Raw genomic sequence first — 57,671 nt, 5'->3', positions numbered from 1 at the left:
CTACTCCCCTTAAGCTAGGTCTTAAGAAGTATTAGACAGAAAAAAGACGCTTTAACATTATCGTTAAAGCGTCTTTCGTTTTGACTTTATCTATAACTTAGCTATCAGCCTAAGCAACTCGTTAGCAAATCACGTTCATGAGTGACTAACGATGAGTCCAATCACTATGCATCAATAAACGCGTTTAGCGTTGAGCTTGGGCGCATTAGTGTTGAAACCAATACATCGTCAAGTAGGTAGTAACCACCTAAGTCGCCAGCCACACCTTGAGCGTTGTTCAGCTCTGCAACGATCGCTTCTTCACTTTCAGCCAGTTGACTTGCCACACCTGCAAACTCAGCAGCAAGATCAGCGTCAGCCGTTTGCTCAGCAAGCGCCTTAGCCCAGTATGCCGCTAGATAGTAGTGGCTACCACGGTTATCAAGCTCACCTACTCGACGTGAAGGAGACTTGTTGTTATCAAGGAACTCACCCGTCGCTTTATCAAGCGCATCAGCTAGAACTTGTGCTTTAGCGTTACCTGTTACTACGCTCAGGTGCTCTAGAGATGCCGCTAGTGCCAAGAATTCACCTAGAGAATCCCAACGCAGGTGGTTTTCTTTCTCTACTTGTTGAACATGTTTAGGAGCAGAGCCGCCAGCACCTGTTTCAAACAGACCACCACCGTTCATTAGTGGAACAATCGATAGCATTTTAGCTGATGTACCAAGCTCTAAAATCGGGAACAAGTCAGTTAGGTAATCACGTAATACGTTACCAGTAACCGAAATAGTATCTAGGCCTTCTTTGATACGAACCAGTGAGTATTGAGTCGCTTCAAGTGGAGCAAGGATCTTAATTTCAAGACCATCGGTATCGTATTCAGGAAGGTATGCTTCAACTTTCTTGATAAGCTGAGCATCATGTGCGCGTGACGCATCTAGCCAAAATACCGCTGGAACACCCGATGCACGAGCACGCGTTACCGCAAGCTTAACCCAGTCTTGGATTGGTGCATCTTTAACCTGACACATACGGAAGATATCGCCTTCCTCTACGTCTTGCTCAAGAAGCACAGCGCCTGAAGCGTCAACAACTTGAACCTGACCAGCAGCTTCAAGGATGAAAGTCTTATCATGAGAACCGTACTCTTCCGCTTTTTGAGCCATCAAACCAACGTTTGGTACGCTACCCATCGTTGTTGGATCGAACGCGCCGTTCTCTTTACAGAAATCAATAACCGCTTGGTAAATGCTCGCGTAGCTACGATCTGGGATCATTGCTTTGGTATCTTTTTGCTTACCTTCTGGATCCCACATTTGACCAGAAGAACGCAGCATTGCAGGCATAGATGCATCCACAATGATATCGCTTGGTACGTGTAGGTTAGTAATGCCACGGTCCGAATCAACCATCGCTAGTGGTGGCTGAGTCTCGTATACCGCTTGCAGGTCAGCTTCGATTGCTTCTTTCTGCTCTTGAGGAAGCGCATCAATCTTCGCGTAGACATCACCGATGCCGTTATTTACATCAACGCCTAGCTCTTCAAACAGCTGACCGTGCTTAGCAAATACGTCTTTGTAGTAAACCTTAACCGCGTGACCAAAGATCACTGGGTCAGATACTTTCATCATCGTCGCTTTCAAGTGAAGAGAAAGCAGTACACATTGCTCTTTAGCCGATGCGATTTCTTTTTCGAAGAATGCAACCAAAGCGGCCTTATTCATCACTGACGCATCAATGATCTCTTTATCTTGCAGTGCAAAAGCTGGCTTCAATGTTTTCTTCGCACCATCTTTGCCAACGAATTCAATGCTAACTTCTGTAGCACCTTCAATGGTTACTGACTTTTCGCTACCGAAGAAGTCTTTGTCGTCCATACTTGAAACGTGCGACTTAGAATCTGCAGACCAAGCACCCATTGAGTGTGGGTTCTTCTTCGCGTAGTTTTTAACAGAAAGTGGAGCGCGGCGATCCGAGTTACCTTCACGCAATACTGGATTTACTGCACTGCCTTTGATTTTGTCGTAAGTCGCTTTTACTGCTTTCTCTTCGTCAGTGTTTGCTTCTTCTGGGTAATTAGGAAGTGCGTAACCTTTTGACTGTAGCTCTTTGATTGTTGCTTGAAGCTGAGGTACAGATGCAGAGATGTTTGGAAGCTTGATAATGTTTGCTTCTGGTGTCTTAGCCAATTCACCTAGTTCTGCTAATGCATCACCAATACGTTGCTCTTCGTTCAAATAGTCAGGGAAGTTGGCAATAATACGCCCTGCAAGTGAAATGTCGCGAGTATCAACGTTAATACCAGAAGAAGCTGTAAAAGATTGAATGATAGGCAGCAGAGAGTATGTTGCTAGCGCCGGAGCTTCGTCTGTAATGGTATAGATGATCGTTGGTTTTTCAGTAGGCATGAAATTTCCCTATAGTTCTTACAAGCTCATTTAAAGTAGTGAGCGTGTTATAAATTGACCAGTAAGCCACTCTAAGAGTGAAAACTGCTTACTCGATAGTCGTACTCTATCTTATTTTTCATACAATCTTGATGACAGCATGAACCAAATCCGTGAGTGCGTTGTTATAATAAAACACGAAGGTATAATTAAACAAATCAGGCTTAAGAGTCCATCAACTTGTTCTATTTTGTGTCTTTTAGGCGCGCAAATGATAGCTCAATTCCGTTTCAGTGAAAACTTTTCAGCACACTTCGTTTACATTTTTGCAAGGTAGTTAACATGTCTACTCGCTCACGCAGCGCATCTCGTTCAGACAAACCGGCTCGTTCTGGTGCAACATTAAAACAAAGCGGTAATAGACAAAGCCGAAACAGTGATAAGAATAACACTGGCAATTCGCACAACAAATCTCACTCAAGCAAGCACCGATATAAAGGCAAGCCTACCAATGCAAAACCTAAGGTTGCGCTCGAAGATCGCAAAGTAATTCTGTTCAACAAGCCTTTCGATACTCTAAGCCAATTTACAGATGGCGAAGGGAGAAAAACGCTAGCGGACTTTATTCCAGTGAAAGACGTTTATGCTGCAGGTCGCCTTGACCGCGACAGCGAAGGGTTAATGGTCTTGACCAACGATGGTATTTTTCAAGCTAAGCTAACTCAACCAAACTCAAAATCCCCAAAGACTTACTGGGTACAGGTTGAAGGCGCACCTTCTGAGGAAGATTTAGATAAATTGAGAAAAGGTGTCGAACTAAAAGACGGCATGACACTGCCCGCTCAGGTTGAGGTGATGTCTGAACCTGTTGTGTGGGATAGAACCCCTCCAGTACGCTTCAGAGCCGCGATACCGACAACATGGTTGGCTATTACAATCATTGAAGGACGTAACCGCCAAGTAAGACGCATGACAGCCAATATCGGCTTCCCTACCCTACGTCTTATCCGCTATTCAATGGGCAACATGAATGTGGGGCAGCTACAGCCTGGTGAGTGGAAAGAGATTTAACTCATAGCAATATAAAAAAGCAAGATATTTATTATATCTCGCTTTTTTACACATAAAAATTGATTACTCTTGGTCAATCATCCACTTACGGAATACTTTACGGTCTTCTTTTGAAGTGCTCAGATACAAAGCTTTAAGTTGTTTCAAAGACTCCGATTTATCTACAACCTGAGCTGATGTGTTAGCCGTTAAACCTTCAGCGTTTACTAGCGTGTTTTCTTCTAAACTTGTAGCATTAACCTTAACTGCAGGACGAACTTGGTTTTCTACAACTAAATAACTCATGGTTACAGCAGCAGCACCACCAACTTTATTATATTCTGTAGCTTCTTCAGAATAACTTCTATTTAGTTGAACTCCGTCACTAGCTAAAATGTCTTCATTTTTGATTAAGGCTTGTCCTTGCTTGTTTTTAATTTCCCAATTCAAGTTTCCAATGTTTTCTTGAGCAGAACGCAAGTTTTTAAACTCAGGCATAGATAAGGTAAGTTCTTCGTTTTTTGCCTCAAATTTAGCGATAATAACAGAACTGTAGACTTTCCTTTGATTATCTCTTTCATCAAATACTGGTTCATATTGAAAAACGATTTGGTTTTCACCGTCAGGTAAAAGCACTGTCTTATCTGCAGAAAACAACCCTTGTTCAAAGTCAGGAACACTCATGTTTACTGAAAGTAAATTTACATTTTCAGGGACATCCAATATTACTTCGGCATCAACTACTGTAGAAGCAACTAACAGCCCCAAAAAAGAATATTTGAAACTTTGCATTATTGTATCCATCCTTATAAAAAATAGGCAAAAAAAAGCCCAACTCTATGTTGGGCTTTTTCTAACAATATATCAAATTACCAGTAAACACGAGCACCGATACCGAAATTGTTTTCGCCCTCAACAGTCTGAGGCGCTACAACCATATCACTACCTTGAGCGTTGAAACCTAGAGTACTACCGTCTGCATAACCATACTCAGCATAGACACGTGCCCAGCTAGCGTACTTGTATTCAGCACCAACGTAAACAACGTTGCTATCTTCTAATAAATCGTGATCTTGAGACACGAACTCATAACCACCATATACTGTTGTTTTATCAGCAACGCCATACGTAGCAGCTACTGAGAAACCTGTTTGGTCTGCTTTATCAATAGCAGATTCAACAGAAGATGCCGCAACAGTTGCACCAACTGTTAGAACATCTTTAGAGTACTCAACAGTACCTTCGTAGTATGTGTTCTCAAGGCCTGTAAAACCAGAACCAGCTACATCATCAGTTGTTTGACCACCACCAACGTGGATATTTACGTCACCAACAGAAAAACCAACGTAAAGTTCAGCTAGCTCTTGATTAGAATCATCTTCTGCTAATCCGTATCCTGCTTTTACCCAGAAGTTGTCAGAATCGTAAGAGTACTTTACTTGTGAGTCATGAAGAGCACCGTTCAAAGTAGAGTAAAGCAGTGCAGAACCACCAAAGAAGTATGAGTAATCAGCGCCGTATACATCATCTGATGTAGTCCATTGCTTACCAAATTTGATTGTTCCCGCTTGATCGCTGCTAAAGCCAAAAATGTGGTTACGTACATACATGTCGCCACTGTCTTTCAATGCAAATTCTACTTTACCAAGAACTTTAAGATCATCAGATACATTATATTGAGCGTCAACACCAGCACGCGAAGAACCTGAACCTAATTTGGCATCTTGCCCGTCTAGGAACTTAAGCTCTGTACGTAGTTGACCGTAAAAGTCTACTGCGCCGTCTTCTGATTTATAAATTTCCGCTGCGTTTACTGAGCCTGCTGCTGCAACAACTGCAAGTGCTAATAGAGTCTTTTTCATAATAAATCCACTGCCTTTTCTAAGAATGGGAGATCCTTGCCCGGTTCCCTTTTATTTTTATGACTGGTCATTACCACTCTTTGTTGGTTAATCACCGTCACTAAATTTCGAGGTCTAGATTGCAAAAGATTATCCTGCGTGTCAAATAAACTAAAAACAAACCTAAAAAAAACACAAAGCAATCAAAATCAACCACTTACATTTTTTTTCATAGTTTTACGAGCAGCTTATCCTTAGTTTTATCAGGAAATATAATAATCCAAAAAAAGAACAAAACAGCATTTAACACCACAAACAACTTGTAAAAACGCCACATCTCAGGATTTAACACCTACAAGCAAGTCTTTTTTAATATTTATATTTCGCAACATAAATAAAATAGTTAAGTTCCTGATGGTTCAGTTTTTTTTTGTGAACAAGATCTACCTTTGATTCAAAAGCAAGCTATTTCACCGTAAATGTACCGACTAGTGATATGTGCTACTATCCTCGCTCCGTTACGTAGGTCACAGTATGCTAACTACTAAAATTCAAAAATCTATTCGCACCAGTTATCAAAACCTCCAAGATCAGTTGGACAACTTTGTACCTCGACGTGCTCAAAATTACCTTGTTGCAGAAATAGCGAAGACACTTTGTGGTCAATACCACAAAAGTAATCGCATGATTGTTGCAGAAGCGGGAACCGGGATCGGGAAATCACTGGCTTATTTAATGGCAACTATTCCTGTCGCTGTGCTCAATAACCGAAAAATAGTCATATCAACGGCGACGGTTGCGCTACAAGAACAGCTCGTCAATAAAGATCTCCCTCTATATAGAAGACTGACTGATCGAGAGTTTTCTTTCATATTAGCGAAGGGCAGACAGCGTTATTGTTGTTCCGAAAAGCTAGCCGCTGCCTGCGGGGTTGATGGCGGACAAATGGCCATGTTCGAATCTAAGCCAAAGAAGAAGGATATCGACCAACTTCAAACCATGTATCGTAGCCTAACCCAAGGTAAATGGGATGGTGACCGTGATTCGTGGCCAAAACCCATCGACAACATGATTTGGCAGATGATTGTCAGCGATAAGCACAGCTGTAACAACAGTATGCCTACGCATAGAGACTGCCCTTTCCAGAAAGCTCGCTCAGAGCTAGATAAAGCAGACGTGATTATCGCCAATCACAGTTTAGTGATGGCTGATGCAGACTTAGGCGGCGGCGTGATACTGCCTGAACCAGAAAATAGCATCTATATATTCGATGAAGCTCACCATTTACCGCATGTAGCCAGAGATCACTCTTCTGCGGCTGCGAGCTTAAAAGGCGCAGCATCGTGGTTGGAGCGTTTGAATCAATCAATCACTAAGCTTTCAGGCCTCGCTGACGAGAAACGTGTCCATCGATTTCGAAATGAGCTGCAAGACTCAGTGCAACAGCTGATCCCTACCCTGACTCAAATGAGTAAACAGTTTGACGCTAACCACTTTGAAGACGGCTTGTATCGCTTCGAACATGGCGACTTACCTGAGTGGCTTGAGAATGAATCAAAAGACCTCAAGCAACTCACACAAAAGGCGAGCCAAGCAGTTGCGAAGATTGCAGACCTGATTGCGGAACGAGTTAAAGACGGCGAGCTTTCAGCAAAGCTTGCAGAGCCGGCACTGGCAGAAATTGGCTTCTATATACAAAGAACAGAGAACCTTGCTCAAGTTTGGCGCTTAATGGCTGAACCGAAGAGAGAAAAAGGTGCTCCTTTGGCTCGTTGGCTCGAACTTAACAAAGAAAGCGAAGGCGATTTCGTTGTGAATGTTTCGCCACTAGAGGTAGGTTGGCAACTGGATCAACAAATCTGGAGCCGCTGTGTGGGTGCCGTATTAGTATCTGCGACCATGAGGGCGCTCAACTCTTTCAGCTTTTTCTGTCATCAAGCAGGTATCAGCCAAAAAGCAGAAGATGGCGTACAATTTTTGGCTTTGGCATCACCGTTTGATTACCAGAATCAAGCTGAGTTGATCGTTCCGGCAATGAAGTACGAACCACAAGCACCTCAGTTTACCGAATATCTTATTGAAATTTTGCCTAAGGTAATAGAAGACAAAAAAGCCAATCTCGTTCTATTCTCTTCTTACTGGCAAATGAACAAAGTTGCAGAGGCTTTAACAACAGATTTCGTTAAAAAGTCGTGGGCATTGCAGGTTCAAGGCGATACTTCACGAACTGAAATTCTAAAAAAACATAAAAAGCTAATAGACCAAGGTAAAACCAGCGTTCTTTTTGGAACTGGCAGCTTTTCTGAAGGTCTTGATCTACCGGGTGAGCTTCTTGAAAACCTCGTTATTACCAAGATTCCTTTTGGTGTTCCTACCTCTCCCGTAGAGCAAGCACATTCAGAATATATTGAATCACGCGGTGGTAACCCTTTTATGCAGATTACTGTTCCAGATGCGAGTAAAAAGCTTATTCAATCTGTGGGTAGACTACTGCGTAAGGAAAGAGATTCTGGTAAAGTCACGATCCTTGATAGACGCATAGTAACGAAGCGATACGGAAAGTCCCTACTCGATTCACTACCGCCTTTTAAAAGAACAATAAAATACTAATATCCCCTGCCCTTGAGGTAGTTATGGGCCTTCATCGCTAGGCCCTTGCATTCACAACCCAACATGACTAATCCATAGATTTTTCATGTGGCTGCCCTATCAGCCGATAACGAGAACACTAGCTATTTATGGAAATGATTGAGCCAACCATGTTGGTCATACTTGCTCTGGTTGCATTTGCAGCAGGCTTTATTGATGCTGTCGCAGGTGGCGGAGGGATGTTAACCGTTCCAGCTTTACTGTCACTTGGTTTACCGCCACACATCGCATTGGGTACTAACAAGCTTGCAGCGACTTTCGCTTCATCTACAGCTGCATTCACTTACTACCGTAAAAAGCTGTTCAAGCCTGAGTGTTGGGTCAATGCATTCATATCTACTTTAATAGGTGCGACCATCGGCACACTCACTGTTGATGCCATTAGCACCGAGTGGTTAGAGAAGGTATTGCCGTTAGTCATTCTTGCCGCAGCGGTCTATACCATTTTTCATAAGACTCCAGATGTGAGCCATAATGTGTCTCCTAAGCCATGTCCTGTGCTTAAGAGAAAACAAAAGTACCAAGGATTCATTCTTGGCTTTTATGATGGGGTTGCTGGCCCAGGAACTGGCGCGTTTTGGACGGTAAGCTCTATGGCGCTTTATCGCTTAAACATCTTACTTGCCTCTGGTCTATCCAAAGCCATGAACTTTACCAGTAACTTTACCTCTTTGGTGACCTTCGCGATTCTTGGTCATATTGATTGGGTTCTAGGTTTAACCATGGGCCTTTGTTTGATGGCCGGTGCATTTGTTGGCGCTCACTCTGCTATTCGGTTCGGTGCTACATTTATAAGACCTGTGTTTGTTACAGTTGTAAGCGTACTTGCAATTAAACTGGCATACGAAGCTTGGTTTGTGAACTTATAGGCAGTAGCCAACGGGAAGTGAAATGAATCAATTTTCAAAGCTAAAAAGTGTTATTGATACCTTGATTGGCCATTGCTCGCAGGTTGACAAATCTCGAGGGGCTTATCATCAAGCCTTGTTTGACCGAGCCTTATTTAAATGCGGCGCCTCTGTTTTGCTTCCCTATGCACTTGAAACTCAGGCAACGTACCGCACCATTGTACGTGAACAAACCTCAAATCAACTGACCGCGTCCAGAGCCAACTACCTGACAGAAAAGCTGACCAATCAGATTGCAGCAATCCAAAGAGAGTTAGCCAACCACGATTTACGCTTGGACCGAAAAAGCAAGTCAGGGAAAACCCTGAACGACCTATACAACGAACTCGCCCAGCACCAAGACTGGCAAAAGCGATTGGTCGATTTAGTACGAGTACGAAAGTTAACGTTTGATTCTGCGCCTCGCCACAGTAAGAAAAAAGCGGAAGAGGCTTGGCAGTTAGCAAAAGAGCGATTAGAACGCTGTGAAGACTCAATGAAAAATATTGAGAGACTGATTAACTTAGAGAACCCTAAGCGAAATGAACACTGATAACACACCATCACCACTGGATAACGCACCAGAAGAAGTTAAGTTAGCTGTCGACCTGATCTATCTGCTCGAAAGCAACGAAATCGATCCAAAAGTCGCGTTAGAAGCAATCAAAATTGTCCAGCAAGATTTACAAGCCAAACTAGCATCTAGCATCTAGCATCTAGCATCTAGCATCTAGCATAAAAATATACAGGATTCACATGCACCAACTCAGCTTTTCTATGCCCGAGTTTCTTGAAAACTACTGGCATAAAAAACCAACCATCTTAAAGGGTGGCTTCCAAAACTTCGTCGACCCAATTTCGCCGGAAGAACTTGCTGGTTTATCGATGGAAGAAGAAGTGGATTCTCGCTTTGTCTCTAACCTCGACAATCAGTGGACTGCAGAACACGGCCCATTCTCTGAAGAAAAGTTTGGCGAATTAACCGAAACTCATTGGCAACTGATCGTTCAAGCAGCGAACCACTGGCACCAAGGCGCAAATCAGCTGACTGAGGCGTTCCAAGCGTTACCAAACTGGTTATTCGACGATCTCATGATCTGCTACTCAGCACCTGAAGGCGGCGTAGGCCCACATATTGATCAATACGATGTCTTCATCATTCAAGGTCAAGGCAAACGTCAATGGAAGGTTGGCGCTAAAGATGTTGGCCAATACAAAGAGACTGTTCAAGCGTCTGCACTTCGTCAAATTGAAGGTTTTGACCCAATCATTGATGAAACTTTAGAGCCGGGCGATATCCTTTATATCCCACCAGGTTTCCCACATGAAGGGAGCACGTTAGAGCCGTCAATGAGCTACTCTATTGGCTACCGCTCGCCTAAAGAACAAGAACTGATCAGCAACTTTGCCGATTTTGTGCTTGCTCATGATATGGGTGACGTACACCTGCACGATCCAGAATTCAAAATGCAAGAAGGCTACGGAAAAATTCGTTCATCGGATTTAAGCAATCTCACAGACATGTTGAAATCTGCACTAGAGCAACCTGAAACCATCAGTGAATTCATGGGTTGTCTGCTAAGCCAATCACGCCACCAGCTTGATATCGTTGCTCCAGAGCCACTATGGACTCAAGAAGAGATCGCTCAACACTTAGAGTCTGAAGGTGAGATTCACCGAGTATCAGGCTTAAAGGCGCTCTACCACGAAAATGAAAGCAACACTGCTTACATCAATGGCGAAGTGGTTAAGGTTGATGAAGCGGATTCTTCGTTACTCAACATACTTTGCGATGAGACCATGATTACCTCGGCTACTGCCCTATCTCCTTCGGGTATAACTGTCGTGACTGAATTGGTCAACAAAGGCTACTGGTTTATCGAAGAGTAAGCAGCGTCAACCGCTGGTTATTGCATAGCCTCTAAATAAACAATTAAAAAAGGGACAAATGAAATCTTCATTTGTCCCTTTTTCTATTCAAGAACTGGTTAAGGCTTAATGCTTATACCTTGAACTGATTGACCAACTTCTGTTGTTGTTGAGACAGTTGGTCAATTTCATTGCCGACTTGCTCAGAAGCCGCGGCTTGCTCCAAGATCTTCGCACTCAAATCGCGAATATTAACCACGCTTTGATTTACTTCACCGGAAACCGATTGTTGCTCTTCGGCTGCTCGAACGATCTGACTGTTCATATCACTGATCGCCTCAATAGAAGTAAAGATCGACCCCAGATCTTCAACTGCTTTCTGAACGTGTAGTGCTGTATCGTTAGCTAGGATATTGCCTTCTTGTATTGCTTCAACGACATCTTGAGTTCCAGCATGAACCTTGTCGATCACCGCTCTGATCTCACCAACCGATGACTGGGTGCGACTTGCGAGGTTTCTTACCTCATCCGCAACAACAGCAAAACCTCGACCTTGTTCGCCAGCACGAGCCGCTTCAATCGCCGCGTTCAATGCCAGTAAGTTAGTTTGCTCAGAGATCCCTTCAATCACACTTAAGATCTCGGTGATGTTTCCGTTATTTTTTGCCAATTCTTCAACAATAGGAACAGCACTCGACATACGCTCCACCAGCTTTCTCATTTCACCTGCTGAAAGTTCGATGACTTGTTGCCCTTGTTGAGCAGAACGATTCGCTTCGCACGCTGCATCAACGGCCACTTCTGCATTTTGTACCACTAAGCCCGCAGTTTGAGTCATCTCTTCGGCCGCTGTCGCGACTAGATCCACTTCTTTAAATTGAGACTCGCTGCTTTCACGAGTACTTGATGCTGATGCTTTCGCTTGGCTGGTAGTATTTGCCACTTGTTCTGTGGTGTGAATGACTTCTTTGATTGTGTGTTGCAGCTTATCTAGGAACAGGTTAAATCCTTTTGACAACTGACCGATTTCATCTTGAGACTTCACTTCCAAGCGCTGCGTCAAATCACCTTCACCTGAAGCGATGTCATTCAACCTTTCCACAACCTGACGAATCGGCTTCACAATAGACAACGAGGCAAACGCGATAATGGCTAAGCCAAAGATAATAAACACTGTACCGGCGATCACTTCTGTTTTGATGCCTTCACTTAGCTTAGTGCTAATGATGGAATCCAATTTATTTGCGTCAGCGACGACACTGTCTCTTGGGATCTCAAACAACACCCCCCAAGTTTGGTTAGCTGCAACAACAGGTGCAAAGGCAAGTAACCACTCACCGTTCTCGCTCCATTGCGTTGTCACTTCACCACCAAAGATAAAGTCGGTCATTAAATCACTGTTTGTATTGCCACTTTGGAAAGTTGAACCGACTGCAATGCTTGAATCATCAGAAGCGATGACCGAACCATCTAGACTAACCACGTAAGCTTTACCCGCACCGTTAAACAAGCTCTGGTCAGATTGAGTAATCACACTCGTTAAACCATCAAGTCTTAGATCAATACCAAGAAAACCAATAGCAACGTCGTCAACCAAAATAGGGACTGAAATAGAGGACGTAAGTAGTGCTACACCACCGCTGTTCACGACTCTCGGCGTACTAATACACGTTTGCCCTGAAGACAAAGGACAGTAAAAACGTTCGCTATTGCTGTCATCATTCAAGATAGATTCTGAAAGAACGTTCGCTAGAACATTTTCACCGTTATCTGCCACCTTCCAGTAAGGAGCAAAACGACCTTTTTCGTTAGAACCAACATAATCAGCATCGACATAATTCGTATCTTCACTATCGAGCAAGTCAGGCTTGAAAACTAGATACGCTCCTTGAATAGAGTCGAAGTTTAAAACCGAGCGACGAACCATTTCATCCAAGGCGGTACGAAGCTCTTCACTTGGTGTAAAGTTTTCGTCTGCATTGTTTTTTAGAAACTGAGCACTGGCCGCAAGCATCTCTGCGCGGTAAATAGCTTCGTCTACATAACGTTGAGTTTCTTGAGCGTTTAGCTGAGAAACAGACGCCAGCAGCTGCTGAGTTTTATTGATAACTGATTCTGAACTTTGAGATTTGATGACTTGTTGATTGCTCGTTGCGTTGTAGATCGAGAAACCAATAAGAGACAGTGACGTAATGATTAAACAACAACCTGCTAAGAGGGTTATTTTCCACTGTACCGATAGAGAGCGCATTTAATATCCTTATTTAAGCCAAAAGACTTCCATAACCATAACTATCACATCGACAACGAATTGCTGTACAAAATGTAAACAAGTTAGACGAATAGCTTAGCGGATAATTACAGCACAAATTGCTTACATATAAAACGAAAGTTTATACAAATGTTAATAGCGCGTGTTTTCTTCCTTTTTCTGTGATTTAAAATGATGTACTCATATAATCATTGGCTGTGTTGCTTAGGTTTTAGCGCTTTGGACATAGCCAGAACATAGATATTTAAAGGAAGCCCACTCCACCCTCTCCCTCTTTAAAATGCAGCAATTTCGAATTAGTTTTTATAATCCAAGTCATAGATTTTTATCTTACTCAACTTCACACTTTTTGATTGCTAAGCCCGCAATCAAGCTCTAATATCTCGCGCCTAGATTCCCTGAACACTTTATTCATTTGGCTCTCCTTTAATGGAGCGCTAAGGCTTTTTACGTCTTAATTTTTGGAGAGATACGCAAATGTCCGCCTCGTTTCCATTAGCGAAACTTACCTTTTTAATCGCTATTCTGACTGCCGTAGGTCAAATGACTCAAACGATGTACGTGCCTTCTATCGGTCATATGGCAGGTGAGTTCTTAGTTTCGGCATCTTCGCTGCAGGCAGTGATGGCGTGTTACTTGATCCCTTATGGTCTGTCGCAATTTGTTTACGGCCCACTTTCAGATCGCCTAGGTCGTAAACCGATCATCGTGATTGGTTTGATCATCTACATCATCGGTACTTTGGTAGCATTGTTCGCTCACGAATATGAATGGTTCTTAGCGGGCAGCTTTATCCAAGGTTTGGGCATCGGTTGTGGTGGTGCGATGTCTCGTACATTGACTCGCGACTGTTTTGAAGGCGCAGAGCTGCACCGTGCAAACAGCTTGATTAGCATGTGTGTGATTTTCTCACCATTGATGGCTCCTGTACTGGGTGGTTACCTAACAGAAGTTTTCGGCTGGCGTTCTAGCTACTTATTCCTTGCGCTGTTTGGTATTGCTGTTGTGATCACTATGATGACGAGCATGATGGAAACACTGCCGAAAGAACGACGCAAGCATGAATCGGTTGCCAACAGCTACAAGTTCGTTCTGTCTGATAAACGTTTCCAAGGTTTCTTATTGGTATTAGTCGCAACCTTTGCTGGTGTAGCCGTATTTGAAGCAGCGGCAGGTGTGTTGCTTGGTGGCGTACTTGGCTTACCGGCAACCACAGTAAGCTTGCTGTTTGTCTTGCCTATTCCAGGTTACTTAGTCGGTGCAGGCTTATCTAGTTACATCGCACAACGTCGCTCTGAGCGCCGTGCATTGAATGTTGGTCTGGTTGCGATATTGGTAGGCTCAACAGTGGTATTGATACCGGGTCTGTTTGGTCAAACAACAGCATTAACTTTGATTGGCGGTGCCACAATTTACTTCTTGGGCGCTGGCATATTATTCCCAGCAGCAACAACAGGGGCACTTTCGCCATTCCCGTACCACGCTGGTACTGGAGGTGCGATTTTAGGTGGTATGCAAAACCTAGGTGCTGGCATCGCAACACTATTGGCATCGTTCTTCCCAGCTCAAGACCAACTGCCACTCGGTTGCCTGATGATTGCTATGTCATTCATCGCTATGCTTGGTTTACGTTGGGTTAATCGTAAACCTGACCACTCAAACGAAATGCCATTGGCTATTTAACGTAAAACTCGAATCTTGCTAAACAAAGGAAAGGGACATACTGAAAAGTGTGTCCCTTTTTGTTGCACATTTATTCCTTCCACTCTCACGTATCAGTAATTTCATTTAACATTACTTTGATTTTTTGAAAACAATAACAGACACTTACGATGAAGGTGCATATCCAGAATCCAATTATAAATAATATCACTGGAAGATACCCAACCAACAAAGGATGCTGGCATCAAAAAGAGTAAGGTGCACACTAAGGATATATAGATGCGTATCGCTTTAACCACATTAGCCGTATCAATAGCGCTTTTCGCCGGATGCAGCAATCAAGGAATCTCAACCATGAACCACTACTCTCAATCACAACTCGTCGCTCAACAAACCCAAGCACCCGTTGCTAAGAAAGTCCCTCACGCAATGACGATTCATGGTGAAACCCGAATCGATGATTACTACTGGATGCGCGATGATGCACGCCAAGATCCAGAGATTTTGCAACAGCTTGAGCAAGAGAATCAGTACGCAGATACAGTGTTAAAACATACAGAAGCAGCACAAAAACAATTATTTCAAGAGATCAAAGGCCGAATCGCAAAAGACGACAATTCGGTACCGGTTCGCAAAGGCAGTTACTACTACTCGAATAAGGTCACAGGCGACAACGAATACCCAGTTCACCTGCGTGAAAAAAACTTTTTAGGCACAGACAAGCAAGTCATCTTAGATGTTAACGAGCTAGCAAAAGAGCATGAATTCTTCACTATTGGTGGCTTAACGATCAGCCCAGACGAAAACTTGTTGGCCTATGGCGAAGATACGCTGAGCCGACGAATTTACACCATCAAGATCAAAGACCTCACAACAGGTGAATACCTAAAAGATGAAATTGAAGGCGCTTCAAGTGCAATCGCGTGGCAAAACGACAACCAAGCCTTCTACTACATCAAAAAAGATCCACAAACATTGCTGGGTTATCAAGTTTACCGCCACGTTTTAGGCAGCGCTCAAGCAAGCGATCAGTTAATCTACGAAGAAGCCGATAGCGCTTACTACACCTCTTTGAGTAAAAGCAAAGATGGAGAACAGGTCTACATTTGGCATTCGAGCACAGAAACCAGCGGTGTCTCAGTCATCGATGCCAACAACCCAAAGGCTACAGCTGAGGCTTTCTACCCAAAAGAGACCGGCATAGAGTACAGCATCGCTAAGCTAGGTGATTGGTATTACATCTACACCAACTACCAAGCGGTCAACTTCCGTTTAATGAAAGTCACAACCGAAGAGATGCATGATCGCTCAAAATGGGTCGATGTCATCCCAGCAGACGATAATACTCAGCTTGTAGATTTCGAGTTGTTTGATGACCATCTTGTCTACGAGCAACGCGCGGATGGCTTGTCTACAGTGAAAGTTCGCCAACTCTCAACAGGCCACGAGTTTCCACTTGAATTTAACGACACCGCATTTGCCGCTTACCTAACGAGTAACTATGAATTAGATAACGCAAAAGTTCGTATCTATTACAGCAGCTTAACCACGCCAGGTACTTACTATGATTTCGACCTAAGTACAGGTGAATCCGAGCTCATGAAGAAAACACCCGTATTAGGTGATTTCGAAGCGGATAACTACCAATCAGAGCGAATCATGATTACGGCTCGCGATGGTAAGCAAGTTCCTGTCTCTTTGGTTTATCGTAAAGACTTATTTAAGAAAGACGGCACTAACCCAATCTACCAATACGGCTATGGGTCTTACGGCTCTACGATTGAACCTACCTTCAGCTCAACTCGCCTAAGCCTACTGGATAGAGGTTTTGTTTATGCCATCGCACATGTCCGCGGTTCAGAAATGCTTGGTCGCCCTTGGTATGAAGATGGCAAAAAACTGACCAAACAAAACACGTTCAACGACTTTATTGATGTAACCAAAGAGCTTGTTGAAGAAGGCTACGGCGCGAAAGATAAAGTGTTCGCCGTTGGGGGGTCTGCTGGCGGTCTATTGATGGGAGCAATCATCAACCAAGCACCAGAACTGTACCGTGGTATTGGTGCACATGTTCCGTTTGTAGACATTGTGACAACCATGCTCGATGAATCGATCCCTCTAACCACCAATGAGTATGACGAATGGGGTAACCCGAACGATAAAGCCTACTACGATTACATGCTGGGGTACTCACCGTACGACAACATTAAGGTACAAAACTACCCGAACATGTTGGTAACGACAGGCCTGCATGACTCACAGGTGCAGTACTTTGAGCCAATGAAATGGGTTGCGAAGCTGCGTGAAATGAAAACAGACAACAACGTATTGCTGTTCAAAACCGATATGGAAGCCGGTCACGGTGGCGCTTCTGGCCGATTTAAACGATTAAAAGAAGACGCACTTGAATACGCGTTCTTTTTGGATTTACTTAAGACTCAATAGATTCTACGTAACTGTAAGTATTCACATCATTTAATGTCGCTATTTTGTCTCTACAAAGTGGCGACAGAAATTATTAAGCATGGTTAAATACGATGAACCATGAAATCCACCAAATCAAAAACCTTTAAAAACAAGCAGTGACAAAGGTTTACGAGAGGTATAAAAACAAATGAAAGTAATTAGCTTCAACATCAACGGTCTTAGAGCCCGCCTTCACCAACTGCAAGCTATTATCGACAAACACCAACCCGACGTGATTGGTCTGCAAGAGATAAAAGTGCACGATGAAGCCTTCCCAATTGCTGATGTTGAAGCAATGGGCTATAAGGTTTACTTCCACGGTCAAAAAGCCCACTACGGTGTGGCAATGTTGTGTAAGCAAGAGCCTATTTCTGTGCAGAAGGGTTTCCCAACAGATAATGAAGACCATCAAAAACGCATGATCATGGCGACGTTTGAAGATGAAGATGGTGAAAAGGTTACCGTGCTAAATGGCTACTTCCCTCAAGGGGATAACATCAAGCATGAAACAAAATACCCGTACAAACGCCAGTTCTATAAAGACTTAATGACTTACTTAAACGATTATCACAACAAAGATGAGCAAGTGATTGTGATGGGCGACATTAATATCAGCCCTATCGACGCAGACATCGGCATTGGTGAACCTAATGCGAAACGTTGGTTAAAAACTGGTAAATGTTCTTTCCAACCAGAAGAGCGCGAATGGTTGAAAACATTGATGGATTGGGGCTTTGTAGACAGCTTCCGCTTGCTGCACCCTGAAGTGAATGATCAATACTCGTGGTTTGATTACCGCTCAAAAGGCTTCGTAGACAACCGCGGCCTGCGTATTGATGTAGTCCTAGCGACTCAAAAGCTTGCCGATAAGTGTACTGAAGCTGGCATCGATTACGAGCTACGCGGCATTGAAAAACCGTCAGATCACGCTCCGATTTGGTCGACGTTTAAATAAAATCCAAATTAAATTTCAAATCAAAAATGCACAAGCTTTTGTTTAGCTTGTGCATTTTTTTTACTTAGCTCAAATCCACTCAAAAAGCTTGAGATAGTTCACATTCTCGCCACTGCCCATCTATACTATTTGGACAACCAATGGAGAGAGTTTTGTATGGACGCAAAGCCTTGGGCCGGTATAAATCCAATTAATCTGCGTAGTTTACTTCCGATGATGGTGGTCAGCGGAGCGATCAGCGTATTGATGTTAGTCGTTCCCTTATTCAGCCTTCAAGTGTTTGATCGAGTCCTCTCAAGTCAAAGTTTAGATACGCTTCTATTCTTGGCTTTCATTGCTGTGTTCCTACTTACAGCCCAAGCGTTCCTTGACGCGTCTAGAGCCAAGTATGCACAAAAGAAAGCGATCAAATTTGAATTTATCGCGTCTCAGCAGCTATTTGAACAAACCTCCTTCTCATCGAAATCAAAAGAAAAACATCTGTTCAACGATATAAGTGAGGTAAAGAGCCTACTCTCTTCTCCAGCCTACTTTGTCATGTTTGATCTGCCATTCACTCCCCTTTTTCTTATTATTATGTTTGCGATTCATCCATATATAGGATTAGTCGGTGTGGGTGCCGTTGTTTTTATTCTCATGACAACATTGCTTTCTCATTGGGTTAAATCTAAGCACTTTAAAACCACTTACTTAAGCCAGCTCGCAACACAAAGAAAAAACGACGAGTGCTTTCAAAAACACGCCACGATCTTTAGCCAACATCAACAACAAGGTTTAAGTCAGACCTACCAAGAAATATTGGCGGAGAAGAGCTGGTCTCGAAGCCATTTAGATCAAGCCACCTGTTCACTGAGTGCATTTTCTCGTTACATACGTATGGTCCTTCAACTCATCATCATGGCTGTCGGAGCAAGTCTAGTCATTCAAAATGCCATGTCTGCTGGTGGAATGATTGCGGGTTCAATCCTAATGGCGAGAGCACTCCAGCCAATTGAGATGCTCTCTAGTGGTATTCAAGCATGGAAAACTGGTTTGGATGCAAACAAACGCTTAGCTAAGGAATTTGCTTCTCATACTAAACATACCGAGCGAACCGAGTTGGAAACAATTAAAGGTGATCTGGTCATCGACAACGTCACATGGTTCGCGTCTGAAAAACTTAACAAGCCGACTCTTAATGGTTTGAAGCTAAGACTGGAATCAGGAAATCGAGTCGCATTGATAGGCCCTAGCGGGTCAGGTAAGTCTTCCATCTGCAAAATGATCACTAACGGCATATCGCCCTCAAAAGGTGGCATTTCTATCGATGGACTCAATGTTGAGTTGTGGAATCTGAATCAGTTCAAACACACCGTCGGTTATGTTCCTCAGCACATCGACTTTTTACATGGCACTGTCAAACAAAATATCGCCCGATTTGATTCCAACGTTACGGATAGCCAAATCGTCAGATCCGCTATTCAAGCCGGTGTGCATGATGCTGTTGTCGCCTTACCGAATGGATATGAAACGATTATCGGTTCTTTTGGTCATCAGTTATCTGGTGGACAAGCCCAGAAACTTGCCATCGCAAGAGCATTGGTTTTCTCACCTAAGCTACTCGTGCTTGATGAGCCTGATTCCCATCTCGACAAAGAAGGCGAAGAGTTTCTTGTTTCGCTATTACAATTGGCGAAAGAGAAATCCATTTCTGTCGTGATGGTAACGCATAACCCAAGCTTACTCAGACATGTCGATTGGGTTGTTGAATTGAAAAACGGCCAGATAACGCAAGCAGGCGAAGCGAGTAAAGTGGTTCGGTCGCTCTTCAATGTCGCTTCTCCGGAGGTGTCGAATGGCTAGTATTCATCATGACGACAAAGGTATTCACTTCGACGATGGTAGAAAACTGATCTTTTCTACATTCAAAATACAGGTGTTCATCTGGTTAGTTCTTGTGACTACTCTAGGAGGCTTTGCCGCTTGGGCATACCTAGCCCCGCTTTCTTCTGCTGCCATCGCGCCTGGCGTGATTATCGTAGAATCAAAGCGAAAACCCATTCAACATTTAGAGGGCGGGATTGTAGAAATCGTCCATGTTTCTGACGGCGATCATGTTCAAAAAGGCGAACTGCTCATCACGTTAAGTCACACACAAGCTCAAGCATCGCTTCTAAGGCTAAGAGCTCAGTGGCAAAGTGATTTAGCGCGGCTGAACCGCTTACAATCAGAGTTAGCGAGCCATCAAGAAATTAAATTTGATATGAGATTACTCTCCCTCATGAGCGACCCAAACGTATCAAGCTTACTTGATACGCAGAGTAAGCTTTTCAGCAAAAGACAATCGTTAAAATCAGGTGAATCCGATGTGTTACAGCAAAAAGTCGAGCAATCAAAACTTGATCTGCAAGGCTTCCAACAACGATTCTTAGCCGGAAACCGAAGCCTGAAGTATTTAGAAGAACAGGTACAAATGCACCAAGATTTGCTTGTTTCCGGTAACACATCCAAATCTCGGTTATTGGATTTACAGCGAGAACGCTCTCAATTACAAGGTAACGTTGCTGACCTCAAAGCTAGGATTGGCCACGCCAAACGCACCATCGCCGAAGCGAAATTAGAGCTGATTAACGCCGATTATACTTACGCCAAAACGCTCGGCGAAGAGATACAAGATTTAGAAAGAAAGCTGAATGAAACCAGAGAGGCTATGGTCAATGCTCAAGATATTCTTACCCGGGTTGAAATAAGAGCACCTCAAAGTGGTGTGGTGGTTGGACTTAATGTGGTCTCCGAAAATGCCATCGTTCCACCCGGTGAAACCTTGATGGAATTGGTTCCGCAAAATGACGAGTTGATTGTAGAAGCGTTAGTGAAGCCAGAAGACATCGAAGCCTTACGAATTGGCTTGGATACCCAAGTAAGACTGACTGCATACAGTTTCCGTAAAACACCACCGATTCGTGGAAAATTAGTCCATATTTCAGCTGACCGCATTAGCGATCAAGCTACAGGATCTTCTGCTTACTTAGCGAGAGTATCGTTAGATAAGTCTGAGCTAGAAGCATTAGAAAACATCTCATTGTATCCGGGCATGCCCGCAGAAGTGATGATATTACTTGAGCAACAAACACCGCTCGAGTATCTACTCAACCCACTCTCTGTGAGCGCCTATAAGGCAATGAGAGAAATTTAACCAAGCGCACAAAGAAGATAAAGCCAAACTCATCGTGAGGTGAGGACGGAAAGCTCCAGATCTCAGGGATGAAGCCGAGATGGCTGGGCTGCCTCTATGTATCGAATGATATGTGAGGAAAAAACGATGGCAGAAGTAACCAATACAGCAGCAGGACTGAAAAGTAATGGTAGCAATGATACCAATATACTAGTAGATGGTCCTAACCTCCCCACCCCAGAATCTAGAGATGTCAACAATGACCTTTCTAACCTCAGCGGCGATAACCTCGAAGTACGAGCCGGTAAAGGCGACGACATTGTGCATGCCGGCAGCGGCGATGACTTTATCGCTGCTGGACGTGGATCGGACACAATTAAAGCAGGTGCCGGAAACGATGTGGTTGAAGCTTGGAATCATTCGCTCAATGCTGGTGATGAAGCCGGCGTTAACCGCGATTTAAGCGCGGCACGCGATAAAGATTTAGAAGCGCTAGGAGAAGAGTGTGTTGACGACATTGTGGTTGCAGGTGCCGGTGATGATTATGTTGAAGGCGGTGCGAACAATGACATTATTTATGGTGACAGAGGCGCTGGTGCAGAATTTGGCGAAAACCTAATCAGCGATGGTGATTTTGAAGCTTTTGACCTTGGCAATACATGGGGAACAGCGCCAAGCGCCGGTGCATGGAACGCCGAGGTTGGCAGTATCGAGATTCAAGAACAACTGCATGGCGGTGTCCCAGCTGATGGTTACGGGACTGATATCGCCAGTGGTCACTTCCTAGAATTAGACTCGCATGGCGCGAATTCAAATTCAACCGTCTCCCAAACATTTACGGTCGATGACGACGGTATATATCAACTCGATTTTTCCTACGCTTTCCGTAATAAAGGAGGCGATAGCACCACCGCTCCTTTCACAGTCCAAATAATGGCGGGCACCGACGTTGTATTCGAGAAGTCTTTCCAAGACATTGACGGCGTCGATGATGATTGGGATCTGTTTAGCGAAGATGTCGATCTCTCTTCAGGAAATTACTCACTCAATTTTATTGCCGACGGCGCAGAAGACACCTTTGGGGCTCTGATTGATAATGTGTCATTGAAGCAGGTACTGCATAACGATGTGCTCATTGGTGATAACGGGCCAGACGCTGCAAATGAAGGCGCCGCTGGGAACGACTTGATTCGAGGCGGTAAAGGGAATGACGTAATTATCGGCGATAACTTTGAAGCGCTGTCGTTTAACGAAGGAACCGGCGAGTTTGAATTAGCGGAGCCAACGACATCCGTCGACCTATCAGCAAATTCAACCGCCTACAACGCTGATGGATCTGTCGGTACCGTTGATACAGGTAATGCAAGTTCTGGCGGTACAGGTTATGGGGTAGATGGCGCAGCAGAGGCTGGCGTGCTTGCTCAAATTGGCTTCAGCTACGACGGCGGTTCTGGTGAAGGTGCATCAGAGATGTTTTCTGTCAGCTTAGACGAACATACAATGATTGCTAAAGTCGGTATATCCAACCTCTACTTAAATGAAGGCGACAATGGCGTAGATGAGGCTGGCCATTGGGCAGCATATCGAGAAGGTATTCTGGTCGCTGAGGGCGATTTCATTGCGAGCGATTTAGCGGATGGCAATAACAACAGCGGTTATCTAAACATCGGTCCTGATGAGACTGGCTTTAAAGCCTTTGATGAACTTCAGTTTACTGCCGTTGGTCCTGCATTTGACAAAAACGGAGACGCTAATGCCGATTCAAGTGACTACTACGTCACTTCTGTTACCACCGATGGCCTAACGGGTGACGGAACCGATATATTGCGCGGTGGTCGTGGGGACGATGTCATTCTTGGTGGTGACAACGCCAAAGGTGGCATACCTGAACTCGATCCTGAGACGGGTTACTACGATGTAAGTAGCTTCAGAGGGACTATTGACGTCACTATGGAAGGCACCGAAGCGGGCTTCGAAAATTCGTTTGGTTACTTCACAAAAGACAGTGAAGGCAATGTAAACGCTGAAGTCATTTGGGGGAATGTGAAAGATCACCTTCCAAACTCTGAAGCTGGCAACAGCTTTAGTCTCGATTTGGGGCACTGTGATGATTGCGTTGATACGCTCGGGTTCTTCATTATCCCAGATGGCGGGAATGACGGTTTCGTCTCAGGCGAAAGTATCACAATTGACTTAAACACTCAACAAGCGACCAGCTCTAACAATAGTGACCACCCCTTCTTGCTGGGCGTACAAGATTTAGTCGGTAGTAACGGCAACCTTACCTTAGATGTTAGCGGCATTAACAACTTCAATCCGGGTACAGAACTCGGAAATCAGTTCTGGAATGACAACCCTGGCGGTGATGGTGACTTCGATGATGTGGTAACCACCGTTGAAATCGACGACCAACCAGAGCAATTGTTTGGTGGTAAAGGCGATGATTGGCTTGATGGCGGAGACGGAATCGACCATATCAAAGGCGGTAAAGGCGATGACATCATCATTGGTGGTGGTGGTGCAGACGAAATCCGTGCTGGTAAAGGCAACGATACAGTAGCCTTTGATGCAGAGGATACTCTAATTCATGGTGGTAAAGGGTTCGATGTACTGGTCGCCAATGACCCTGGTGGTGTCGATATCGACATGTCGAAGGGGTCAAACATCAATGGGTTTGAAGCAGTCATAGGGGGAGACTCAGCTAATGACAAACTGACTATTTCTCTAGGTAAAACCTTCAATCAAAACCATGACCTTGATGGTAATAGAGCAAAGAACGACGACCAAGTTGCTGAATTCTTTGCTTTAGGAATTGAAGATATCGACGCAAGTCATCTTCAAGGATTCCAATACCAAACCGCAACATCAGTGACGCTAGACCAAGATATGCAAGATAAACTTGGACTCGATGGAACTGAAACGATTACCGCTTATAGCTTCACCAAAGGAGGCAAAGAAGTCATCATCTACACTGATGCATCCTTTGATGGTGATTTCATTGGCGTTAATGAAGTTTAATTGCTTTTTGAACTAGTAAATCAGAAACAAAGTTAAAGGACTTATTGCTTGTGTAATAAGTCCTTTTTGCTTCAAAGAGCTACTCAACTAATTCCTATACAAACCCTAAATAAGAACGGCGCTCAATGAGCGCCGTTTTGTTAACTGTGTGAATACCGTGCAATTAGCTAAGGGGTCTTAGATAAGCAAGGAAACGCTTCTCTGCGAATTTGAAAATCGCGATGATGATGAACGTTAGTGCCATGTAGAACAGACCTGCCGTTAGGAAAGACTCGAATGGGGCATAGTAACGAGAGTTAACCAAACGAGCTGCACCGGTTAGATCCATAATGGTTACGATACCAGCTACCGCAGAGCCGTGAAGCATGAAGATAACTTCGTTACTGTAAGCCGGTAATGCACGACGTAGAGCACTTGGTAAGATGATACGACGGTAAGTCTTAGGTGTGCTCATGCCGTAAGCTTTTGCTGCTTCCACTTCACCTTTCGGTAAGCCATTAATCGCACCGCGAATGATCTCAGCAGTATAAGCTGACGTGTTAAGGATGAATGCCACCAAAGCACAGAACCACGCGTTTTCCCATAATGTGTCTTTCACTGGGAAGAATTGGTCCATACCGTAGTAAATCAGGTACAGCTGAACCAGTAATGGCGTACCACGGAAGAAATAGATGAATGACCAAGCCGGAGCATTAATCAGCATATTTGGACTGTTACGAGCGATAGCTAGTGGTATGGCGACGAATAAGCCAATGATCAAAGCAACGCAAACCATCCAAGCCGTTGTCCATAAACCACCAAGGTAAATCGGCAGGCTTTCAATTATCAATGAAAAGTCCATAACTACCTCGCGTGGATACTGAATTTACGTTCAACCAGCTTAAGTAAGCCCGTTGAAACACTGGTGAAGAATAAGAAGATAATCGCCACAGTCATGTAGAAAGTGAATGGCATTTTGGTTGAACCCGCCGCCAGTGCACTAACACGTACCATGTCTTCTAGGCCAATAATCGAAACCAGCGCAGTGGTTTTAAGTAATACCAGCCAGTTATTCCCAAAACCCGGTAATGCGTGACGAATCATCTGCGGTAGCAGTATGCGGTGAAACGCCTTTACAGGGCTCATACCATAAGCTTTTGCCGCTTCCATTTCACCGCTGTCGACAGCCATGATGGCACCACGGAACGTTTCTGCCATATAGGCACCGAAAATAAAGCCTATGGTTAAGACACCAGCAACAAATGGGCTGACATCAATATAATCAGGTAAGTAAGCGGTCCATTCGTGGTTAGGATCACTGGATGCAAACCACTCGTTGAGCCACTCGTTGATGGAATACAAACTGTTGTTTAAAAGGATTTGTCCACCAAAGAAAATCAGCATCATCAGTACGAGATCTGGAATGCCTCGAATGACGGTTGTGTAGAGGGTTGCAATAGCACGAGCCCAGCGATAAGGCGCGAGTTTTGCTAAGGCACCTAGCATACCAAGAACCATAGCTAAAATTAGCGACAGCAAGGCAACTTCGATTGTGAGCACCGCCCCTTTCAGGATCGACGCTTCATATCCTTGTAAATCAAACATAATGGATTCCAACAGAACTGCGAAAAAGTTGGTAAGACAGGGAGAGGAGAACCTCTCCCTTAAGAATTGACGCTAAAGATTACTGACCGTATACGTCGTAGTTGAAGTATTTAGCCGCGATATCTTGGTAGATGCCTTTTTCACGTAGTGAAAGGATTGCCGCATCTAATTGCTTAGTCAGATCTTTGTCTTGCTTACGTAGAGCAATACCAAAACCTTCACCGAACCACTTAGGATCCGTTAGAGAGGGGCCAACAAACTCGTAGTCTTCACCACCAGCTTTGTTCAGCACGCCTTCTTCTAGAGCAGATGCATCACCTAGTACAGCAGCAACACGACCGTTTGCTAGATCAAGGTAAGCTTCGTCGAATGAACCGTAACGAACGATCTCTACTGTATCGCCGTAGTTGTCTGTTAGGTATTTATCGTGAGTTGTTGCACGTTGAACTGCAATCTTTTGACCGCTTAGATCATCAAAGTTAAGGCCTGCACCTTTCTTAGCGATGAACTTGTTTGGGATAAGTGCGTATTTACCAGTGAAGTCGATTTTTTTCTTACGCTCTTCCGTGATAGACATTGCCGCGATGATCGCATCATATTTACGAGCAAGTAGAGAAGGAATGATACCATCCCAGTCTTGTGCAACGATCTTACACTGCACCTGCATTTCAGTACAAAGTGCGTTAGCCATATCGACATCGAAGCCTTTCAGTGACCCGTCAGCTTCTGTCCAGCTAAATGGAGGGTAAGCACCTTCAATACCAAAGCGTACTGTTTTCCATTCTTTTGCTTGAGCTACGCCCGTTGCAGCAGTTGCAGCAAGTGCCGCGACTAATAACCACTTTTTCATATCCCTACTCCTGTGATTTAGGTTTTTATGTTTTGCTAGTTTTAATATTGTGTTTGTTGTTGCTTATTAACTTACTTGTTGTGTTTTATTGTTCACACCGTCGCTGTTTACCGTTGGCAACGGCGTTTCAATTCTGATTAGTAAATCGATGAGATAAATTGTTGTAAACGTTCAGATTCAGGTTCCGTAAACAGTTTAGCTGGATCGCCCTGTTCTTCCACTAGACCTTGGTGCAGGAACATCACATGGTTTGATACGTCACGAGCAAAAGCCATTTCATGTGTTACCACAAGCATGGTTCTTCCTTCTTCTGCTAGATCTCGCATTACACCGAGTACTTCCCCTACTAACTCAGGGTCAAGTGCTGATGTTGGCTCATCAAACAGCATCACTTCCGGATCAACCGCTAACGCTCGAGCAATTGCCGCTCGTTGTTGTTGTCCACCGGATAAATGACCTGGGTAGTAATCTTTGCGCTCATACAAGCCTACTTTTTTAAGTAGTAGTTCTGCATTTTCAATCGCTTGAGCTTTAGGTACACCTAATACGTGAACGGGTGCTTCGATAACATTTTCGAGAACGGTCAGGTGAGACCAAAGATTGAAGCCTTGAAAAACCATCGCTAAGCGTGAACGGATACGCTGTACTTGTTTTTCGTTGGCAGGAACAGATACGCCTTGGCGGTTGTTTTTCATTTGAATTAATTCGCCATTAACCCAAATCTCGCCTGCAGTTGGTGTCTCTAAAAGGTTGATACATCTAAGGAAAGTACTTTTACCCGACCCTGAAGATCCGATAATCGATACAACATCGCCTTTATGCGCAGAAAGTGAAATTCCCTTTAAAACTTCATTTTGACCAAACGTTTTGTGTAGATCCTTTATGTCCAGCGCTGGTACATCTTTCATGCGCTTTCTCTCCCAAGTTTGTGAAAATGCAAGGTACTCCGACCTTTTCATGCGATACAAACTAGCACCACACGAAACAACATGCAACAAATTATTAACCTGATAAATTGGAATAAATAGCGATTCACTCTGACTTATTATGCAAAAGGTAGCGTTTTCGCCTCAATTTAATGAATGAGTTCTATCAATAAGCTGCAATTACACCCCTTACATTGTTTAAATAAAGTTAATCAAAATGAGATTCACGTAGCTTGATGTCTCACAAGAAAAACAAGTTTTGTGAACTTAGATACGCCGAGATCTGCAAAATATAATCTGCACGCTCAACACTACATACACACCGTAAGGCACAATTATTTTAAGGTTATTACATTGTAAGCATTTCACTCGGAACAGTTGGGAAGCAAGTAATAGTGAAATAACTCAGTAAGAATTGAGTATTGAACTCGAGCCATGACGACAAAGGCTCGAAGAAGATAGGTAAACGTCAATTTGTGAAAACTAATTACACGATTCATCAATGGGAAGTTAATGAATCGCTGCGTTTTGTAGCTTTCTTTCACATATACTCATAAAGTGATCAAGATCAATCACCCTAAAGGGTAAGCTTGTTAGACTCCTCAGCAAAGAATAAGGCATTAAAAATGCCAAACATTTCTTTTAACTTAGCTGCATAAAGCACAGCAAAACCGTGCAACATAATGTTAATGAGTTATAACTAAGAAATAACGCAATTACGCAATTACGCGAACTTATAGAATTCAATTTTAGAATTACTAACAAAAAATATGAGGAATCTATGTCAGACGTTGTCAATAATGCGAACTCTGAAGTAGAAGAGAAAAGCTATAAAGAGCTACACCGTCCTGCTTCTGAATTTGAGAGCCGCTCAGATTATCTAGATCACGAACTTCAAATCATGAAGCCTCGCCGCTTCGGTTTAAACCTTCCAGGTCGTGACTTCCGCTTTGAACTTGAAGATCTTGTTCCTGCACTTGCTGGTACTATTGGTATCATTGCGATGTACTCTGCAGTAATGATGTCGTGGGCTGATGGCCTAACTCAAGCTTGGGATCACGTAAACCTAGGTAAAGACTTCGCAATTGAAGTCGCTCGTGTAGAAATGCTTATTCCTGCACTACTGTTTTGTATCCTTGCTTCTGGTTTCTTTAACCCTAAAGCAAACCTTGCCGGCAACCACGGCCCAATGATCCCTCTTATCGGTACCATCGCTCTCGCTGGTGCTCACCCTCTTGCATTGGCCATCCTGATCGGTGTGTTCGGTCTCATCCTAAGTTTCCTAAAAGGCGGATCTAAACTTGTTAACCTAACTTCTGAAGGTACAGCAGGTGGCTTGCTCATATTCTTAGGCTTAACCGGTACCATGAGCCAAATCAACTCAATTCAAGCATGGGCGGTTGGTCTTCAATCTTCTACTGTTGAAGCGGGTAGCATGGGTTACGTGGGTCTTATCGTTCTTGCTATTACTATTGCTATCTACGCTTTCTTAGCAAAAGTGAACAAGCGTTGGTTAGCTATTCCAGTTTGTGCGTTTACAGGCCTTGCTATTGCATTAGCATTAGGCGCTGGTTTCGATATCGTGTTCGAAACTGAAATGGGCATTCCAAACCTAAACCCAGTTTACTGGTGGGGTTCGACTTCTGAAGGTTGGATGCTTGGCTTGCCAAATGTTGAGCACTTCATCGCTTCGCTACCGTTCGCTATTCTTGCAGTAGCAATGTGGTCACCAGACTTCCTAGGTCACCGTATCTTCCAAGAGCTGAACTACCCTAAACGTTCTGAAAAAGTTCTGATGGACGTAGATGACACAATGACGATGTGTTCTGTTCGTCAAATGGTCGGTACTGCAGTAGGTGGTGGTAACATCACATCTTCTTGGGGTACTTACATGATCCCAGCAGCAATCGCGAAACGTCCAATTCCTGGCGGCGCAATCTTGCTTGGCTCTCTATGTATTATTGTTGCGATTCTTGGCTTCCCAATGGACGTAGCAGTATGGCCACCAGTGATGCGTGTTGCGCTACTTGTAGGTGTATCTCTACCTCTACTTGAAGCGGGTATGCAGATGGTTAAAGATTCAAAAGACTCTCAAGCAGCTGGTATCTGTATCTTCGGTTCAGCGGTTGTTAACCCAGTATTAGCATGGGCACTGACTATGCTTCTAGATAATAACGGTCTAATTGGTGATAAAGAGCGTGCGAAGCGTCTATCATTTGTAGATAAGATTGTTATCCCAGTTGGCGTTTTAGTTATCTGTCTGGTAGCAATGCTTGCAGTTGGTATGCTAGAAAGTCAATATGGCCTAAAAGCTTGGCTATAATGGTCCTTACTACACAAAAGTAGTATTAGGATTAAAAAAAAGTTTGGGTGGCAACCCCTGCCACTCAAATTTTTTCAACTTTTTTTGGCATTTATTGATTTAGTTTAAGGTTTACAGAAATTTTTTAGCGTAGTCTTGAATTCATAGAGTAAAGACAACATATAAAAGGTAGTGACAATATATATAACCATATGACGCTTATATGCTCATATATATTGTTATTAATAAGAGTGTACTACCCTTACGAGGGGCGCTGGCTCAACAGTGTTAATGTACGTATTTTTTCTACTAAAAAGGTAGGTATGTCATGGCAGAGCAATTTGCTAAAGCTTGGGAAGATTTTGCTGCAGGTGAGTGGCAAAGCGAAGTAAACGTTCGTGATTTCATTCAAAAGAACTACACGCCGTATGAAGGCGACGAGTCTTTCCTAGTTTCTGAGGGTACTGAAGCAACTAACAAGCTTTGGTCTTCGGTAATGGAAGGTATCAAACAGGAAAACGCAACTAAAGCACCTGTAGATTTCGATACTTCTGTTATCTCTACCATTACTGCTCACGATGCAGGTTACATTGAGAAAGATCTTGAGACTATCGTTGGTCTACAAACTGAGAAGCCACTAAAACGTGCAATCATCCCTAACGGTGGTGTGCGTATGGTTGAAGGTTCTTGTAAAGCATACGGTGAAACTCTTGACCCAATGGTTTCAAAAATCTACTCAGAATACCGCAAAACACACAATGCTGGCGTTTTCGATATCTACACTCCTGATATCCTAAAATGTCGTAAGTCTGGTGTTCTGACTGGTCTTCCTGATGCTTACGGCCGTGGTCGTATCATTGGTGACTACCGTCGTGTTGCACTTTACGGTATTGATTTCCTAATGAAAGACAAAGCGGCTCAATTCGCTTCTCTACAAGAGCGTTTCGAGAACGGCGAAGATCTTTCTGCAACAATGCAATTGCGTGAAGAGATCTCTGAGCAACATCGTGCTCTAGGTCAAATCAAGCAAATGGCTGAGAAATACGGTTTCGATATCTCTGAGCCAGCTCAAACAGCTCAAGAAGCTATCCAGTGGACTTACTTCGGCTACCTAGCTGCTGTTAAATCTCAAAACGGTGCTGCAATGTCTCTAGGTCGTACTTCGACTTTCCTAGACATCTACATCGAGCGTGATATCGCTGCTGGCAAGATCACTGAAGAACAAGCACAAGAAATGATCGACCACTTCGTAATGAAACTGCGTATGGTTCGTTTCCTACGTACTCCTGAGTACGATGAGCTGTTCTCTGGCGACCCAATCTGGGCAACAGAGTCTATGGGTGGTATGGGTATCGACGGTCGTACGCTAGTAACGCGTTCGAACTTCCGTTTCCTAAACTCTCTATACACTATGGGTCCTTCTCCAGAGCCAAACATCACTGTTCTTTGGTCTGAGCAACTACCTGACGGCTTCAAGCGTTTCTGTGCGAAGGTATCTATCGATACTTCTTCTATCCAGTACGAAAATGATGACCTAATGCGTCCTGACCTAGAGTCTGATGATTACGCTATCGCTTGTTGTGTATCTCCAATGATCGTTGGTAAGCAAATGCAGTTCTTCGGTGCTCGTGCTAACCTTGCGAAAACAATGCTTTACGCAATCAACGGCGGTGTGGACGAGAAACTTAAGATGCAAGTTGGTCCTGTTTCAGACAAGATCACTGACGAAGTTCTTAACTACGATGACGTAATGGGTCGCCTAGACACATTCATGGACTGGTTAGCTAAGCAATACGTGACTGCACTAAACAGCATTCACTACATGCACGACAAGTACAGCTACGAAGCGTCTCTAATGGCTCTTCATGACCGTGACGTTCGTCGTACTATGGCTTGTGGTATCGCTGGTCTATCTGTTGCAGCTGACTCACTATCTGCAATCAAGTTCGCGACTGTTAAACCAATCCGTGACGAAGATGGCATCGCAACTGACTTCGAAATTGAAGGCGATTACCCTAAATACGGTAATAACGACTCTCGTGTAGATGATATTGCTTGTGAACTAGTTTCTACGTTCATGAACAAGATCCGTAAGCTTAAGACTTACCGTAACTCTATCCCTACACAGTCAGTTCTTACTATCACGTCTAACGTGGTTTACGGTAAGAAAACAGGTAACACTCCAGACGGTCGTCGTGCTGGCGCTCCTTTCGCTCCTGGTGCAAACCCAATGCACGGTCGTGATGAGAAAGGCGCTGTAGCTTCACTAACGTCTGTAGGTAAACTACCGTTTGCTGACGCACAAGATGGTATCTCTTACACGTTCTCTATCGTGCCAAACGCACTAGGTAAAGAACAAGACAGCCAACGTGCTAACCTTGCAGGCCTAATGGATGGTTACTTCCACCACGAAGCTGGCATTGAAGGTGGTCAACACCTTAACGTTAACGTTCTTAACCGCGAAACTCTTGAAGACGCAGTTAAGCACCCTGAGAAATACCCTCAGCTAACAATCCGTGTATCTGGTTACGCTGTTCGCTTTAACTCTCTAACTGCAGAGCAACAAGCTGACGTAATCGCACGTACATTTACTGAATCTCTATAAGCTCACGCTCAATAGACAGTAAATAATATTAGCCTCGCCAATGTGCGGGGCTTTTTTATATCTGAAATAAATCGCACTACACTCACCTATCCCGCGAAATGTTAGGTTGAGCAAAAAAGCACCCTGCCATTCACTTTTTTTCCACAAATTCTGTCAAATTACGGTAATATCGCGGTTCATAATTTAAGAGTAACTGCTCCATGAAATACCTGCGTTGTTTACCCCTGATTCTTCTCTCTTTCTCATCTTTAGCCTCTGAGCGTTCTACGTTAACTTTTGCTTTAGATAATGATGGTATTTTTGGTGTCGACCAAGACTATACCAACGGCTTATTTCTGGGTTACACATCATCAAGTATTACGCCATATAACTGGGTAAAACCATTGAGTCTTTCCTACTGGGGCGCAAGCTCTCTAGACAAGTGGGAAATCACCATTGGCCACAAGATGTATACGCCTTCTGACATTGAGTTAGAAACGCCATCGCCTAATGATCGCCCATACGCAGGTTACCTTCACACTGAATTCAATTACATCAGCTTAAACCCACAGCAAGCCCAGCGTTTTAATATCACGTTTGGTACTACGGGCGAACGTGCACTGTCTGAAGATGCTCAAAAGCTGGTTCACTCAATCACTAAGTCGGATGAGCCGATGGGTTGGGAATACCAAGTCGATGATGAATGGGCGGGAAGCGTTGGTTACCTAAGCCATTTCAACCTAATGCGTAATCAAGCTCTTGCGAATACTGACTACGAAATCTCTAACGTTTCTGAAATCAACGTCGGTAACTTTAGAAGTGATATCTCGACTGGTTTTATGTTCCGTTGGGGTACGGACTTAGGCGGTAACTTTGGTGCAGCTAACATCACCACAGAAAACCCATTCAAACCTGGCATGATCGGCGCATCAAACGCTGGTTGGTTTACCTATGCCGGCCTTGAAGGTCGCTACCGATTCAACGACCTGACTATCGAAGGCGATCGTTCTGAAATCGAAGATAATTGGCCGAATCCAGAACAATACGATGTGACTTTAGAGAACATTCAGGCTACTGCTGTGCTTGGTGTGGCTTGGTATAACCAATACGTTGGTGCCTCTTTCGCGCTAACCGCAAAAACACCGGATTACGAAGAAGCGAAAGAGTCAGTGTACACCACTGGCGGTATCACAATGTTTGCTTTCTTCTAGCCACCAGTAAGGGCTTTCGTCCTTTACTTTTCAAGTTTAATAAAGGCAATCATCTTCACAGGTGGTTGCCTTTATTTTTAAAGGTCTCGTTACCATTTGACCCTATTTTATGTACCGTTTTTGTAATAAAATAAACGGTATAAATTCCTCTACGAGAATAGCTCATGTCTACAACTGGTCGCATTCACTCATTCGAATCTTGTGGTACTGTCGATGGCCCTGGTATCCGCTTTATTGTGTTTCTTCAAGGCTGCTTAATGCGTTGTATGTACTGTCATAACCGTGATACATGGGATCTTCATGACGGAAAGGAAGTAACGGTCGAAGAGATCATCAACGAAGCAAAATCATACCGTCATTTCATGAAAGCATCGGGCGGTGGTATCACCTGTTCTGGTGGTGAAGCGATGCTACAACCTGAGTTTGTTCGTGACTTTTTCCGCGCAGCTCAAGCTGAAGGCATCCACACTTGTCTTGATACTAATGGCTACATTCGTAAGCACACTGAAGTGGTTGATGAAGTCCTAGAAGCCTCTGATCTAGTTATGTTGGATCTTAAGCACATGCGAGATGAGATTCACCACGATTTCATTGGTGTATCAAACAGACGTACTCTGGATTTCGCACGCTACTTACACAAAATCGGTAAGAAGACGTGGATTCGTTATGTGATTGTCCCTGGCTACACGGACACACCTGAAGATGCTCATCTGCTAGGCGAATTCATCAAAGACATGGATAACATCGAGAAAGTAGAACTGCTTCCATACCATAAGCTTGGTGCACATAAGTGGGAAGCACTTGGTTTTGACTACCCTCTTGAAGGTACAAACCCGCCAAGCAAAGAGAAAATGGACGAGATTGTTGCTGTTCTTAGCCAGTACCATTCAAACGTAAAATACTAATCTAGACTGACGTTCATAGTGATTTCAAGCGCCTCAATTTCGATTGGGGCGTTTTCTTTTCTAGCGCTAACTATCCTTTCACTTTTCTTTACAACTTTTGTTTATCAATTAAAAAAATCATATTAAATCCGTGTTGAGATCATGTTTCCACGCGTAGGAATGCTGTTACTCTTACTGCAACAAAAGAATATAACATTTAGTTTTTTAGTGAGGCTCATCCCATGGAAATGACCAATGCTCAGCGTCTAATTCTATCAAATCAATACTACATAATGTCTCAAATGAACCCTGAGAACTCGGCGAAATACCAGCGTCTACAAACGATTGTAGAACGTGGTTACGAACTCCAAATGCGTGAACTTAACAAAGAGTTTGGTTGTTTGACTGAAGCAGAATGTCGCGAAATTATCGACATCATGGAGATGTACCATGCAATGCAAGAGTCGAACAAAATGCTTGCAGAACAAGAGCGTGCTGAAGTAGACCAACGTCGCCTGCAGTTCTTAGGTTTTGATATCGCTTCTGAAGCGCAGATCGTACACTACGTGCGTTTCCTTGTTGATTCTGAAGGTCTTTACCCTCAATTCGACAAAGCCGATCACCACTTCAATAGCCAGATGCCAATGCTAGAGAAGTACCGTCGCATGCTAACAACATGGCGCAACTGCCCTCGTCAGTACCACCTATGTGCGACAGAGCTATCTCAAATCTTTAGCGCTTAATTCGTTAATAGATCAGCGATAACTTTTAAAAAGTTTCAAGAAAAAGGGTTACTCATCATGAGTAACCCTTTTTTTAATGTTCGCACACAAAGAGAAAAACCAAAGCAACTAGAAAACGTAAGCAACACCAACGTTCGCGGCCATGTTGATACCACTTTCAAGTATTGGGCTATTCTCTATATCACCTTCAAGGTTGGTATAACGAACGCCACCAGTTACTCGAACATTTGGCGTAACATGCAGATAGCCACTATTTTGAACCCATTATTCTTCACTACATCTACCTATTTATTGAGCAATTTTTGATAACTTAGCGCATTATATGGTACTCCATTCCAAGAATCAATAGAGCCCAGTTATACATCTAATGCACATAAATCCATTGTGAGTATTGTTAAGCGACCTAAAATCTCAAAACAAACGGCCAGATCCCCTCGAATGTAAAATAATTTGATTCTACGCGCCTCAAGTTGCCTATTGCGCTCGCCACGTTTTTCACACGCAAAATTGTAAATAAATACATAATTGTTAAGCAAAATTGTGGAAGCGGGTCTAACCTTAAAATGTAGGGAGAGCCTATTTTTCAATCGCTCGTCAGTTTTGACTGGTTAACAAGGGGAATGTGACTATGAGTATCTTTGACCACTATCAATCACGTTATGAAGCAGCCAAGGAAGAAGAGCTGACATTGCAGGAGTTCTTAGGGCTGTGTAAAGACGATAAAAGTGCTTACGCTAATGCTGCCGAGCGCTTATTACTAGCCATTGGCGAACCAGAGGTTATTGACACTGCTCAAGACCCTCAACTGAGTCGTATTTTCTCAAACCGTGTCATCTCACGCTACAGCGAATTTAAAGATTTCTACGGTATGGAAGATGCGATTGAACAGATTGTTTCTTACTTAAAACATGCTGCGCAAGGTTTAGAAGAACGTAAACAAATCCTTTACCTACTTGGCCCTGTGGGCGGTGGTAAATCTTCTCTCGCTGAAAAACTCAAAGCCCTGATGCAGAAACTACCAATCTATGTATTGTCTGCTGACGGTGAACGAAGCCCAGTAAACGATCACCCATTCTGTCTATTCGACGTTAACGAAGACGGCGACTTATTGAAGAATGAATATGGCATTGAGAAACGCTATCTTCGCTCAATTATGTCTCCGTGGGCAGCGAAACGTCTGCACGATTTTGGCGGTGATATTTCCAAATTCAAAGTCATCAAACTGCGCCCTTCTATTCTCGATCAAGTTGCGATCGCGAAAACGGAGCCAGGTGATGAAAACAACCAAGATATCTCGTCTCTGGTTGGTAAAGTTGATATTCGTAAACTTGAACACTTCTCTCAAGATGATCCTGATGCCTACAGCTACTCTGGTGCGCTTTGTAAAGCCAACCAAGGTGTGATGGAATTCGTGGAGATGTTCAAAGCGCCAATCAAAGTATTACACCCTCTACTTACGGCAACACAAGAAGGTAACTTCAACGGTACCGAAGGGCTTTCTGCACTGCCATTTGACGGTATGATTCTCGCTCACTCGAACGAATCTGAGTGGCAGACCTTCCGTAACAACAAAAACAACGAAGCATTCCTCGACCGTGTGTACATTGTAAAAGTCCCTTACTGTCTGCGTGTGTCTGAAGAAGTTAAGATCTACAAGAAACTGCTTGAGCACAGTGAGCTATCCCAAGCGCCTTGCTCACCAAGCACACTCGATCTGCTATCGCAATTCAGCATTCTTTCGAGACTAAAAGAGCCTGAAAACTCATCTCTATTCTCTAAGATGCGTGTTTACGATGGTGAGACTCTAAAAGACACCGATCCAAAAGCGAAGAGCTACCAAGAGTACCGAGATTATGCTGGCGTTGACGAAGGCATGTCTGGGCTATCAACGCGTTTCGCCTTTAAGATCCTGTCTCGTGTGTTTAACTTCGACCAAGCCGAAGTGGCCGCGAACCCAGTGCACCTGTTCTACGTTATTGAGCAGCAAATCGAACGGGAGCAGTTCCCTCAAGAGACCGCCGAGAAGTACCTAGAGTTCTTGAAAGGATACCTAGTGCCACGCTACGTAGAGTTCATCGGTAAAGAAATTCAAACCGCTTATCTAGAGTCTTACTCTGAGTACGGTCAGAATATCTTCGACCGCTATGTCACCTACGCAGATTTCTGGATTCAAGACCAAGAGTACCGCGACCCAGAAACAGGCCAACTATTTGACCGTGCTTCTCTGAATGGTGAACTAGAGAAAATCGAGAAGACAGCCGGTATCAGTAACCCTAAAGACTTCCGAAATGAGATTGTGAACTTTGTGCTTCGTGCCAAAGCCAACAATAACGGTCAAAACCCAGTGTGGACGAGCTACGAGAAACTGCGCACTGTGATTGAGAAGAAAATGTTCTCTAACACAGAAGAGCTACTTCCTGTTATTTCGTTCAATGCTAAGACCTCAACGGATGATCAGAAAAAACATGACGACTTCGTTGCTCGTATGATGGAAAAAGGCTACACCGAGAAGCAAGTGAGACTGCTATCTGAGTGGTACCTAAGAGTTCGTAAATCCTCATAACTAAACGGTATTGAGCTGCTCAACTGAGCAGCTCGTATAAACCAATAACTTTTATACCTTAGTAAATCGATAACTCTTATACCCGAATAAAAAGTAGGATCGCGACATCAGCTGAGAGGGAGTTCTTATGGCACAATTTATCGATCGGAGGCTCAATGGCAAAAATAAGAGTGCTGTGAATAGACAGCGTTTCTTACGACGCCATAAAGAGCAAATCAAAGAATCTGTGGCCGATGCAGTTAACCGACGCTCAATCACCAATACAGAAACAGGTGAAGACGTCACTATTCCCCATAAAGACATCAAAGAGCCGAACTTTCACCAAGGTCAAGGCGGCGTAAGAGAGCGCGTTCACCCAGGTAATGATCAGTTCATCACTGGCGATAAAATCGAACGCCCTAAAGGTGGTGGTCAAGGTGGTGGCTCAGGCCAAGGCGACGCAAGCCCTGATGGCGAAGGCCAAGATGAATTTACCTTCCAAATTTCAAAAGATGAGTATCTTGATATTCTCTTTGAAGATTTAGCTCTACCTAATCTAGAGAAAAATCAGGTCAACAAAATCACCGAATGGAAAACTCACCGCTCTGGTTACCAAAGCGCGGGGATTCCATCCAACATCGCTATCGTTCGTTCACTACAGCAATCTCTGGCTCGTAGAACCGCGATGACAGCAGGTAAAAAGCGCGAGCTTAACCTACTGATGGAACAGCTTGACCAAGTTAAAATGACGGAGCCGGCACAACCTTTTGAGGAAGGTCGCCTCAAAGAAGAGATTGCCGAGTTACGTAAAAAGATTGAAAGCGTGCCGTTCATTGACACCTTCGACTTACGTTTTAAAAACTATGAGAAGCGCCCTATTCCATCTAGCCAAGCCGTGATGTTCTGTCTGATGGATGTGTCCGGCTCTATGGATCAGGCCACAAAAGATATTGCGAAGCGCTTTTATGTCCTTCTGTACCTGTTCCTAAACCGCACCTACGAAAACGTCGATGTTGTGTTTATTCGTCACCATACTCAGGCTAAAGAAGTTGATGAACATGAGTTTTTCTACTCACAAGAAACCGGCGGCACCATTGTTTCTAGTGCACTGAAGCTGATGAAGGAAATTGTCGCAGACCGCTACCCTGCGAATGAGTGGAACATCTATGCTGCACAAGCCTCTGATGGCGATAACTGGGCTGATGACTCGCCTCGTTGTAAAGAGTTACTGGTCAATACGCTTCTGCCAACTTGCCAATATTACTCTTACATCGAAATAACACGCCGCTCTCATCAAACGCTTTGGCACGAATACGAAAAACTCGAGAGTAGCTTTGACAACTTCGCCATGAAAAACATTAAAACGGTGGATGATATTTTTCCTGTGTTTAGAGAACTGTTCCAGAAAGAGACAGCGTAAGGGAGTTTGCCATGACAGCGAAATCAAACGTTGCAGAGAAAGACAAAGCTGCAAAAAAGAAAAACGACAAGATGCTGCCTGATGGTCCAGATTGGACATTCAACCTCTTGGAGAAATACCACGTAGAAATTAAGCGTGTGGCGCAGCATTACCGTTTAGACACTTACCCAAACCAGATTGAAGTGATTACTTCAGAACAGATGATGGATGCCTACTCGAGCATTGGTATGCCGATAAATTACAACCACTGGTCTTTTGGTAAGAAATTCATTCAAACCGAGCAAAACTACAAGCATGGCCAAATGGGCTTGGCATACGAAATCGTAATCAACTCCGATCCGTGTATCGCTTACCTGATGGAAGAGAACACGGTCACAATGCAGGCGCTGGTAATGGCTCACGCTTGTTATGGCCACAACTCTTTCTTTAAAGGCAACTACCTGTTCCAAACATGGACCGATGCCAGTTCCATCATCGATTACTTGTTGTTTGCTAAGAAGTACATCAGTGGTTGTGAAGAGAAATATGGTGTTGCTGAAGTCGAGCAGCTCCTTGATTCTTGTCACGCACTGATGAATTACGGCGTAGACCGATACAAACGCCCTGAGAAGATTTCCATTGCAGAAGAGACAGCAAGACAAGAAGAACGCGAAGCTTATCTGCAATCTCAAGTGAATGAGCTATGGCGAACCGTTCCTCAAAATAAAAGTAAGGAAGAAGAGACCAAGATCCGCTTTCCTAGCGAGCCTCAAGAAAACATTCTCTACTTTATCGAGAAGAACGCACCACTGCTTGAACCTTGGCAACGAGAGTGTGTTCGCATCGTTCGCAAAGTGAGCCAATACTTCTACCCTCAAAAACAAACTCAAGTGATGAACGAAGGCTGGGCAACCTTCTGGCATTACACCATTCTTAACCACCTTTACGACGAAGGCTTGGTGAGTGATAAGTTCATCTTAGAATTCCTACACAGCCATACCAGTGTCGTCGCACAACCTGCCTACAACAGTCCTTATTTCAGCGGGATAAACCCTTATGCGCTTGGCTTTGCGATGTTTAGAGACATCCGACGCATCTGTGAAGAGCCAACCGATGAAGATAGAGAGTGGTTCCCTGAGTTAGCCGGAAGTGATTGGTTAGAAGCGGTGCACTTTGCGATGCACAACTTCAAAGATGAAAGTTTCATCAGCCAATACCTTTCTCCAAAAATCATTCGAGACTTTAAGCTGTTCTCTGTACTCGACGACGACCGTAAAAATACCATTGAGGTGAGTGCTATTCATGATGATCCGGGCTATCGCCTGATTCGTGAGAAGCTTGCGGCGCAATACAACCTAAGTAACCTTGAACCAAACATTCAGGTGTTTAATGTCGATGTTCGTGGTGACCGCTCAATGACACTGCAATATGTGCCTCACGACCGCATCCCGCTTGATAAAGGCTACGACGAAGTGATGAAGCATCTCTATCGCTTGTGGGGCTTTGATGTGATTTTGGAAGAGCTCAAAGACACGGGTCATCGAGAAATCCTGACGACTTGTCCGAAACGCAATGACTATGGAGCCAAGATTTAATACCCATCATAGTAAGTAGATTATGGGTATAAAACTCCGCTCCCCCTACAACATAGTGGTCACCCGCTCGGAAGTGGAGCAATAAAAAAGCGCATAAGTCTGATGACTTATGCGCTTTCTTTTTAAGGCTCGAACTAAATAAGCTTAAACAATCGGCTTTTGACCGCGTTCAATCAGCTTCATCAGCACGCTGTCTGCAGATTTACCTGCCACGCCAGCTAGCTTGTCTGACAGCTTTTTCTTCTGTACATAGTGAATCGCTAGAACCGTCTTGTCTTTGCATGCTTCAACAACTAAGTCATCAGAAGTACGGATCTCATCCACCAGCCCAAGTTCATGTGCTTGTGTACCAAACCAGTGCTCACCCGTTGCAACCTTATCAAGGTCTAGCGCTGGACGATGGTCACGAATGAAGTCTTTGAATAAGCCGTGTGTCTCTTCTAGCTCTTCTTTGAACTTCTCACGTGCTTTATCGCTGTTCTCACCAAACATAGTCAGTGTGCGCTTGTACTCACCCGCAGTTAGCTGTTCAAACTCAATGTCGTGCTTTTTAAGCAGTTTATTGAAGTTTGGTAGTTGAGCAATCACGCCAATAGAACCAACGATAGCAAAAGGTGCTGATACGATTTTGTCTGCGATACATGCCATCATGTAACCACCGCTTGCTGCTACTTTGTCTACCGAGATAATCAAAGGCAGGCCAGCCGCTTTGATACGATCAAGTTGAGAAGACGCCAGACCATAGCCATGAACCATGCCACCGCCAGATTCAAGTTTCAGCAATACTTCATCACCTTCACGAGCCACAGCCAGAACCGCCGTTACCTCTTCACGTAATGAAGCCACTTCTTTCGCATCAATGCTGCCGTTAAAATCAAGAACGAATAGATGTGGTTCACGCTTGCTATCAAGCTCACCCTCTTTCGCTGCTTTCTTCACTTCTTTACCGCGTGATTTTACTTTCTCTTTTTCCGCTTTCTTTTCTGCTTTATCACGGGCTTTGATGAAAGCATCATCGTGTAGATGGTGCTCTAATTGTTCAATCGTCTGTTTATGGTGTTCAGATAGGTTCGTGATTTCCAGCTCACCTTTAATCGCGCTTGATTTTCCACCCACAGATTTAGCAATGACTAAAATTGCAATGATGGCGATTACAACGGTCGCAATCTTGGCTAAAAACAAGCCGTAGTCCAACAAAAATTCCAATGTCATATCCCCTATTGTATGAATTAGTGTATTGTAACCATCTTGTCACGATTACCAAGAATTTCTCATCATTCCTGCGGTTATCTGTGTGATTAAACATCAATGGAATGACGAACATAATAAAAGAAAGAAGGATAAGCACAGTGGATTACCCAATCTCTACAGATGCCCTCAAAGATAAAGTAATTTTGGTTACAGGTGCCGGTGCTGGCATTGGTCGCCAAGCTGCACTAAGCTTCGCTCAACATGGCGCAACTGTCATTCTGTTAGGCCGCAATGTTAAAAACCTAGAATTCATTTACGATGAAATCGAAAGCGCTGGTTACCCGCAGCCTGCAATTATCCCATTGGATTTAAAAGGTGCGACAAAGCAGAACTACGTTGATATGGCTGAAACCATTCAATCACAGTTCGGTCGTTTAGACGGCCTACTTCATAATGCTGGCGTTCTTGGCACTCTGAGCCCGTTTGAGCAGATTGATGAAGAAACCTTTGATGATGTTATGCAGATCAATGTGAAGTCTGAGTTCTTGATGACTCAAGCTCTGCTACCTGCACTTAAAAAAGCAGAAGCAGGTCGTATCGTATTCACCTCTTCTACCGTTGGTCACTCTGGCCGTGCATTCTGGGGCACTTACGCGATTTCTAAGTTTGCTACCGAAGGGATGATGCAGATCTTAGCGGATGAGCTTGAAGACACAAACATCCGTGTTAATGCGATCAACCCAGGTGGTACTCAAACACGTATGCGTGCAAAAGCGTACCCAGGTGAAGATGCGAACAAGCTGAAAACGCCACTCGACATCATCCCACTGTACCTACACTTAATGAACCCAAGTGTGACAGACATTAATGGCCAATGTATCGATGCTCAACCTAAGTAACTGATATCATTGACCAATAGTAAAAAGTCGCTTCCATAGCGGCTTTTTTTGTATCTAAATCAATCAACTAACACTGATACCAATCGTAGTAAATAACTGGTCATCCTAGCTTGTTAAAACACTCGATAACGGCGTTAGAAATTTTGATTGTAGAATAACTACTTATCGAAAATTTCTGCCTTGTTCTCAAGCATTTTTCCTGCGCTATTTATGATCACTTACTTACTGTGATTGGTATTATTCCCCTAATTTTCGTCATTTTGCTTTGCATCTTTTCCATTGTTAAATATACTGTATAAATATACAGGTATTTAATTATGCATGAACTAATAAAAAACTTACAAGACCGCCAGCTAATCTGGAAAGGGTTACAATCAACAACGCAAGGAAGCACCACTTCAACAGGCTATCCTCAACTGGATAAACAGCTTGATGGCGGCTTCCCGACGCACGGCGTTATTGAAGTTGAATCACAACAAGGGATCGGCGAGCTTCGCCTACTGACGCCCTATTTATCTCAACAAAACTCGCAAAAACTGGCCATATTCATTAACCCGCCAGGGAAGATCTGTGCTGAGTTTTTTAACAGCCAAGGCATTGAATTAGAAAACATTCTCGTTATCCAGCCTCAACGCGATCTCGATGCGTTGTGGGCAGCTGAGCAGTGCCTCAAAAGCGGCGCTTGTCACTCTGTATTGCTATGGGGAGCCGATCTAGAAATACACCAAACAAAGCGCCTACAAGCAGCCAGTGAAACCGGTAAGTGCCTGCAGTTTCACTTTAAAGCCACCAGCCATAATCAATTATCCCTGCCCGTTTCCTTAAGCATGAAACTCTCTTCTCACGCGCAGGGATTAAAGGTTGAAGTGACTAAGAGAAAAGGCAGCTGGTCGTATGGCAGCTTTATTCTAGACATGACACACTACTGGCCGTTACTCACAGAGAAAGTCGTTTATGAAGACAATTCAGACCGCGCTTTGTCTGGTAACACTGTGCTGGCTTTTCCTATTGCGAAGCAAGGCTAACGTATGTTGTGGCTTTATCTGCACTTTCCATCTCTGCAGTTGGATACCTTGTTTAACTCTAATGAATTGGGTTCGAGCGAAGACTCACGCGAACAACCTATTATCATCGTGGATGAAAAAGATCACCATGTACTGCAAGCAAACCCAGCTGCGCTGCAATCGGGAATTTCGCTTGGTATGGGCTTAGGGTCTGCAGCAGCTTTGTGCCACAACTTACACGTCCACCCTTACAGTATTGAACTGGAGAAAAGTAAGCTTAAAGAGATCGCTCAATGGGCGTATCTGGTCACTTCCGACATGGCGTTATTGCCACCTAATGGTTTGTTGATTAAAGCCTCTAACATGCTGTCACTTTACGACGGGCTAGATAACTACTGGCATGAGCTCAAAAGCCACTTAGAAACGCTCAATATCCAGTTCAGCTTCGCTACGGGTTATTCGCCGCTTTCTGCGATCCTTTTGGGTAAGCAAGCGATCAACCAAGCAACAAACAATATTGAGCAGATGAAAACTTGGGTCAATCAACAAGCATTAATTTCCAGTGAGCTACCGACCAAGCAAGTGGAACGCCTGAACCGTGTCGGTATCAATACCGTTGAAGACTTATTAAAGCTGCCTTTGCAAGAGGTCGCACGCCGCTTTGATATCGACTTGGTGAATTATGTCGGTCGCCTTAACGGCCAGTTCAAGCACCCGATTGATTTCTATCATCCACCAGAGAATTTCCAGCAATATTTGGAGCTATTGTTTGATATTGAAAACATCCTATTTATCGAAAAGCCGTTGCTGAAATTACTGAATCAACTCGAATGTTTTTTGAAGCTACGCGATCGAGTGGCTTTCGAGTTAACTCTGACTTTACACCTAAGAGATAAAGACGATCACCCTGTCTCTTTTTATTCGGCACAAGGTGATTACCTTGCTGAAAAATGGGCGAACCTTACTCATCTCACCTTAGAGTCACTCAAGCTCACCGCACCGGTTCAAGGACTGACCCTCAGCTTGGTTCGTCATGGAGAACCCCAAATGGCCTACCATGATCTTTTTGATGGTAATACCGGAACACTTGCCGCGTTAGATTTGCTCTCACTACTGCAAGCAAAGCTTGGACAAGCCTGTATTCAAACACCAAAAATACAGCACGACCCAAGGCCAGAAAAGGCCAATCAGTATTCGCTCCCAACACTGAGTAAGTCTGTGACAAAAAGGCAAACACCCCCAGAGAGCGAGCAACAAACCATAGCTCTCAGCGTCGTTCAACAGCGGCTCAGGCCCAGTATTTTACTGCCAGAGCCCGAAGCCTTAACCGAAAGCGTCACCTTATCTCAAGGCCCAGAGCGCATTGTGTCTGGCTGGTGGGACGGAGAGAAGGTCATTCGTGACTACTTTATTGCTCACAGCGAAAACGGTCGGTGGCTCTGGATATTTAGAACGCCAGATAAACAGTGGTTTTTGCACGGCTTATTTAGCTAGTCGGTAAGAACGTAAGTCAGCAAGAAACTTTGTTAGCTCCTCCGTTCTACTTATTCAATTTCAGCGTCCCTTTTCAATCATGTTCACTCGCAATGGTTAAGTGAGATTACGTTATGTCTCAGCAATACTCAGAGCTATTTTGCCAAAGCAATTACTCCTTCCTTGAGGGAGCCTCACACGCAGAGGAGCTTGTTTTACAGGCCGATTTCTTGCGTTACAAAGCACTCGCGGTTACTGATGAGTGCTCAGTCGCGGGCATCGTTAAGGTTCACTCTGCGATCAAGCAACATAAACTATCACTCAAGCAAATTGTCGGGAGCATGTTTTGGCTAAATGAAGAGTGCCAAGTGGTCTTGATATGCCCAAACAGACAAGCCTACGCCGAGCTGTGCCGTATTATTACCAACGCGAGACGTCGTAGCAGCAAGGGACATTATCAGCTCTCTGAGTGGGATATCATGTCGGCTAAGCACTGCTTTATTCTTTGGCTTCCTCAACAGAAAAATGAAGACGCACACTGGGGGCAATGGCTCTCCCAGCATCATTCAGGTCGGTTGTGGATCGGCTTACAAAGACACCTAAAGCAAACCGACCAGCAGTACACAGATTACTGCGTTGAGCTGTCACAACATCACCAACTGCCGATTACAGCTTGTGGTGGTGTGTTGATGCACAATGCGAATCGCTTACCCTTGCAGCACTCACTCACTGCGATTAAATATCAAAAACCCATTACCGAAGTGGGCAGTCACTTACTCGCTAATGCAGAACGTTGTTTACGGAGTATCAATAAGCTCTCTCATATCTTCAAAGCGGAGTGGCTAGAAGAGAGCAACCGCATCGCTGAGTTGTGTGAATTTGATTTAGATAGCTTACGATACGAATATCCCAGTGAACTGATTCCTCAAAGTGAGACACCCATGAGTTATCTGCGCATGTTGGTCGAAAAGGGAAAACGAACTCGCTTCCCACAAGGTGTACCTGACGACATCCAACAAATCATAGATAAAGAATTGGGATTAATTGACGAGCTTGACTACCCTTTCTTTTTTCTCACCATTCACGACATCGTGATGTTTGCTAAAAGCCAAGGCATTCTTTACCAAGGTCGAGGTTCAGCTGCCAATTCCGTGGTGTGTTATTGCTTAGAAATCACCTCAGTCGACCCAAGGCAGATTTCAGTGCTATTTGAACGTTTCATCAGTAAAGAGCGCGATGAGCCGCCCGATATTGATGTCGATTTTGAACACGAACGCCGTGAAGAAGTTATTCAATACATCTATCAAAAATACGGTAGAGAAAGGGCTGCACTTGCCGCAACGGTCATCTCTTATCGCTTTAAAAGTGCGGTAAGAGATGTCGGTAAAGCATTAGGGCTACAAGAAACCCAGCTCGACTACTTCATCAAGAACACCAACCGTAGGGACAAAAGCCTAGGTTGGCAGGCTCAGCTCACTCAATTGGGTCTACAACCTGATTCTTTGAAGGGGCAACAGTTTATCCACTTGGTGAATGAGATCATCGGCTTTCCACGTCACCTATCTCAACACGTTGGTGGCTTTGTCATATCTTCAGGGCCTTTGTATGAACTGGTTCCCGTCGAGAATGCCGCAATGCACGATCGAACCATTATCCAATGGGATAAGGACGATCTAGAAACCTTGGGGCTGCTGAAAGTTGATGTGCTCGCGTTGGGTATGCTCTCTGCGATTCGTAAATGTTTCGACCTGATCAAACGTATTCACGGGCGATCACTGACCATTGCTGAGCTCACTCGCCTTAAGGACGATCCTCAGGTTTACGGCATGATTCAGCGAGCAGACACGGTCGGGATATTCCAAATTGAGTCTCGCGCGCAAATGAGCATGCTGCCAAGGCTTAAACCGAAAACTTATTACGACTTGGTGATTCAAATCGCTATCGTACGTCCAGGTCCTATTCAGGGCGATATGGTGCATCCATTTCTCAAGCGTCGAGATGGCATTGAGCCAATCAGTTATCCATCTAAAGATGTGGAGTCGGTACTGTCACGCACCTTAGGTGTACCTATCTTCCAAGAGCAAGTGATTAAACTCGCTATGGTGGCTGCAGGGTTCACAGGCGGAGAAGCAGATCAACTCAGACGGGCAATGGCCGCTTGGAAGAAAAATGGCAACGTCTTTAAGTTTAAAAACAAACTTATCGAGGGAATGCAAAAGCGCGACTATGAGACAGAGTTTGCTGAGCAGATCTTTAAACAGATATGCGGCTTTGGCGAGTACGGTTTTCCTGAAAGCCACTCGGCTTCGTTTGCGGTGTTAGCGTATTGCTCAGCTTGGTTGAAGTGCTACTACCCTGAATGTTTCTACGCTTCTCTGTTGAATAGCCAACCCATGGGGTTTTATAGCCCTTCACAGTTAGTACAAGACGCACAACGACACAATGTGGTGATACTTCCGGTATGTGTGAACGCTTCTCAAAACGACCACACGGTTGCCCCTCATCAGAATGGTCTAGCGATTCGCTTAGGGCTGCGACAAATCAAAGGATTCAGCGAGCATGGAATTCAAAGCGTGCTCGCCAATCGTCCACCATCCGGTTATCGCCACCCTAGTCAGGTGAAACAGTTATCGATGAATAAGAAAGATATCGAGCTACTGGCATCGGCCAATGCGCTACATAACGTTTCTGGAGACCGCTTCCAGACTCGCTGGGCGATCATGGACTCGGCGTCGGATTTACCTCTGTTTAGCCAAGCCTATGACGATGCTGAGGCAGGACATGACGAACATGTACTGCACAAGCCCAATGAGATGCAAGATCTACTCGAAGACTTCACCAGTGTCGGAATTTCATTGAACAAGCACCCCATCACTTTGCTCGAAGAAGCAGGACGATTAGGTCGATTCACACACATGAAAGATTTAATACAGCAAAGACACAAATCTATGGTCACCGTTGTCGGATTAGTCACAGGTAAACAATCTCCCGGCACCGCGGCAGGTGTCACCTTTGTTACGCTGGAAGATAGCACTGGCAATATTAATGTCGTGGTATGGGGAGCAACCGCACGCGCTCAACAGCAAGCTTATCTCACAGCCAAGGCGTTAAAAGTACAAGGGATATTAGAAAAAGAAGGTGAAGTCGTGCATGTTATCGCGGGAAAACTTATCGATATTACCGATGAAATTGTTGGCTTGAAAACCAAATCTCGGGATTTTCATTAGCGAAGTACCAACTGTTCTCAATCGATCATTGGCTAAAGAAAAGAGAGAAAGAAAAACGAAAAAGGGAAGCATCCGCTTCCCTTCAATTCCAGTTGTTGAGTTATGACTCAACTTCAGCTTCCGTACGTCTTTTCTTAAATTCCCTATACAGTAATAAGCTCAAAGTCATGACGACTTTAGACGTTAACCATATCATTAAGAGGAACTACCTTAGATTGTGTGTGAAAAATTACGCTAGTAGTTGAGCATATTTCGTTAAGAAAAATATGCTGCGTGAATATTAGCAAGCGTTTTCTATAAGGTCACTCAAAACAAACCGTACAGCAGCATTAATTATAAAATCTGACGCATTCGCTCTTGAGTCACTTCAACCAAGAGGTCTGGCTGGAACTTAGAAATAAAGCGGTTACACCCTACTTTCTCAACCATAGCTTCATTAAAACTTCCACTTAATGAAGTATTTAGCGTGATGAATAGGTCATGCATTCTTGGGTCAGTACGTACTTCGTGTGTCAGCTTGTAGCCGTCCATTTCAGGCATTTCAGCATCGGTGATCATCAACAATATTTCTTGATTGATGTCTTTGCCTTCATCACACCAGCCCTTAAGTAAGGTCAGTGCTTCTAAGCCATCACAACACTCAATAATGTTCAAACCCAACTGCGACAAGGTGCCTTTGATCTGGTTACGCGCTGTTGAAGAGTCATCAACGATAAGCACATTGCGTCCTATCATCTCCTGAGCTAATTGTTCATCTAAAACGCCTTCAGAGATCGAGACATCGTAATCAATGATCTCAGCCAACACTTTCTCAACATCGATGATCTCGACGATCTTGTGCTGCTCTTCTTCTTGAATATGCGTAATAGCGGTTAGGTAGTTTGCACGGCCTGTTGTCTTTGGCGGCGGCTGGATTTCTGTCCATGTCGTGTTCACGATATTACGAACTTGCCCAACCAAGAAACCTTGTACGGTTCGGTTGTATTCCGTAATAATCAGGTTGCTCTCTTGAGACTCCGCACGAGATGGCGGAAAGCCAATGGCACTGCGTAAATCGATAACAGGCACCGATTCACCACGTAAAGACGCAACACCCGTAATATGATGATGAGAGCCCGGTAAGCGAGTGAGTACTGGCACTTTGAGGACTTCTTTCACTTTAAATACGTTAATCGCAAATAGTTGACGACTATTTAAGCTGAATAACAAGAGTTCCAGACGGTTTTCACCGACCAGTTTGGTTCTCTGATCAACCGAATTTAAAACGCCAGACATACAACACCTTAGTGACAAATAATAACTGTGGCTACAATAGCCTACTTCAATAGGTTAAAGCAAAGCGCCAATGCACAGAATGCTTAAACTAAGTACAACAAATGATGTTATACAAAGCTTAAGTACATGGAAAGGTTCAAGGTAAGGCTACAAGACGAGAAAAAGGGGTTAACCTTCAATAACTTTCATTAACAGTTGGCCATCGTATAAGGCCTGCTTGATGAGCGCAGCACCTGGCATGGTTGCCTGCTTATAAAAACGAGATTCCACCAGCTCTAAGTCTTTATGGTAAACCGATAGACTCTGCTCTTCGATACACTTTTGAATCGCCGGGTATAACACGCTCTTCGCCTGATTGATAACACCACCCACCAAGATTTTCTCTGGGTTGAACAGGTTAATCACAATCGCAATCGCAGAACCTAGATAACGGCCTAACTGTTCAATCACTTCGACAGCCAGCGGATCCCCATTAGCAGCGGCAGCACAGATCTGTTCAATAGTGACGTCTTCAAACACCGTTAGCGTTGATTCTTCACCATTTACCAATCGCTCTTTGACTTGCTCACGGATTGCCTGAGAACTCGCCACTGTTTCTAAACAGCCTCGATTACCACAGTGGCAAAGCTTGCCTTCCTTGTCGATCTGGATATGCCCCAACTCACCGATGTTACCGTGACGTCCTTGCAGAACGCGACCATCAAGAATGATCCCGGCACCTAAACCGTGGTGAATCGAGATAAGAACAGAGTTGTCGTTGTCTTGTGAGTTACCAAACAGCTTTTCTGCTAATGCCCACGCTCGGGTATCATTGGCAATAAAAACTGGCAAACCGGTTTCTTTGTAGATCTCCGGCCCCAACGCTAAGTTTTCAACGTTATAGTGCGGCATCTGCAACACAATACCTTGCTCTGAATTCACCAGACCTGGCAGTGTGATAGCGATACTCGTCACCCTGTCGAGTTGCTCGGCATAGGTTTGGAAGAACTCATCGATTTCATGGAGAAGACGCGCAAGCACATCGTCTTGATCACGTTCATGGATATCAATCTTGGTATCGATAAGCACGTCGCCGCCCAATTCATGGAGCGCGATCGTCAAGTATCCGCGACCAAGGCGCATCGACAAAAATTGCCAACCTTCGTTATTGGTTTGCAGACCGACAGCAGGACGCCCACGAGTCGTGGCTTCTTGAACCGTCGTTTCGTGAATAAGGTGAGCTTCAATGAGTTCACGGGTAATTTTAGTAATACTCGCCGGAGCCAACTCACTTTGCTTGGACAGATCGATACGAGAAATAGGACCTTTAAGGTCAATTAGTTTATATACACGACCAGCATTGACCTGTTTGATATGATCAATATGGCCCGGTTGAGCCATGTACATTTTACGCTCCAGAAATCATCAACGAGGTAATTTTTTTACTTTGCGAAGTAATTGTGAAGTCACTTGGTATATCGCCGTGACCAGTATCACGTATATACATGAATCTTTGTGTATCGAGTCAAATAGTTCGAGGAAAATTAACACCCACATCGATAATTTGCGACTTAATTTTCAGAATAAAACATCGCATTTGAGCCCTGAATTCAATAATTAAAGGCAAATCAAGAAATATCCTCCTAGCTCCCAATAAATTATCAATTAATGCATATACTTAATTCAGTCTTTTAAAAGATTACTTGGCCTCACTCTAGGAGTATTCATGACAGCCGAATTAAGAAAAACGAAAATCGTCACAACGCTAGGCCCTTCTACTGATAAAGGTAACGTGCTTGAAGAGATCATCAAAGCCGGTGCCAATATTGTTCGTATGAACTTCTCTCACGGCACCAGCGACGACCATATACAACGCGCAGAAAAAGTCAGAGCAATAGCAAAAAGACACGGTACTCAAATCGCCATTCTCGGAGACTTACAAGGTCCCAAGATTCGTGTGTCGACATTCAAAGATGGCAAAATCCAACTTGCCGTAGGCGACCTGTTCACTCTCGATAGCAGCCTAGGTTTAGGTGAAGGCAATCAAGAAGCCGTTGGCCTTGATTACAAAGAACTGCCTAACGACGTATCCGCCGGCGATATACTGTTGCTTGACGATGGTCGTGTTCAACTCAAAGTAACCAAAGTGGAAGGCTGTCGCGTTCATACCGAAGTCATCATTGGCGGCCCACTCTCAAATAACAAAGGCATCAACAAAAAAGGGGGTGGCCTTTCCGCAGAAGCGCTAACAGAAAAAGACAAGCGCGACATCGTCACCGCCGCACAAATCAAAGTGGATTACCTAGCGGTGTCTTTCCCTCGTAATGGTGAAGACATGCACTATGCTCGTCAGCTTGCACGAGAAGCCGGCTTAGAAGCTCACCTCGTCGCAAAAGTGGAGCGAGCAGAGACAGTAGCTACAGTTGAGAACATGGATGACATCATAATGGCCTCAGATGTGGTCATGGTGGCTCGTGGTGACCTCGGAGTGGAAATTGGCGACCCTGAGTTAGTCGGAGTACAAAAACAGCTTATACGCCGTGCCAGAGCGCTTAACCGAACTGTCATCACCGCAACTCAGATGATGGAATCAATGATTTCTGCGCCAATGCCAACCCGTGCCGAAGTTATGGATGTTGCCAACGCCGTACTCGATGGCACCGATGCTGTGATGCTGTCTGGTGAAACTGCAGCTGGTGACTACCCAGTCGAGACCGTAAAATCGATGGCTGAAGTCTGTATTGGTGCAGAAAAAATGGCAGGCATTAATAACCAATCCAATTACCGTATTGACCGCACCTTTGTTACTGCCGAAGAAACCGTTTCGATGGCGACCATCTACTCTGCAAACCATATGGAAGGCATTAAAGGCGTTGTCACTCTCACCGAGTCAGGCCGCACCGCACTGATGATGTCTCGCCTGAGTGCCGACATGCCGATCTACGCGCTGTCTCGTAACGAAGGAACGCTTAATCGCTGTACCTTATACAGAGGTGTGACACCTATCTACTTCGAGACAGAAGCCGAAGACAGCTTTGACATTGCACTATCTACACTCACTTGCTTGAAAGAGAAAGGACACCTTAAGTTTGGTGACCTAGTGATCGTCACTCAAGGCGACATTATGGATGTAGCAGGGTCAACCAACTGTATGAGAATCTTGCCTGTCACCTGATATTTGACCTTAAGGCGAAACGATTCGCCTAATCTCAAAAACTTAAAAGGGTTATCGAACCAAGTTCAATAACCCTTTTTCATTTCAGAACACGACTCACTACAATCTGCTTAAACAGCATAACGAGCTCACAGCATGCTAGCTCATCAACTTCGGGAATTAGTTACCCGCAGCAATGGTGGCTAACTGTGGCATATGCGAGTTGCGAGCGTTTTCCGTTGAGGTATAGGTCTCCACAAATCGGTAACCGGCTTCTAAACCCAATTCGTAATCATGCAGTAAATCATCTTTATGACTCATTAATGAGCTCGATTTAAGCGTTTGACTAGGTGCTATCTGAACCACAAACGCGTCGTCTGGTGGCGAATTCAAAAAATCCTGAGTCAATGAGTAGGTCTGATAATGCACCATCAGCATGTCAGCCAACCCTGAATCAAACTTATCTCCGATTAAATGACTTAAGCGATAAATATCATCTGCACCAAATAGCCAGCGACCACCGTTCAGCAGGTCTAAATGCCCACGGTCACGCTTCTGCTCTTTTGAGCGCATAATTTGTTGTTGGAAGAAAGAGGTCCAGTCGGTTTTCCACTGTTCCACTTTCTGTTGCCAATGGCCTTGAACACTGTCGAAAGATTCGCGGAACCACTCCAGTTCTTCTGCAGATATAGGTTTAGGCGCTTTGACTGAAGATCCCTTAACTGGTGCTTCAACCAAATGGGTATTACCTTCCTCCACCACTGGCTCAGTACGAATCACCACAATAGAACGAGCTTGTCTTCGCCACGCTTCCTGAACTGGGATACACGCCGATACACCACCGTCCACATAAGCACTGTCACCAATAAAGACTTCGTCATTGTACAAGCGAGGAATAGCACAGGTCGCAATCATCACCTTGTACCAATCTTCGCCCAATAATGGGAAGTAGTGGTCTCGTAAGTCTTTGGAATCCGTTACAGCCGCATAGAAGTGGCGATCGCCTAGCGTTTGTCGCCCTAAATCCAGATCGAGCTTATATGGGTAAGCCATGATTTGTTCTAGCGCCCATTCTAATCCTAGGTTCTTTCTGTGTCGTATATAGGAAAAGAGATTGAAGAACTCTGGTGAGGTTGTGAGGTCGAGAACAAAAGAACGTCCAAGGCCTTTATCACGGCACAGATAAGCACATAAGTTGAGAGCACCTGCTGAGGTACCAAAAAATTCGTCGAAGGGGTCAAAATTTGAGAGAAGAAAGGCATCCAGCACTCCAGAAGTAAAAATACTTCTCTGTCCGCCACCTTGAGCGACCAGTGCTGTTTTTCCAGCAATAAACTTAGCGTAATAATCCAAGTCTATTGCTGTATCAATATTGGTTATAATCCCACTATTCATTATTCCCTGAGTATCAAAACTCAGCCTCGCAATAGATGGTATTAACTACCAATCGCAATAAAGCCAAATGAAAGAATGATCATGTAGATAAACACGGTAATTTGTAGGGCATTTTTCAGATTATGGTCCATAGACACCTCTGGTTTATTATTAATTTGTCGAGTCTCTATTTAAGTACTATCAGGTGTGTGAAGTATCTTCAAGAATCGTCGAAATTAGTCGCACAATATTGATGTAACCATCACAATTAGTAAGTGTATGGATAAGGATATACTCATGAATAACAAAGCAAATATGATGGCACTGATTACGCTTCTCTCCGTTTCAAGCGCGTATGCTTCGCCGGAGATCATCATTACACCTATGGTAGGTTATACCGGCGGTGGCAGTGTCGAAGACCAGGACGGTAAAACCTATGACATGAAAGGCTCTGAAAATTACACCTTTGCCATTGAAACGCCACTTGAAAAAGGACGCATCGGCTTCTTCTACTCCAATCAGAGCTCGGAATTAGAAACGCTTAACCTAAGCTCCTCCATCCAATACCTGCACCTTCAAAGCAGCATCTACTACCCTGCTTCGCCTGTGTTGTCGGGTTATCTAGGGCTAGGCCTGGGTGCTTCTTACGTCGATGTAGACTGGGCAAAAGATAAGTATGGATTCTCAACTTCTATCTTTGGTGGCTTAGAGTACAAATTTAGTGACCGACTAGCGTTGAACACACAAGTACGTTGGTTAGGCACGGTTGTCGACAACGATACCTCCGGTGTTTGTAATATCCCAAATAACGGGCAAGAGTGCATCATTCGCTTTGATACCGACTGGATGAACCAATTCCAAGCCAATGTCGGACTGAGTTTTACTTTCTAAGCGGCTCAATGAAGCAAAAATATAAGATCGGCCCAAACTAAAAAACCAGCTAAATGCTGGTTTTTTCATTATTAAAACGGTTTTAGTTCAGGTTAGAACTTATAGGTAACACCTAAAGCGCCGCCCACTTGCAACTCAACACCTTTATACATATCGAGTTCAGGGTGAACTTGAGCGTAAGCATTCCAACCTTCGTAGAAATTCACTTTCACGCCTAACGGCAAGCGTAAGCCAAAGTCGTCATTCCATTCAGCCCAAGCACCAGCACCGACGTACCAGCTCAACGGAGCTTCAGTCTCGAACTGACCACGCTTCAAAATGTAATCAAAGGCAGCGCCGTCATTGCCAATCGTAGCACGGTATTTCTGATCAAATTCCACAACGACACTCAGGTCTTGGTCAATGGCGAGTCCAACTTCCAAAGCTGGAGCTTCAGAAGCTTGAGCAAACGAGGCTCCGCTGCAGCACATAAGGCCGATCAAGTAACGATGTTTCATAATATTCTCAGACTGTATTTAAAAAACGGAAGTCTACTGGAATCTCAGCAAAAGGTGTCATCGCTGGGTAAAAGATAAAAGACACGAAAAATTTAAGAGCAACCATCAACTGATCGAGTTGAATGATAAGTATCTGAGTTAATGGAGATTAAGCACAATAGATCTTTCATAGAGCAGAAAACAAAAAAGGAGGCCTTTCGGCCTCCTTTCAATTTATTGAATCAGAGAATTAACCGTTGTTACGGATCCACTCATCCATGTCTGTCTTAAGGTTGTCAGACTTAGTACCGAAGATAGCTTGTACGCCACCCGCTACTACTACAACACCTGCAGCGCCTAGTTTCTTCAGCTTGTCTTGGTCAACAAGAGCTGTATCAGCTACTGCAACACGTAGACGAGTAATACAAGCGTCAAGACCAGTGATGTTCGCTTTACCACCGAATGCAGCAACTAGCTCACCAGCAAGTTCAGAACCAGTCGCAACTGACTCTTCTTCAGTCTCGTCTTCACGGCCTGGAGTTTTAAGGTCTAGAGCTTTAATCACAGTGCGGAATACGATGTAGTAAATTGCAGCGTAAGCAATACCACATACAACCATTAGGCCCATCTTAGACGCGTTGCCAGATAGAACTAGGAAGTCGATTAGACCGTGTGAGAAAGATGTACCGTGTACAAAACCTAGAGTGTTCGCAAGAACGTATGCAGAACCAGCTAGTAGAGCGTGGATTGCGTACAGTACTGGAGCAACGAATAGGAAAGAGAATTCGATTGGTTCAGTGATACCCGTTAGGAATGAAGTCAACGCAGCAGAAGCCATGATGCCCATTACTTTAGCGCGGTTTTCAGGCTTAGCTGAGTGTGCAATCGCGATTGCAGCAGCAGGTAGACCGAACATCTTGAACATGTAACCACCAGCTAGCTGACCGAAGCCATTGCCCGCTGCACGAGATGCGTCATCAGCAACTAGGTAACAAGTAAGAACACCGTTTTGAGTTTCGCCAGCAGCGTTTACACAAGTACCAGCTTCAAAGAAGAAAGGTACGTTCCAAACGTGGTGAAGACCAAATGGAATTAGAGAACGCTCAACGATACCGTAGATACCAAACGCCACTTGTGGGTTTTGGTGAGCAGCCCAATCAGAGAACGCAGAGATAGCGCCGCCAACTGGTGGCCATACTACAGATAGTAGGATTGCTAGACCAATCGCAGAGAAACCTGTGATGATTGGCACAGCACGCTTACCAGCGAAGAAGCCAAGGTACTCTGGTAGTTGAATACGGAAGAAACGGTTGAATGCCCAAGCAGCAACACCACCGACTAGGATACCACCTAGTACACCAGTATCGATTTTATCAACGCCCATTACACCAGCCATTACGCCAAGTGTAGCAGTCATGATGCCGTAACCAACGATAGCAGCTAGACCCGCTACACCATCGTTGTTAGTAAAGCCAAGTGCAACACCTACTGCGAACAGTAGTGCCATTTGACCGAATACTGAACCACCAGCTTGTTCCATTAAGTTTGAAACGATTTCTGGAATGAAAGGAAGATCTGCTGCACCGACACCTAGCAAAATACCCGCAACTGGTAAAACTGATACTGGAAGCATCAGAGACTTACCAACTTTCTGCAGGCTAGCAAAAAGGTTCTTAAACATGTTTATGCTCCTGATAAAGATAAAATAATTATATTGGGTTCTAACGGCACACCCCCGTAGCCTATATGTTAGCACCCTGCGAAAATGTAACCATGTATTGCATTATATTTTCTGCCGCTAAATATATATTGATGGGGAACTAACTTTCTAGTCACTTACGAAATTTAGTTTCAAAACACGTCTTGGATCACATGTCAAATCTAGAAATGCAATCCTTTACAAGAGCCTAATACAC

41 protein-coding genes, 1 pseudogene and 1 riboswitch are annotated in these 57,671 nt (G+C 44.2%); of the genes and pseudogenes, 26 read left to right on the top strand and 16 right to left on the bottom strand.

The genetic code is table 11. The features are described 5' to 3' along the window. Window positions 1-164: 164 nt before the first annotated feature. A complete protein-coding gene (locus AB4329_RS04570) occupies window positions 165-2,390 on the bottom strand; it encodes an NADP-dependent isocitrate dehydrogenase (protein ID WP_372137727.1) in 2,226 nt (741 codons plus the stop codon). A gap of 321 nt (window positions 2,391-2,711) precedes the next feature. Here AB4329_RS04570 and AB4329_RS04565 point away from each other — a divergent pair, with 321 nt between their 5' ends. Continuing rightward, window positions 2,712-3,440: a pseudouridine synthase gene (locus AB4329_RS04565; protein ID WP_372137725.1), complete on the top strand. Its 729-nt coding sequence runs from the start codon at window positions 2,712-2,714 to the stop codon at window positions 3,438-3,440. 63 nt (window positions 3,441-3,503) lie between these two features. On the opposite strand, the gene AB4329_RS04560 is transcribed toward AB4329_RS04565, so the two are convergent. Next, window positions 3,504-4,211 carry a DUF2057 family protein gene (locus tag AB4329_RS04560; protein WP_017062111.1) on the bottom strand — a complete coding sequence of 236 codons (708 nt, stop codon included), beginning with the start codon at window positions 4,209-4,211 and terminating at the stop codon, window positions 3,504-3,506. 77 nt (window positions 4,212-4,288) lie between these two features. Then, window positions 4,289-5,281, bottom strand: coding sequence for a porin (locus AB4329_RS04555; RefSeq protein ID WP_372137723.1), 993 nt, complete (start codon window positions 5,279-5,281; stop codon window positions 4,289-4,291). 513 nt (window positions 5,282-5,794) lie between these two features. On the opposite strand from AB4329_RS04555, the gene dinG reads away from it, so the two are divergent. The 5 genes from dinG to AB4329_RS04530 all read left to right on the top strand — a co-directional run bounded on the left by dinG (window position 5,795) and on the right by AB4329_RS04530 (window position 10,686). Beyond that, on the top strand, window positions 5,795-7,870 hold the full coding sequence (dinG, locus tag AB4329_RS04550; protein ID WP_136978344.1) for an ATP-dependent DNA helicase DinG: 2,076 nt from the start codon (window positions 5,795-5,797) through the stop codon (window positions 7,868-7,870). A gap of 128 nt (window positions 7,871-7,998) precedes the next feature. Further along, entirely contained in the window at window positions 7,999-8,778 is a 780-nt protein-coding gene (locus AB4329_RS04545) for a TSUP family transporter (RefSeq protein WP_017062114.1), read from the top strand. A 22-nt stretch (window positions 8,779-8,800) separates the two neighbouring features. Continuing rightward, window positions 8,801-9,349, top strand: a complete 549-nt coding sequence (locus AB4329_RS04540) for a primosomal replication protein (RefSeq protein WP_017062115.1) — start codon at window positions 8,801-8,803, stop codon at window positions 9,347-9,349. Further along, window positions 9,339-9,509, top strand: a complete 171-nt coding sequence (rsmS, locus tag AB4329_RS04535) for a pleiotropic regulatory protein RsmS (RefSeq protein ID WP_017055021.1) — start codon at window positions 9,339-9,341, stop codon at window positions 9,507-9,509. Before AB4329_RS04540 ends, rsmS begins: the two co-directional genes overlap by 11 nt. 43 nt (window positions 9,510-9,552) lie before the next feature. Continuing rightward, window positions 9,553-10,686, top strand: coding sequence for a JmjC domain-containing protein (locus AB4329_RS04530; protein ID WP_372137722.1), 1,134 nt, complete (start codon window positions 9,553-9,555; stop codon window positions 10,684-10,686). A gap of 112 nt (window positions 10,687-10,798) precedes the next feature. Here AB4329_RS04530 and AB4329_RS04525 read toward each other — a convergent pair whose 3' ends face one another. Continuing rightward, window positions 10,799-12,916 carry a methyl-accepting chemotaxis protein gene (locus AB4329_RS04525; protein ID WP_372137720.1) on the bottom strand — a complete coding sequence of 706 codons (2,118 nt, stop codon included), beginning with the start codon at window positions 12,914-12,916 and terminating at the stop codon, window positions 10,799-10,801. A 498-nt stretch (window positions 12,917-13,414) separates the two neighbouring features. On the opposite strand from AB4329_RS04525, the gene emrD reads away from it, so the two are divergent. From emrD to AB4329_RS04495, 6 genes are all read left to right on the top strand, one after another. Further along, the gene (gene emrD, locus AB4329_RS04520) at window positions 13,415-14,620 is read left to right on the top strand and encodes a multidrug efflux MFS transporter EmrD (RefSeq protein ID WP_017065927.1); all 1,206 of its coding nucleotides are present in this window, start codon (window positions 13,415-13,417) and stop codon (window positions 14,618-14,620) included. A gap of 333 nt (window positions 14,621-14,953) precedes the next feature. Continuing rightward, window positions 14,954-17,044, top strand: coding sequence for a S9 family peptidase (locus AB4329_RS04515; RefSeq protein ID WP_372137757.1), 2,091 nt, complete (start codon window positions 14,954-14,956; stop codon window positions 17,042-17,044). Between the two features lie 169 nt (window positions 17,045-17,213). Further along, window positions 17,214-18,020, top strand: a complete 807-nt coding sequence (gene xthA, locus AB4329_RS04510) for an exodeoxyribonuclease III (RefSeq protein ID WP_017070028.1) — start codon at window positions 17,214-17,216, stop codon at window positions 18,018-18,020. A 156-nt stretch (window positions 18,021-18,176) separates the two neighbouring features. Then, complete coding sequence (locus tag AB4329_RS04505) at window positions 18,177-19,862, top strand: type I secretion system permease/ATPase (RefSeq protein ID WP_372137719.1); 1,686 nt, start codon at window positions 18,177-18,179, stop codon at window positions 19,860-19,862. Continuing rightward, window positions 19,855-21,195 (top strand): HlyD family type I secretion periplasmic adaptor subunit, encoded by a 1,341-nt coding sequence (locus tag AB4329_RS04500; protein ID WP_372137717.1) that lies wholly within the window; start codon window positions 19,855-19,857, stop codon window positions 21,193-21,195. The genes AB4329_RS04505 and AB4329_RS04500 overlap by 8 nt, the downstream gene beginning before the upstream one ends. 12 nt (window positions 21,196-21,207) lie before the next feature. Next, a riboswitch (cyclic di-GMP riboswitch) is annotated at window positions 21,208-21,291 on the top strand. Window positions 21,292-21,321: 30 nt separating this feature from the next. Beyond that, window positions 21,322-24,192 (top strand): hypothetical protein, encoded by a 2,871-nt coding sequence (locus tag AB4329_RS04495; protein ID WP_372137715.1) that lies wholly within the window; start codon window positions 21,322-21,324, stop codon window positions 24,190-24,192. 163 nt (window positions 24,193-24,355) lie between these two features. On the opposite strand, the gene AB4329_RS04490 is transcribed toward AB4329_RS04495, so the two are convergent. The 4 genes from AB4329_RS04490 to AB4329_RS04475 all read right to left on the bottom strand — a co-directional run bounded on the left by AB4329_RS04490 (window position 24,356) and on the right by AB4329_RS04475 (window position 27,534). Further along, window positions 24,356-25,033 carry an ABC transporter permease gene (locus AB4329_RS04490; protein ID WP_017062123.1) on the bottom strand — a complete coding sequence of 226 codons (678 nt, stop codon included), beginning with the start codon at window positions 25,031-25,033 and terminating at the stop codon, window positions 24,356-24,358. 2 nt (window positions 25,034-25,035) lie between these two features. Next, the gene (locus tag AB4329_RS04485; protein ID WP_017062124.1) at window positions 25,036-25,776 is read right to left on the bottom strand and encodes an ABC transporter permease; all 741 of its coding nucleotides are present in this window, start codon (window positions 25,774-25,776) and stop codon (window positions 25,036-25,038) included. Between the two features lie 79 nt (window positions 25,777-25,855). Next, window positions 25,856-26,626: an ABC transporter substrate-binding protein gene (locus tag AB4329_RS04480; RefSeq protein WP_010437364.1), complete on the bottom strand. Its 771-nt coding sequence runs from the start codon at window positions 26,624-26,626 to the stop codon at window positions 25,856-25,858. A gap of 137 nt (window positions 26,627-26,763) precedes the next feature. Then, window positions 26,764-27,534, bottom strand: a complete 771-nt coding sequence (locus AB4329_RS04475) for an ABC transporter ATP-binding protein (RefSeq protein ID WP_004736532.1) — start codon at window positions 27,532-27,534, stop codon at window positions 26,764-26,766. A gap of 799 nt (window positions 27,535-28,333) precedes the next feature. Between AB4329_RS04475 and AB4329_RS04470 the strand changes: the two genes are divergently transcribed. From AB4329_RS04470 to AB4329_RS04450, 5 genes are all read left to right on the top strand, one after another. After that, window positions 28,334-29,875, top strand: a complete 1,542-nt coding sequence (locus tag AB4329_RS04470) for a DUF3360 family protein (protein ID WP_016767646.1) — start codon at window positions 28,334-28,336, stop codon at window positions 29,873-29,875. Between the two features lie 307 nt (window positions 29,876-30,182). After that, window positions 30,183-32,459, top strand: coding sequence for a formate C-acetyltransferase (gene pflB, locus AB4329_RS04465; RefSeq protein WP_102427865.1), 2,277 nt, complete (start codon window positions 30,183-30,185; stop codon window positions 32,457-32,459). Between the two features lie 200 nt (window positions 32,460-32,659). After that, on the top strand, window positions 32,660-33,649 hold the full coding sequence (locus tag AB4329_RS04460) for a lipid A deacylase LpxR family protein (RefSeq protein WP_102332498.1): 990 nt from the start codon (window positions 32,660-32,662) through the stop codon (window positions 33,647-33,649). A gap of 164 nt (window positions 33,650-33,813) precedes the next feature. Beyond that, the gene (pflA, locus tag AB4329_RS04455; RefSeq protein WP_010437353.1) at window positions 33,814-34,554 is read left to right on the top strand and encodes a pyruvate formate lyase 1-activating protein; all 741 of its coding nucleotides are present in this window, start codon (window positions 33,814-33,816) and stop codon (window positions 34,552-34,554) included. 221 nt (window positions 34,555-34,775) lie between these two features. Continuing rightward, on the top strand, window positions 34,776-35,276 hold the full coding sequence (locus tag AB4329_RS04450; RefSeq protein ID WP_372137714.1) for a YfbU family protein: 501 nt from the start codon (window positions 34,776-34,778) through the stop codon (window positions 35,274-35,276). Window positions 35,277-35,384: 108 nt separating this feature from the next. Here the strand turns inward: AB4329_RS04450 and AB4329_RS04445 are convergent. Then, window positions 35,385-35,525 (bottom strand): annotated as a pseudogene (locus tag AB4329_RS04445) (MipA/OmpV family protein); the annotation flags it as partial. A gap of 379 nt (window positions 35,526-35,904) precedes the next feature. Here AB4329_RS04445 and AB4329_RS04440 point away from each other — a divergent pair. From AB4329_RS04440 to AB4329_RS04430, 3 genes are all read left to right on the top strand, one after another. After that, complete coding sequence (locus AB4329_RS04440; RefSeq protein WP_017062132.1) at window positions 35,905-37,839, top strand: PrkA family serine protein kinase; 1,935 nt, start codon at window positions 35,905-35,907, stop codon at window positions 37,837-37,839. Between the two features lie 127 nt (window positions 37,840-37,966). After that, window positions 37,967-39,238, top strand: a complete 1,272-nt coding sequence (locus AB4329_RS04435; RefSeq protein ID WP_017062133.1) for a YeaH/YhbH family protein — start codon at window positions 37,967-37,969, stop codon at window positions 39,236-39,238. Window positions 39,239-39,249: 11 nt separating this feature from the next. Further along, complete coding sequence (locus AB4329_RS04430; RefSeq protein ID WP_050634858.1) at window positions 39,250-40,812, top strand: SpoVR family protein; 1,563 nt, start codon at window positions 39,250-39,252, stop codon at window positions 40,810-40,812. A gap of 144 nt (window positions 40,813-40,956) precedes the next feature. Here AB4329_RS04430 and sohB read toward each other — a convergent pair whose 3' ends face one another. Continuing rightward, on the bottom strand, window positions 40,957-42,024 hold the full coding sequence (sohB, locus tag AB4329_RS04425) for a protease SohB (protein ID WP_065583981.1): 1,068 nt from the start codon (window positions 42,022-42,024) through the stop codon (window positions 40,957-40,959). A gap of 137 nt (window positions 42,025-42,161) precedes the next feature. Between sohB and AB4329_RS04420 the strand changes: the two genes are divergently transcribed. The 4 genes from AB4329_RS04420 (at window position 42,162) to AB4329_RS04405 (ending at window position 48,606) form a co-directional block, all read left to right on the top strand. Beyond that, complete coding sequence (locus tag AB4329_RS04420; protein WP_017062135.1) at window positions 42,162-42,902, top strand: YciK family oxidoreductase; 741 nt, start codon at window positions 42,162-42,164, stop codon at window positions 42,900-42,902. 317 nt (window positions 42,903-43,219) lie between these two features. Further along, entirely contained in the window at window positions 43,220-43,927 is a 708-nt protein-coding gene (imuA, locus tag AB4329_RS04415; protein ID WP_017063488.1) for a translesion DNA synthesis-associated protein ImuA, read from the top strand. A gap of 3 nt (window positions 43,928-43,930) precedes the next feature. Then, complete coding sequence (locus AB4329_RS04410; RefSeq protein ID WP_102319685.1) at window positions 43,931-45,400, top strand: DNA polymerase Y family protein; 1,470 nt, start codon at window positions 43,931-43,933, stop codon at window positions 45,398-45,400. Window positions 45,401-45,513: 113 nt separating this feature from the next. Beyond that, window positions 45,514-48,606: an error-prone DNA polymerase gene (locus tag AB4329_RS04405; RefSeq protein ID WP_372137713.1), complete on the top strand. Its 3,093-nt coding sequence runs from the start codon at window positions 45,514-45,516 to the stop codon at window positions 48,604-48,606. 333 nt (window positions 48,607-48,939) lie between these two features. Here AB4329_RS04405 and AB4329_RS04400 read toward each other — a convergent pair whose 3' ends face one another. Both AB4329_RS04400 and AB4329_RS04395 read right to left on the bottom strand, forming a co-directional pair. After that, window positions 48,940-49,881: a chemotaxis protein CheV gene (locus AB4329_RS04400; RefSeq protein WP_017062139.1), complete on the bottom strand. Its 942-nt coding sequence runs from the start codon at window positions 49,879-49,881 to the stop codon at window positions 48,940-48,942. Between the two features lie 168 nt (window positions 49,882-50,049). Further along, entirely contained in the window at window positions 50,050-51,267 is a 1,218-nt protein-coding gene (locus tag AB4329_RS04395) for an ROK family protein (protein WP_017062140.1), read from the bottom strand. 319 nt (window positions 51,268-51,586) lie between these two features. On the opposite strand from AB4329_RS04395, the gene pyk reads away from it, so the two are divergent. Next, window positions 51,587-53,035 (top strand): pyruvate kinase, encoded by a 1,449-nt coding sequence (pyk, locus tag AB4329_RS04390; RefSeq protein ID WP_017062141.1) that lies wholly within the window; start codon window positions 51,587-51,589, stop codon window positions 53,033-53,035. Between the two features lie 159 nt (window positions 53,036-53,194). On the opposite strand, the gene AB4329_RS04385 is transcribed toward pyk, so the two are convergent. Next, window positions 53,195-54,409 (bottom strand): patatin family protein, encoded by a 1,215-nt coding sequence (locus AB4329_RS04385; protein WP_017063485.1) that lies wholly within the window; start codon window positions 54,407-54,409, stop codon window positions 53,195-53,197. Between the two features lie 41 nt (window positions 54,410-54,450). Further along, window positions 54,451-54,540 carry a YnhF family membrane protein gene (locus tag AB4329_RS04380; protein WP_100214626.1) on the bottom strand — a complete coding sequence of 30 codons (90 nt, stop codon included), beginning with the start codon at window positions 54,538-54,540 and terminating at the stop codon, window positions 54,451-54,453. Between the two features lie 145 nt (window positions 54,541-54,685). Between AB4329_RS04380 and AB4329_RS04375 the strand changes: the two genes are divergently transcribed. Next, window positions 54,686-55,279, top strand: a complete 594-nt coding sequence (locus AB4329_RS04375) for an outer membrane beta-barrel protein (protein WP_017067207.1) — start codon at window positions 54,686-54,688, stop codon at window positions 55,277-55,279. A 92-nt stretch (window positions 55,280-55,371) separates the two neighbouring features. On the opposite strand, the gene AB4329_RS04370 is transcribed toward AB4329_RS04375, so the two are convergent. Together AB4329_RS04370 and ptsG are read right to left on the bottom strand one after the other, a co-directional pair. After that, the gene (locus AB4329_RS04370; protein WP_017062144.1) at window positions 55,372-55,776 is read right to left on the bottom strand and encodes a hypothetical protein; all 405 of its coding nucleotides are present in this window, start codon (window positions 55,774-55,776) and stop codon (window positions 55,372-55,374) included. 229 nt (window positions 55,777-56,005) lie between these two features. Then, the gene (gene ptsG, locus AB4329_RS04365) at window positions 56,006-57,436 is read right to left on the bottom strand and encodes a PTS glucose transporter subunit IIBC (protein ID WP_017062145.1); all 1,431 of its coding nucleotides are present in this window, start codon (window positions 57,434-57,436) and stop codon (window positions 56,006-56,008) included. Window positions 57,437-57,671: the final 235 nt, after the last annotated feature.

Origin of the sequence: Vibrio sp. 10N.261.54.A5, assembly GCF_041471145.1 — a bacterium.
GTDB lineage: Bacteria > Pseudomonadota > Gammaproteobacteria > Enterobacterales > Vibrionaceae > Vibrio > Vibrio crassostreae_C.
The sequence above is the reverse complement of the archived record's forward strand: the minus strand, read 5'-3'. Positions and strand labels throughout refer to the sequence as shown.

Bases quoted from the DNA above. Each gene is read 5' to 3' on its own strand.
- AB4329_RS04495 (WP_372137715.1), top strand. From the start codon at position 21,322: ATGGCAGAAGTAACCAATACAGCAGCAGGACTGAAAAGTAATGGTAGC.
- sohB (WP_065583981.1), bottom strand. From the start codon at position 42,024: ATGACATTGGAATTTTTGTTGGACTACGGCTTGTTTTTAGCCAAGATT.
- AB4329_RS04560 (WP_017062111.1), bottom strand. From the start codon at position 4,211: ATGCAAAGTTTCAAATATTCTTTTTTGGGGCTGTTAGTTGCTTCTACA.
- AB4329_RS04440 (WP_017062132.1), top strand. From the start codon at position 35,905: ATGAGTATCTTTGACCACTATCAATCACGTTATGAAGCAGCCAAGGAA.
- AB4329_RS04545 (WP_017062114.1), top strand. From the start codon at position 7,999: ATGGAAATGATTGAGCCAACCATGTTGGTCATACTTGCTCTGGTTGCA.
- AB4329_RS04490 (WP_017062123.1), bottom strand. From the start codon at position 25,033: ATGGACTTTTCATTGATAATTGAAAGCCTGCCGATTTACCTTGGTGGT.
- pflA (WP_010437353.1), top strand. From the start codon at position 33,814: ATGTCTACAACTGGTCGCATTCACTCATTCGAATCTTGTGGTACTGTC.
- imuA (WP_017063488.1), top strand. From the start codon at position 43,220: ATGCATGAACTAATAAAAAACTTACAAGACCGCCAGCTAATCTGGAAA.
- AB4329_RS04400 (WP_017062139.1), bottom strand. From the start codon at position 49,881: ATGTCTGGCGTTTTAAATTCGGTTGATCAGAGAACCAAACTGGTCGGT.
- AB4329_RS04555 (WP_372137723.1), bottom strand. From the start codon at position 5,281: ATGAAAAAGACTCTATTAGCACTTGCAGTTGTTGCAGCAGCAGGCTCA.
- AB4329_RS04485 (WP_017062124.1), bottom strand. From the start codon at position 25,776: ATGTTTGATTTACAAGGATATGAAGCGTCGATCCTGAAAGGGGCGGTG.
- AB4329_RS04540 (WP_017062115.1), top strand. From the start codon at position 8,801: ATGAATCAATTTTCAAAGCTAAAAAGTGTTATTGATACCTTGATTGGC.
- xthA (WP_017070028.1), top strand. From the start codon at position 17,214: ATGAAAGTAATTAGCTTCAACATCAACGGTCTTAGAGCCCGCCTTCAC.
- AB4329_RS04410 (WP_102319685.1), top strand. From the start codon at position 43,931: ATGTTGTGGCTTTATCTGCACTTTCCATCTCTGCAGTTGGATACCTTG.
- pyk (WP_017062141.1), top strand. From the start codon at position 51,587: ATGACAGCCGAATTAAGAAAAACGAAAATCGTCACAACGCTAGGCCCT.
- AB4329_RS04385 (WP_017063485.1), bottom strand. From the start codon at position 54,409: ATGAATAGTGGGATTATAACCAATATTGATACAGCAATAGACTTGGAT.
- AB4329_RS04375 (WP_017067207.1), top strand. From the start codon at position 54,686: ATGAATAACAAAGCAAATATGATGGCACTGATTACGCTTCTCTCCGTT.
- AB4329_RS04405 (WP_372137713.1), top strand. From the start codon at position 45,514: ATGTCTCAGCAATACTCAGAGCTATTTTGCCAAAGCAATTACTCCTTC.
- ptsG (WP_017062145.1), bottom strand. From the start codon at position 57,436: ATGTTTAAGAACCTTTTTGCTAGCCTGCAGAAAGTTGGTAAGTCTCTG.
- AB4329_RS04565 (WP_372137725.1), top strand. From the start codon at position 2,712: ATGTCTACTCGCTCACGCAGCGCATCTCGTTCAGACAAACCGGCTCGT.
- AB4329_RS04480 (WP_010437364.1), bottom strand. From the start codon at position 26,626: ATGAAAAAGTGGTTATTAGTCGCGGCACTTGCTGCAACTGCTGCAACG.
- AB4329_RS04435 (WP_017062133.1), top strand. From the start codon at position 37,967: ATGGCACAATTTATCGATCGGAGGCTCAATGGCAAAAATAAGAGTGCT.
- AB4329_RS04515 (WP_372137757.1), top strand. From the start codon at position 14,954: ATGAACCACTACTCTCAATCACAACTCGTCGCTCAACAAACCCAAGCA.
- AB4329_RS04475 (WP_004736532.1), bottom strand. From the start codon at position 27,534: ATGAAAGATGTACCAGCGCTGGACATAAAGGATCTACACAAAACGTTT.
- rsmS (WP_017055021.1), top strand. From the start codon at position 9,339: ATGAACACTGATAACACACCATCACCACTGGATAACGCACCAGAAGAA.
- emrD (WP_017065927.1), top strand. From the start codon at position 13,415: ATGTCCGCCTCGTTTCCATTAGCGAAACTTACCTTTTTAATCGCTATT.
- AB4329_RS04450 (WP_372137714.1), top strand. From the start codon at position 34,776: ATGGAAATGACCAATGCTCAGCGTCTAATTCTATCAAATCAATACTAC.
- AB4329_RS04530 (WP_372137722.1), top strand. From the start codon at position 9,553: ATGCACCAACTCAGCTTTTCTATGCCCGAGTTTCTTGAAAACTACTGG.
- pflB (WP_102427865.1), top strand. From the start codon at position 30,183: ATGGCAGAGCAATTTGCTAAAGCTTGGGAAGATTTTGCTGCAGGTGAG.
- dinG (WP_136978344.1), top strand. From the start codon at position 5,795: ATGCTAACTACTAAAATTCAAAAATCTATTCGCACCAGTTATCAAAAC.
- AB4329_RS04430 (WP_050634858.1), top strand. From the start codon at position 39,250: ATGACAGCGAAATCAAACGTTGCAGAGAAAGACAAAGCTGCAAAAAAG.
- AB4329_RS04525 (WP_372137720.1), bottom strand. From the start codon at position 12,916: ATGCGCTCTCTATCGGTACAGTGGAAAATAACCCTCTTAGCAGGTTGT.
- AB4329_RS04380 (WP_100214626.1), bottom strand. From the start codon at position 54,540: ATGGACCATAATCTGAAAAATGCCCTACAAATTACCGTGTTTATCTAC.
- AB4329_RS04370 (WP_017062144.1), bottom strand. From the start codon at position 55,776: ATGAAACATCGTTACTTGATCGGCCTTATGTGCTGCAGCGGAGCCTCG.
- AB4329_RS04395 (WP_017062140.1), bottom strand. From the start codon at position 51,267: ATGTACATGGCTCAACCGGGCCATATTGATCATATCAAACAGGTCAAT.
- AB4329_RS04470 (WP_016767646.1), top strand. From the start codon at position 28,334: ATGTCAGACGTTGTCAATAATGCGAACTCTGAAGTAGAAGAGAAAAGC.
- AB4329_RS04500 (WP_372137717.1), top strand. From the start codon at position 19,855: ATGGCTAGTATTCATCATGACGACAAAGGTATTCACTTCGACGATGGT.
- AB4329_RS04460 (WP_102332498.1), top strand. From the start codon at position 32,660: ATGAAATACCTGCGTTGTTTACCCCTGATTCTTCTCTCTTTCTCATCT.
- AB4329_RS04570 (WP_372137727.1), bottom strand. From the start codon at position 2,390: ATGCCTACTGAAAAACCAACGATCATCTATACCATTACAGACGAAGCT.
- AB4329_RS04505 (WP_372137719.1), top strand. From the start codon at position 18,177: ATGGACGCAAAGCCTTGGGCCGGTATAAATCCAATTAATCTGCGTAGT.